The 54984-nt window shown below is 71.2% G+C and carries 57 protein-coding genes (2 of these 57 cut by a window edge); 31 read left to right on the top strand and 26 right to left on the bottom strand.

The window, feature by feature from the left end; genetic code table 11:
* On the top strand, nt 1-138 hold the end of the coding sequence (locus MED15_RS16820; RefSeq protein ID WP_112736138.1) for a glycoside hydrolase family 3 protein. Its footprint begins 2847 nt before the window's first position; the window shows 138 of its 2985 coding nt (coding positions 2848-2985); its start codon lies off the left edge, out of view; the stop codon is at nt 136-138.
* 52 nt (nt 139-190) lie between these two features.
* On the opposite strand, the gene MED15_RS16825 is transcribed toward MED15_RS16820, so the two are convergent.
* Genes MED15_RS16825 through MED15_RS16835 form a run of 3 tightly spaced genes read right to left on the bottom strand, consistent with a single transcriptional unit; the run spans nt 191 to nt 3722 of the window.
* Entirely contained in the window at nt 191-2305 is a 2115-nt protein-coding gene (locus MED15_RS16825) for a CotH kinase family protein (protein ID WP_112736298.1), read from the bottom strand.
* Complete coding sequence (locus MED15_RS16830; RefSeq protein WP_112736140.1) at nt 2302-3123, bottom strand: polyphosphate polymerase domain-containing protein; 822 nt, start codon at nt 3121-3123, stop codon at nt 2302-2304. Before MED15_RS16830 ends, MED15_RS16825 begins: the two co-directional genes overlap by 4 nt.
* Nucleotides 3120-3722 carry a DUF4956 domain-containing protein gene (locus MED15_RS16835; RefSeq protein ID WP_112698898.1) on the bottom strand — a complete coding sequence of 201 codons (603 nt, stop codon included), beginning with the start codon at nt 3720-3722 and terminating at the stop codon, nt 3120-3122. Before MED15_RS16835 ends, MED15_RS16830 begins: the two co-directional genes overlap by 4 nt.
* An 881-nt stretch (nt 3723-4603) precedes the next feature.
* Between MED15_RS16835 and MED15_RS16840 the strand changes: the two genes are divergently transcribed.
* Nucleotides 4604-7279: a ricin-type beta-trefoil lectin domain protein gene (locus tag MED15_RS16840; RefSeq protein ID WP_244220479.1), complete on the top strand. Its 2676-nt coding sequence runs from the start codon at nt 4604-4606 to the stop codon at nt 7277-7279.
* A gap of 147 nt (nt 7280-7426) precedes the next feature.
* Here the strand turns inward: MED15_RS16840 and MED15_RS16845 are convergent, their stop codons facing one another.
* Both MED15_RS16845 and MED15_RS16850 read right to left on the bottom strand, forming a co-directional pair.
* Nucleotides 7427-7648 carry a hypothetical protein gene (locus MED15_RS16845; RefSeq protein ID WP_112605788.1) on the bottom strand — a complete coding sequence of 74 codons (222 nt, stop codon included), beginning with the start codon at nt 7646-7648 and terminating at the stop codon, nt 7427-7429.
* A 102-nt stretch (nt 7649-7750) separates the two neighbouring features.
* A complete protein-coding gene (locus tag MED15_RS16850; protein WP_112736145.1) occupies nt 7751-8065 on the bottom strand; it encodes an amphi-Trp domain-containing protein in 315 nt (104 codons plus the stop codon).
* A 144-nt stretch (nt 8066-8209) separates the two neighbouring features.
* Here MED15_RS16850 and MED15_RS16855 point away from each other — a divergent pair, with 144 nt between their 5' ends.
* Together MED15_RS16855 and MED15_RS16860 are read left to right on the top strand one after the other, a co-directional pair.
* Nucleotides 8210-8506, top strand: a complete 297-nt coding sequence (locus MED15_RS16855; RefSeq protein WP_112582144.1) for a DUF6582 domain-containing protein — start codon at nt 8210-8212, stop codon at nt 8504-8506.
* A 65-nt stretch (nt 8507-8571) separates the two neighbouring features.
* On the top strand, nt 8572-9789 hold the full coding sequence (locus tag MED15_RS16860) for an FUSC family protein (RefSeq protein ID WP_112736146.1): 1218 nt from the start codon (nt 8572-8574) through the stop codon (nt 9787-9789).
* Between the two features lie 14 nt (nt 9790-9803).
* On the opposite strand, the gene MED15_RS16865 is transcribed toward MED15_RS16860, so the two are convergent.
* On the bottom strand, nt 9804-10229 hold the full coding sequence (locus MED15_RS16865; RefSeq protein WP_112736148.1) for a VOC family protein: 426 nt from the start codon (nt 10227-10229) through the stop codon (nt 9804-9806).
* A 166-nt stretch (nt 10230-10395) separates the two neighbouring features.
* Between MED15_RS16865 and MED15_RS16870 the strand changes: the two genes are divergently transcribed.
* Nucleotides 10396-12225, top strand: coding sequence for a glycoside hydrolase family 15 protein (locus MED15_RS16870; RefSeq protein ID WP_112736150.1), 1830 nt, complete (start codon nt 10396-10398; stop codon nt 12223-12225).
* Between the two features lie 9 nt (nt 12226-12234).
* Here the strand turns inward: MED15_RS16870 and MED15_RS16875 are convergent, their stop codons facing one another.
* Nucleotides 12235-13050, bottom strand: coding sequence for a DUF72 domain-containing protein (locus MED15_RS16875; RefSeq protein ID WP_208646677.1), 816 nt, complete (start codon nt 13048-13050; stop codon nt 12235-12237).
* A gap of 124 nt (nt 13051-13174) precedes the next feature.
* On the opposite strand from MED15_RS16875, the gene MED15_RS16880 reads away from it, so the two are divergent.
* A complete protein-coding gene (locus MED15_RS16880) occupies nt 13175-14185 on the top strand; it encodes a glycosyltransferase (protein WP_112736154.1) in 1011 nt (336 codons plus the stop codon).
* A gap of 61 nt (nt 14186-14246) precedes the next feature.
* The gene (locus tag MED15_RS16885) at nt 14247-14975 is read left to right on the top strand and encodes a Clp protease N-terminal domain-containing protein (protein WP_112582135.1); all 729 of its coding nucleotides are present in this window, start codon (nt 14247-14249) and stop codon (nt 14973-14975) included.
* A gap of 10 nt (nt 14976-14985) precedes the next feature.
* On the opposite strand, the gene MED15_RS16890 is transcribed toward MED15_RS16885, so the two are convergent.
* Complete coding sequence (locus tag MED15_RS16890) at nt 14986-15504, bottom strand: hypothetical protein (RefSeq protein ID WP_112582133.1); 519 nt, start codon at nt 15502-15504, stop codon at nt 14986-14988.
* Nucleotides 15505-15649: 145 nt separating this feature from the next.
* On the bottom strand, nt 15650-15844 hold the full coding sequence (locus tag MED15_RS16895; RefSeq protein WP_112582132.1) for a DNA repair protein: 195 nt from the start codon (nt 15842-15844) through the stop codon (nt 15650-15652).
* A 169-nt stretch (nt 15845-16013) separates the two neighbouring features.
* Here MED15_RS16895 and MED15_RS16900 point away from each other — a divergent pair, with 169 nt between their 5' ends.
* Nucleotides 16014-16676 carry a GNAT family N-acetyltransferase gene (locus MED15_RS16900; RefSeq protein ID WP_112736300.1) on the top strand — a complete coding sequence of 221 codons (663 nt, stop codon included), beginning with the start codon at nt 16014-16016 and terminating at the stop codon, nt 16674-16676.
* Nucleotides 16677-16897: 221 nt separating this feature from the next.
* On the opposite strand, the gene MED15_RS16905 is transcribed toward MED15_RS16900, so the two are convergent.
* The 4 genes from MED15_RS16905 to MED15_RS16920 form a co-directional block, all read right to left on the bottom strand.
* Complete coding sequence (locus tag MED15_RS16905) at nt 16898-17596, bottom strand: TetR/AcrR family transcriptional regulator (RefSeq protein ID WP_112582130.1); 699 nt, start codon at nt 17594-17596, stop codon at nt 16898-16900.
* Nucleotides 17559-18053 (bottom strand): thiol-disulfide oxidoreductase DCC family protein, encoded by a 495-nt coding sequence (locus MED15_RS16910; protein WP_112736156.1) that lies wholly within the window; start codon nt 18051-18053, stop codon nt 17559-17561. The genes MED15_RS16905 and MED15_RS16910 overlap by 38 nt, the downstream gene beginning before the upstream one ends.
* A complete protein-coding gene (locus tag MED15_RS16915) occupies nt 18050-18619 on the bottom strand; it encodes a hypothetical protein (RefSeq protein ID WP_244166013.1) in 570 nt (189 codons plus the stop codon). The genes MED15_RS16910 and MED15_RS16915 overlap by 4 nt, the downstream gene beginning before the upstream one ends.
* A gap of 134 nt (nt 18620-18753) precedes the next feature.
* Nucleotides 18754-20208 carry a glycoside hydrolase family 3 N-terminal domain-containing protein gene (locus tag MED15_RS16920; RefSeq protein WP_112736158.1) on the bottom strand — a complete coding sequence of 485 codons (1455 nt, stop codon included), beginning with the start codon at nt 20206-20208 and terminating at the stop codon, nt 18754-18756.
* A 170-nt stretch (nt 20209-20378) separates the two neighbouring features.
* On the opposite strand from MED15_RS16920, the gene MED15_RS16925 reads away from it, so the two are divergent.
* Nucleotides 20379-21554, top strand: coding sequence for an ROK family transcriptional regulator (locus MED15_RS16925; RefSeq protein WP_112736160.1), 1176 nt, complete (start codon nt 20379-20381; stop codon nt 21552-21554).
* A gap of 124 nt (nt 21555-21678) precedes the next feature.
* Here MED15_RS16925 and MED15_RS16930 read toward each other — a convergent pair whose 3' ends face one another.
* Both MED15_RS16930 and MED15_RS16935 read right to left on the bottom strand, forming a co-directional pair.
* Nucleotides 21679-22692, bottom strand: a complete 1014-nt coding sequence (locus MED15_RS16930) for an ABC transporter permease subunit (protein ID WP_112736162.1) — start codon at nt 22690-22692, stop codon at nt 21679-21681.
* On the bottom strand, nt 22689-23687 hold the full coding sequence (locus MED15_RS16935; RefSeq protein WP_112736164.1) for an ABC transporter ATP-binding protein: 999 nt from the start codon (nt 23685-23687) through the stop codon (nt 22689-22691). Before MED15_RS16935 ends, MED15_RS16930 begins: the two co-directional genes overlap by 4 nt.
* Nucleotides 23688-23818: 131 nt before the next feature.
* Here MED15_RS16935 and MED15_RS16940 point away from each other — a divergent pair, with 131 nt between their 5' ends.
* Both MED15_RS16940 and MED15_RS16945 read left to right on the top strand, forming a co-directional pair.
* Nucleotides 23819-24661 carry an ABC transporter ATP-binding protein gene (locus tag MED15_RS16940; RefSeq protein WP_112582490.1) on the top strand — a complete coding sequence of 281 codons (843 nt, stop codon included), beginning with the start codon at nt 23819-23821 and terminating at the stop codon, nt 24659-24661.
* A 23-nt stretch (nt 24662-24684) separates the two neighbouring features.
* A complete protein-coding gene (locus MED15_RS16945) occupies nt 24685-25581 on the top strand; it encodes a ribokinase (RefSeq protein WP_112604428.1) in 897 nt (298 codons plus the stop codon).
* Nucleotides 25582-25620: 39 nt separating this feature from the next.
* Here MED15_RS16945 and ftrA read toward each other — a convergent pair whose 3' ends face one another.
* Nucleotides 25621-26649 (bottom strand): transcriptional regulator FtrA, encoded by a 1029-nt coding sequence (ftrA, locus tag MED15_RS16950; RefSeq protein ID WP_112736166.1) that lies wholly within the window; start codon nt 26647-26649, stop codon nt 25621-25623.
* A gap of 70 nt (nt 26650-26719) precedes the next feature.
* Here ftrA and MED15_RS16955 point away from each other — a divergent pair, with 70 nt between their 5' ends.
* Nucleotides 26720-27178, top strand: coding sequence for a rhodanese-like domain-containing protein (locus tag MED15_RS16955; protein ID WP_112736168.1), 459 nt, complete (start codon nt 26720-26722; stop codon nt 27176-27178).
* Nucleotides 27179-27202: 24 nt separating this feature from the next.
* Here MED15_RS16955 and MED15_RS16960 read toward each other — a convergent pair whose 3' ends face one another.
* The 4 genes from MED15_RS16960 to MED15_RS16975 all read right to left on the bottom strand — a co-directional run bounded on the left by MED15_RS16960 (nt 27203) and on the right by MED15_RS16975 (nt 29714).
* Nucleotides 27203-27931 carry a hypothetical protein gene (locus MED15_RS16960; protein ID WP_112604424.1) on the bottom strand — a complete coding sequence of 243 codons (729 nt, stop codon included), beginning with the start codon at nt 27929-27931 and terminating at the stop codon, nt 27203-27205.
* Between the two features lie 47 nt (nt 27932-27978).
* Complete coding sequence (locus MED15_RS16965; RefSeq protein WP_112736170.1) at nt 27979-28368, bottom strand: DoxX family protein; 390 nt, start codon at nt 28366-28368, stop codon at nt 27979-27981.
* Complete coding sequence (locus MED15_RS16970; RefSeq protein WP_091393319.1) at nt 28365-28847, bottom strand: DUF6232 family protein; 483 nt, start codon at nt 28845-28847, stop codon at nt 28365-28367. The genes MED15_RS16965 and MED15_RS16970 overlap by 4 nt, the downstream gene beginning before the upstream one ends.
* Before the next feature lie 387 nt (nt 28848-29234).
* A complete protein-coding gene (locus MED15_RS16975) occupies nt 29235-29714 on the bottom strand; it encodes a DUF6232 family protein (RefSeq protein ID WP_112582116.1) in 480 nt (159 codons plus the stop codon).
* Between the two features lie 98 nt (nt 29715-29812).
* Between MED15_RS16975 and MED15_RS16980 the strand changes: the two genes are divergently transcribed.
* Together MED15_RS16980 and MED15_RS16985 are read left to right on the top strand one after the other, a co-directional pair.
* A complete protein-coding gene (locus tag MED15_RS16980) occupies nt 29813-30586 on the top strand; it encodes an enoyl-CoA hydratase/isomerase family protein (protein WP_112736172.1) in 774 nt (257 codons plus the stop codon).
* Nucleotides 30587-30706: 120 nt separating this feature from the next.
* Entirely contained in the window at nt 30707-32329 is a 1623-nt protein-coding gene (locus MED15_RS16985) for an acetolactate synthase (protein WP_112582113.1), read from the top strand.
* 48 nt (nt 32330-32377) lie between these two features.
* Here the strand turns inward: MED15_RS16985 and MED15_RS16990 are convergent, their stop codons facing one another.
* Genes MED15_RS16990 through MED15_RS17000 form a run of 3 tightly spaced genes read right to left on the bottom strand, consistent with a single transcriptional unit; the run spans nt 32378 to nt 33516 of the window.
* Complete coding sequence (locus MED15_RS16990; RefSeq protein ID WP_112604420.1) at nt 32378-32794, bottom strand: PLD nuclease N-terminal domain-containing protein; 417 nt, start codon at nt 32792-32794, stop codon at nt 32378-32380.
* A gap of 27 nt (nt 32795-32821) precedes the next feature.
* Complete coding sequence (locus tag MED15_RS16995) at nt 32822-33127, bottom strand: DUF202 domain-containing protein (RefSeq protein WP_112604418.1); 306 nt, start codon at nt 33125-33127, stop codon at nt 32822-32824.
* Nucleotides 33124-33516 (bottom strand): YidH family protein, encoded by a 393-nt coding sequence (locus MED15_RS17000; protein ID WP_112582108.1) that lies wholly within the window; start codon nt 33514-33516, stop codon nt 33124-33126. Before MED15_RS17000 ends, MED15_RS16995 begins: the two co-directional genes overlap by 4 nt.
* Nucleotides 33517-33558: 42 nt before the next feature.
* Between MED15_RS17000 and MED15_RS17005 the strand changes: the two genes are divergently transcribed.
* From MED15_RS17005 to MED15_RS17020, 4 genes are all read left to right on the top strand, one after another.
* The gene (locus MED15_RS17005; protein WP_112736174.1) at nt 33559-34356 is read left to right on the top strand and encodes a GNAT family N-acetyltransferase; all 798 of its coding nucleotides are present in this window, start codon (nt 33559-33561) and stop codon (nt 34354-34356) included.
* Nucleotides 34353-34766 (top strand): hypothetical protein, encoded by a 414-nt coding sequence (locus MED15_RS17010; protein WP_112582105.1) that lies wholly within the window; start codon nt 34353-34355, stop codon nt 34764-34766. Before MED15_RS17005 ends, MED15_RS17010 begins: the two co-directional genes overlap by 4 nt.
* A gap of 187 nt (nt 34767-34953) precedes the next feature.
* Nucleotides 34954-35733, top strand: coding sequence for an electron transfer flavoprotein subunit beta/FixA family protein (locus MED15_RS17015; RefSeq protein ID WP_112736176.1), 780 nt, complete (start codon nt 34954-34956; stop codon nt 35731-35733).
* Nucleotides 35734-35747: 14 nt separating this feature from the next.
* On the top strand, nt 35748-36707 hold the full coding sequence (locus tag MED15_RS17020; protein WP_112582101.1) for an electron transfer flavoprotein subunit alpha/FixB family protein: 960 nt from the start codon (nt 35748-35750) through the stop codon (nt 36705-36707).
* A gap of 94 nt (nt 36708-36801) precedes the next feature.
* Here the strand turns inward: MED15_RS17020 and MED15_RS17025 are convergent, their stop codons facing one another.
* Nucleotides 36802-37611, bottom strand: a complete 810-nt coding sequence (locus MED15_RS17025) for an anti-sigma factor (RefSeq protein WP_112736178.1) — start codon at nt 37609-37611, stop codon at nt 36802-36804.
* On the bottom strand, nt 37565-38167 hold the full coding sequence (locus tag MED15_RS17030) for an RNA polymerase sigma factor (RefSeq protein ID WP_112582098.1): 603 nt from the start codon (nt 38165-38167) through the stop codon (nt 37565-37567). Before MED15_RS17030 ends, MED15_RS17025 begins: the two co-directional genes overlap by 47 nt.
* 230 nt (nt 38168-38397) lie before the next feature.
* Here MED15_RS17030 and MED15_RS17035 point away from each other — a divergent pair, with 230 nt between their 5' ends.
* The 7 genes from MED15_RS17035 (at nt 38398) to MED15_RS17065 (ending at nt 44895) form a co-directional block, all read left to right on the top strand.
* On the top strand, nt 38398-39228 hold the full coding sequence (locus MED15_RS17035) for a DUF4397 domain-containing protein (protein WP_112604411.1): 831 nt from the start codon (nt 38398-38400) through the stop codon (nt 39226-39228).
* The gene (locus MED15_RS17040) at nt 39225-39878 is read left to right on the top strand and encodes a class F sortase (protein WP_112698906.1); all 654 of its coding nucleotides are present in this window, start codon (nt 39225-39227) and stop codon (nt 39876-39878) included. Before MED15_RS17035 ends, MED15_RS17040 begins: the two co-directional genes overlap by 4 nt.
* A gap of 104 nt (nt 39879-39982) precedes the next feature.
* Nucleotides 39983-41158: a cysteine desulfurase family protein gene (locus tag MED15_RS17045; protein WP_112582093.1), complete on the top strand. Its 1176-nt coding sequence runs from the start codon at nt 39983-39985 to the stop codon at nt 41156-41158.
* Between the two features lie 178 nt (nt 41159-41336).
* Entirely contained in the window at nt 41337-42410 is a 1074-nt protein-coding gene (mnmA, locus tag MED15_RS17050; RefSeq protein WP_208646671.1) for a tRNA 2-thiouridine(34) synthase MnmA, read from the top strand.
* A 37-nt stretch (nt 42411-42447) separates the two neighbouring features.
* On the top strand, nt 42448-43452 hold the full coding sequence (locus MED15_RS17055) for a methionine synthase (RefSeq protein WP_112725591.1): 1005 nt from the start codon (nt 42448-42450) through the stop codon (nt 43450-43452).
* Between the two features lie 36 nt (nt 43453-43488).
* Entirely contained in the window at nt 43489-43854 is a 366-nt protein-coding gene (locus MED15_RS17060; RefSeq protein ID WP_181518643.1) for a VOC family protein, read from the top strand.
* Nucleotides 43855-43884: 30 nt separating this feature from the next.
* Nucleotides 43885-44895 carry an ADP-ribosylglycohydrolase family protein gene (locus tag MED15_RS17065; RefSeq protein ID WP_167457665.1) on the top strand — a complete coding sequence of 337 codons (1011 nt, stop codon included), beginning with the start codon at nt 43885-43887 and terminating at the stop codon, nt 44893-44895.
* Nucleotides 44896-45185: 290 nt separating this feature from the next.
* Here the strand turns inward: MED15_RS17065 and MED15_RS17070 are convergent, their stop codons facing one another.
* Nucleotides 45186-45719, bottom strand: a complete 534-nt coding sequence (locus MED15_RS17070; RefSeq protein ID WP_112736304.1) for a type II toxin-antitoxin system PemK/MazF family toxin — start codon at nt 45717-45719, stop codon at nt 45186-45188.
* Between the two features lie 343 nt (nt 45720-46062).
* Between MED15_RS17070 and ligA the strand changes: the two genes are divergently transcribed.
* From ligA to MED15_RS17100, 6 genes are all read left to right on the top strand, one after another.
* Nucleotides 46063-48198 carry an NAD-dependent DNA ligase LigA gene (gene ligA, locus MED15_RS17075; RefSeq protein WP_112582086.1) on the top strand — a complete coding sequence of 712 codons (2136 nt, stop codon included), beginning with the start codon at nt 46063-46065 and terminating at the stop codon, nt 48196-48198.
* A gap of 157 nt (nt 48199-48355) precedes the next feature.
* A complete protein-coding gene (locus MED15_RS17080; RefSeq protein WP_112736306.1) occupies nt 48356-51022 on the top strand; it encodes a putative bifunctional diguanylate cyclase/phosphodiesterase in 2667 nt (888 codons plus the stop codon).
* A gap of 145 nt (nt 51023-51167) precedes the next feature.
* Nucleotides 51168-51473 carry an Asp-tRNA(Asn)/Glu-tRNA(Gln) amidotransferase subunit GatC gene (gene gatC / locus MED15_RS17085; protein ID WP_091393256.1) on the top strand — a complete coding sequence of 102 codons (306 nt, stop codon included), beginning with the start codon at nt 51168-51170 and terminating at the stop codon, nt 51471-51473.
* Nucleotides 51470-52945 (top strand): Asp-tRNA(Asn)/Glu-tRNA(Gln) amidotransferase subunit GatA, encoded by a 1476-nt coding sequence (gatA, locus tag MED15_RS17090; RefSeq protein ID WP_112736182.1) that lies wholly within the window; start codon nt 51470-51472, stop codon nt 52943-52945. Before gatC ends, gatA begins: the two co-directional genes overlap by 4 nt.
* 13 nt (nt 52946-52958) lie before the next feature.
* Nucleotides 52959-54458 (top strand): Asp-tRNA(Asn)/Glu-tRNA(Gln) amidotransferase subunit GatB, encoded by a 1500-nt coding sequence (gene gatB, locus MED15_RS17095; protein WP_112698910.1) that lies wholly within the window; start codon nt 52959-52961, stop codon nt 54456-54458.
* A gap of 122 nt (nt 54459-54580) precedes the next feature.
* A protein-coding gene (locus tag MED15_RS17100; protein WP_112725590.1) for a transketolase-like TK C-terminal-containing protein crosses the window boundary here: on the top strand, nt 54581-54984 show its 5' portion. It continues 1954 nt past the right edge of the window; only the first 404 of its 2358 coding nucleotides appear in the window; the start codon lies at nt 54581-54583; its stop codon lies beyond the right edge, outside the window.

Raw genomic sequence — 54984 nt, forward strand, 5'->3', positions numbered from 1 at the left:
ACGGCCACCGTGCCCAGCACCGGCGACAACTACCGGTACGTCAGCACCAGCACCGAGTTGGCCCGGGCCGTCGGCAACCACGACGTGTACCTGGTGTTCGACTCCCCGCTGCGGCTGGCGGAATTCTCCATCAGGTGACCGGCGCCCGGGGCCGGGTCGATCGTCGACCCGGCCCCGGGCCTTCGGCTGGTCAGCTCGCCGTGCAGGTCAGCGCCGGTGTACTGGGCGTGCCGCTCGACGAGCCGAGGAACCCGAACGCGGTGCTCGCGCCGGCGCCCAGTGCCCCGTTGTAGGCGACGTTGCGGGCGGTGACCGCCGACCCCTGGCTCGTGACTGTCGCGTTCCAGGCCTGGCTGATGCTCTGGCCACCAGCGAAGGTCCACGTCACGGTCCAGTTGCTGATCGCCGAGGTTCCCGCGGTGACCCGTACCTCGCCCTGGAAGCCGCCGGTCCACTGGCTGGTCAGCGCGTACGTCGCGGTGCAGCCGGCCGCCGGCGGTGGCGTGGTGGGCGGTGGGGTGGTGGGCGGTGGGGTGGTGGGCGGTGGCGTGGTGGGCGGTGGCGTGGTGGGCGGTGGCGTGGTGACGGAACCACCCCAGCCGGCGGTGGAGTCCAGCCAGGCGGCGCGTCGCAGCAACCAGTCCCGCATGACCTGGACCTGCCCCTGCCAGGTGGGCGAGGTCGGGGTGCGGAAGAAGCTGACCGTCGGTGCCGTCAGGTTGGGCCAGCGTTGGAAGTTGCGCTGGGCCGCGTTGGTCAGCGGGGCCGCGAGAGCATTGATCCGAGTCTGGAGCGCGGCGTCGGAGAGCAGGCCCCGTCGCAGCGTCTGCCAGCGCGATCGGGCCTGGTTGACGAACGCGGGGTCGCGCAGTAACTGGGCGAACCAGTCGTTGGCCGACGGCTGCCGGGTCTGCTGGTGCTGCCAGCCCGACACCTGGTCGTTGGCGAAGAATCCACCGACGCCGAAGCTGAGGTCGAAGTCCCACAGCGGACCCGCGAAGATCTTGCTGTCCCGGTCCTTGTAGAAGTGCGAGCTGCGGACGTAGGCGTCCATCTCCCGGCTCAGCTCGTTGACGATCATGAGGTCGATGAAGGAGTCGACGTCGATGTACTTGCGGTATCCGGTGATCGGGTCGGCGAAGTTCGACGAGTGCAGCACGTCGTTGAACTCCTGGAGGTGACCGCGCAGCCAGTCCCGTTGCTGCGGTTGCAGGGGCGACGGGTCGGCTACCTCAAGGTAGTTCCAGCAGGTGGCCGCCGGCCCGGTGCACGGCAACGTCGGCTCCTCGGCCGCCATCCACTCGAATTTCCAGATGTACCCGCCCTGGATCTTCGGCAGTGTCACGTCGTCGGAGTCCAACTGCTTGAGGTCGAGGCGGTCCTTGGAGTTCTTGATCGTCTCCATGAACATGTAGACGCCCATGTAGTCGCTGGCACCCACCGGTGCGGCGTCCGTGTTGAGGTAGAACTCGGCGAACGCGTAGCGCGGGGCGGGCAGCCCCATCTCGCGCCCGAGGTCGTAGACGAGAGCCTCACGGATCAGCGCCTTGTCGGGGAACGGGCCGCGCAACACCCAGTCGGAGTCGGCGGGCATGCCCAGCACCGGGTGGTCGGCGTCGTCGTCCTCGTTGTCCCAGAACTCGACGCGGAACGGCGTCTTCTCGAACGTCGCCGACGAGTTGCCGCGCAGCCGGAATCCGGCCCGGGTGCTGAGCGTCGGGGCGGCCGCCAACGACGTGGTGCCGCCGCCCGTCGGTTCGAAGATCATGGTGGTGGCGTCGAAGTACTCACGGTCTGGCCGGCCGGCACCGTACGAGTCGATCAGTACCACCGGCAGGTCGTGGGCGGTGGTGACGTTCTGGGCGGCGTACATGGCGGTGCCGGGCGCGCCCGTCGGCGTCTGGCCGACGAACGCCTGTGCCCGCAACTGGGTGGTGCGGGTGAAGCGCAGCGCCGAGCCCGAATAGAGCGACGACTGGGCGGTGGGTGGCTGCCCGTTGGTGGTGTAGCGGATCTGGGCACCGCTGACCGTGCTGCTCAGCGTCACCGGCACCTCCCCCCGGAAGGTGCCGCTGGGCACCGAGAAGGTGATGTCGCCGGCCAGGTCGTCTGCCGCGGCATCGGCGGCCGGGGTGCCGGCGGGGAGTTCGGTCACCGGTTGGGCGACCTGGGCAGCGGCGGCAACGGGTTCGGCGCCGGCCGGTGGTGAGGACACCACGAGGAGGCCTGCGACGAACACGGCGGTGGCGGCGATCCCGGCGGCACGAAGGGCCGCCACCGGAAGACCGGTGTTGCGGGTGGTCATGCGCACGATGCCTCCTGTTCTGATCGGGTGGGAACGGGCAACTCCAGGAGCGCCGAGGACGGGTCGGCGCGGAAATGGCGGCGTAGCGTCCGACGCCACGGCACATCGGGAAGGTCCAGGCGGAGTGCCGCGAGACCGGTGGCGTACTTCGAGATGCGTACGGGCCGGGTCCCGCGCTGCCACAGCGCACGGTCGACCAGCGAAGGGGCCGAGCTGGTCTTGGTCTCGACCACGGCGATGCCGGGCAGTCGCAGGGTTTGGTCACCGTCCTGCCAGGTGAGCCCGGTGTCGATGGTGACCCGGCTCGCGGTCGCGGGCAGCAGCAGAGTGGAGCGACGGTAGCTGGTGACAAGCACCGGCTCGAGCGGGCTGCCGCTGAGATTGGACAGGATCAACTCCCGGTCGAGCACCTCGTTGACGAACCCGCGCCCGGACCGGACGGTGCGGCGGTCCTCGGCGAGATACGGCAGTCGGTGTTTGGTGACCCGTCCGCGTGCGCCGCTGATCTTCACTTCAAGCCAGCACTGGGCGGAGTCGAGGTAGGTCCGGGTCCGTACCTTGAAGCGCCTGCGCCGCCGGTACGCGGCGCAGTGGTAGCTGGCCAGACAGGGCGTGTCGAAGTACACGGACTCGTACCGGAAGCTGCGGGCACCATCGATGTCCAGCACCCGGGCGTACGGGGTGAGCTGGTCCAGCAGATGCGGCAACTCGTCGACCGCGATGACGTACTTGCGGTCCACCCTGCACTGCAGCGCCGCCCGGTCGATCACCTCGGCGAGTGCGATCGGCGCCAGCGTCGCCAGCGGTGGCGCGTTCATCGGAGCGCTCCGGCCCGTACCGACTTGCTGGTGCCGGTCGCCGCGCTGCGCCGGGCGACCGAGTATCGGACGTCGACCACCGTGGTCTCGTTGACCATGTCGAGCCGCTGGACGATGGCGTTGTGCACCCGGGCGTTGAGCAGTTGCTCCAGCTGGGCGACGAGAGCGACGTGATCGGTGACGGCGGAGTCGAGCACCATGATCTGGTGCCGGTAGTGCCGGAGCAGCCTTCGGTGATCGCCGATGAACATCACCGCGACGATGAGTGCCATCAGACCTCCGCTGAGCCAGACCGAGGTGGTGCTGAGTGCGCCGAGAATGCCCAGTGCGAGAGCGGAGAAGTAGTACGCGACCTCGTGCTGGTCGAGCTCCGTCGACCGGAGTCGGATGATGGAGAGCACTCCGAACAGCGCCAGCCCCAGCCCGAGCCCGGCCCCGACGTCACTGGCGCTCAGCGCGCTCGCCACCGCGAGGACGCCGACGTTGACCCCCAGGTAGGCGACGACCAGGTCGCGCCGGCGGTGCCGGGGGAAGTAGAGCCCGAAGACGAGCAGCGCCACCGCGCAGATGTCGATCGCGAACAGGACGAGCTGCGACATCGCTGGGGTTCCTCCTGGTTCACGCCGGAGTGGACCGACGCCAGGCCGCCGTCGCTGCGTGGCGACCTGCGGAAGGTGGCCGGACCCCCGGGCTACTTTTCGGTAAACTTTCGGTATTTCGTTGGTGACTGTAAGCAGAACATCAACCTAAGTCAATGTGTGATCTGTGCGGACATGCAGGTCCCGAGGCCGGCTGGCGAGGGTGCGGTGCGCCTGACGTGGGCAGGCTCGGGGCGTCGCCTCGGCTCGTGAGGCCACCGAAACTTTCGGAGTCTTTCGGGTGCACGGGCGGACCTCTGGGTGGTCGCTCGGGTTCGCGTGACCGTCAGCGTGGGCGGGAGCTCAGTAGCTGTGGTGCCTATGGAGCTGATGCCGCAAACGAATCAGGCGAGGGGACCCGTGGCGGCGGTCGGGGTCGCGACGAACCGTCCGGGGTCGTCTGCCGGTGATGTCGTAAGCGATTCAGCTCCAAAGGAGACCGCGCCCACCCATGCCCCTGTCTCGACGGCACCGGCGGGTGCGCCGCGCTCCATCGCTCCGCGAGTGGTCGCGGGCCTCGACGGGCGAGCCTCGCCTCGTCGCTGCGGATTCGTCGGACGACGTGAGCAGGGGCGCGCGGCCGGCGTGGTTGGTCTGCCCGATCCGGGGGCATTTCTGCATAGACGCCCTCCAATTGCCAGTTGCATTGGTCAGACGTGTGACCTACGCTCCCAGTAAGAATTTCGGGGCGGTTAACAAAGAGTGCGGTCGGGGCGACGGAAGTCCCCGCCGGCCCTTAGTGGCGTCGCTGTTCCGTACTCGTCGCTCGATACGCACTTTGGGCACCACATCGACGACCAGTGAGAGGAACAGACGTGAAGTCAGCCATATCCACCGCTCGAATGTCAGTGTTGGCGGTGGCGGCGCTTGTCGCGGCCACACTGCCGGCAGTGCTGACAAACCAACTGCCGGCCTCGGCCGCGGTCCAGGCGACCTACTATGTCGCCCCGGACGGTAACGACGCCAATCCGGGCACCCTGCAGTCGCCATTCCGGACTCTGCAACGTGCCCGGGACGTCGTTCGTACGGTGAACACGAATATGACCGGCGACGTGAACGTCTACCTCCGTGGTGGCACCTATCCGGTGAGCAGCACTGTCGAATTCGGGCCGAGCGACTCCGGCACCAACGGCTTCCGGGTCAGCTACGCGGCCTACGCCAATGAGAAGCCAGTCCTTGACGGCGGCGTCCAGGTGACCGGGTGGAGCCAGCACAGCGGCAACATCTGGAAGGCGCCGCTCGACCGCGCCAACAAGCTGCGGGCGCTCTACGTCAACGACAAGCGCGCGTACATGGCGTCGAAGACGATCAGTTCGGCGGGCTGTTACGGGACGTACAACATCACGGCCAACCAGGCCTCGTGGGCCTGGGAGTCGGGCTCGCAGTGCGACGGCGCAAAATACAGCCTGAACGATTTCCCGGCCGTCGCCAACAATCAGGACGACATCGAGATCGAGACCGGAACGACCTGGACCACGGCCATCGTGGGCGTCCGACAGGTGACCACGAGTTCCGACGGCGTCAACCGGGTGGCCCTCTTCCAGCAACCGGGTGCGGCCATCGCGCAGGGCGCGTTCAACGGCAACGCCCAGGTTGGTGGAACCCACAAGGTGATGAACGCCTACGAGTTCCTGGACGCCCCCGGCGAGTTCTACTTCGACAAGACCAGCCGGACGCTCTACTACTACAAGGCCAGTGCCGAGAACATGTCGACCGCGACGGTCTACGCGCCGAACAACGTGACCACCGTGTTGCGGGTGGCCGGCACCTCGACGAGCAGCCACGCGCGCAACATCACCTTCTCCGGCCTCACGGTGCAGCACTCCGACTGGAACCTGGTCAACGTCGCCGGATCGTCCTTCAAGCAGGCGCAGCAGGGCAATCTCAGCGCGAACGTGTACGCCAAGGGCAACTTCCACGTCTACCACTACCGCAACGTCGATGTGGTTCCCGGCATCGTCCAGGTGCAGAACGCCGACGGGATCCTCCTGCAACGCAACCGGATCCAACACACCGGTGCCGACGGGATCAGCATGGTCAACGACGTGCAGGGCACACAGTTGATCGGCAACCACACCAACGACATCGCGGGGTCCGCGATCCTCGTGGGCCATCCACAGCACGTCTACATCGGGGACGGCACGTCGACCAACCGGGAGAAGTACTCGGCGTCGGTCGAGGGGCTGCCGAAGAACATCGACATCAAGAACAACTACCTCTACGACAGCGCGGTCCTGTTCAACGGGCACAGCCCCATCTCCGCGTACTTCGCCGACACACTCACCATCCAGCGCAACCGGATCGAGAAGACCCCGTGGTCGGGCATCACGCTCGGCTGGGGCTGGTGGAACTTCGACGGATCGTCGGGCTCGATCGTGCCGAACCGACCGACCACCACGGCGAGAAACAACACCATCAGCTACAACCACATCATCGACACGGTGCAACGCCTCAGCGACACGGCTCCCATTTACACGCTTGGGAGCCAGCCCGGCACCACCATTACGAACAACTACCTCCAGGGCGTTCCGTCGGGCCACAAGTACGGATTGCACCCGGATGAGGGCTCGGCGTTCATCACCTTCCGCGACAACGTCCTGAGTATCGACAAGAACGTCACCTGGATGATCAACTCGGACGACTTCGGGCGGAAGCACGATCTGAGCATCACGCAGATCTACGGCCCGATCAACAAGGTCTCGAACAAGAATCTGCCGAACAGCACGGTCGGCGACATCCTCGTCTCCTCCGACTATGTCTGGCCGGCGGTGGCGTATGGCATTGCCGCGAATTCCGGCTTGGAGGACGCGTACCGGGACATCATTCCGGCGAGCAATTTCTCGGCGCCGAACTACGTGCTGCCGGCCAGCACCTTCGTCACCAGTGCCACCGCGTCCATCCCGATCCGGAGCATCGGCGACGCCACTAAATCGGTCTGGTTGGCTCCGTACGGCACGACCACCTTCACCGCCGGGGCGACGATGACCAGGGCCACCGGCACCGCCACGTCCATCGCCGTGCCAGCCACTCAGGGCGAGTACCGGCTCTACGTCGTCGACGCACAGGGCAACCGGTCGGCCGAGTCGACAGCGATCGTCCGGCAGCAGCAGGGCGGTGGCAGCGGTACGGGGAGCGGACAACTCGTGGGTGGCCAGTCCGGCCGCTGTGTCGAGGTGCCCAACTCCTCGACCACCAACGGCACTCAGACCCAGCTCTGGGACTGCTCCACCGGCACCAACCAGCGGTGGACCCACACCGCCAGCAAGCAGCTGACCGTGTACGGCAACAAATGTCTGGACGCCTCCGGGGCGGGCACGGCCAACGGCACTGCGGTCATCATCTGGGACTGCCACGGCGGGCTCAACCAGCAGTGGAACGTCAACACCAACGGCACCGTGACGAACGCCCAGTCGGGGCTCTGTCTCGACGCCAACGGCGCCGCCACCGCCAACGGCACGAAGCTCATCCTCTGGTCCTGTAACGGCGGCACGAACCAGCGGTGGACGCTGCGTAGCTGACCGACCAGAAAACCCCGGGGCCAGGCCGACACGGGCCTGGCCCCGGCTACTTCTGGTACGCGGGCCGCTGGCGTGGGTGTGGGCATCGACCGTCGGACTCGACGGTCGATGCCGACACGTGCTGCCGGGTCGATCCGACAGGCGTCGTTACTTGGCGGCGTTCAGGGCCACCAGTGCCTGGGCGGTACGGAAGTATGGGCTGCGACCGAGGTCGCCGACAGTGGTGATGTTGAACGCCTCCTTGAGCAGCTTGGCGTCGCCGGCGCTGACGCCGGTGAGCGCATCCACCGGGGAGTCGACCAGCTCGGCGAGAGTCTTGTCCTGGTAGGCCTTGACGACCAGCTTGCTGAAATCGGTGGCGACAGTCATTCGTTCTCCTTCGATCTGTGGGGTGGCGAAACCAGATCATCATGTACGGACAGGGATCCACTGTGGACAGCGACGAGGGGCCGCCGGGCGCTCGTCAGGCGGTCACGCCTCCGGCGTGGCCTCGGCCGTCCCGGTCGGCTCGGCGGCCTCGTCGTCCTTCGAGGGTTCCTCCTCGTCCGCCGCCCTGACGCGCGCGGGCTCGGTCCAGGAGAACTCGATCTCGACGGACACCTCCGTCTCGTTCTCCCGCTCGATTTCCAGCTCGCACCGCACCGTGTCCGCGACCGTCACCGCACCCGCCGCGCCGTAGAAGAGCCGCCCGTCAGACTCCAGCTGGTTCGCCAGTTGGCGCAGCCAGGCGGCCAGGTCCGAGCGCGACACGGTACGGGCGTCCTCGTAGATATCCATGTCGGCCATGCTCGCACTCCACAAAGGACAGCGTGCGCAGGGCTTCGGCTTCGGACGTCCCGGCCGGCATGATATGGATCTTGCCCGTGGCGATCGTCCGGGAAATGTCGGCTTCGGAGGTGCCGTCGGACAGCGTGCGGGTAATGCTGGGCGATGAAGTCGACCTGGAAGCCCCACGAGAAGCACGGCGGCCTGTCGGACAAGGACAAGCGCGAGCTGCCGGAGAGCGTCTTCGCGTTCCCTGAGAAACGCAAGGAACCGATGACCGATGCCAGCCACGTCCGCAACGCCGTCGCCCGGTTCGACCAGGTGCAGGGCGTCACCGACAAGGACCGCGACCTGGCCTTCCAGAACATCCTCGCCGCCGCCAGGCACTACGGTGTCGACGTCGCCGAGACGAACTGGCGCCAACTCGGCAAACTCCCGCACACCCCGAATCCCGCCCACTGACGGGAGACCCGCACGGTTCGGCTCGCTCACCGGATAGGTTCGCCTCCGCTGGGTAAACGGCGCGGATGCCCGCCAACCAGGAGCCGGCAGCTGACAACGACCCGCCCCCGCACGGGGTGTCCCGGGCCGACCGAACCTGGGCCGGCCTGCCCGAGCGGGTGCGGCACGGGTTGCGTACCCGCGCCTGGCGGTTCCGCCTCTACGGGCTGCTCGCCGTGCAGGCCGGCGTCGCGGCGTCGATCGCCTGGTTCGTGGGGTACCAGTTCCTGGGCAATCCCGCCCCTGTGCTCGCGCCCACCACTGCGGTCGGCATCGTGGCCGCCTCGATGGGCACACGCCTGCGCCGCACCATCGAGCTGCTGGTCGGGGTCGTTCTCGGGCTCGCCGTCGGTGACGCGGTCATGCCGCTGTTCGGCATCGGGCCCTGGCAGACCGGCCTGGTCGTCGTACTGGCGATCATCGTCGCCATCCTGCTCAAGGGCGGTGGCTCCCTGCTCACCCAGGCCGGTGGCACCGCGGTGCTCATCGCCACCCTGGAACCGCCAGTGCGTGACCTGTCCGTTCCCCGCTTCGTCGATGCCGCGGTCGGCGGACTGGTCGGGTTGGCGGTCGGTATGTTGGTGGTGCCCATCCACCCGCAACGGACGGTGCAGCGGCTGGCCGAACCGGTCCTCGACCCGGCTATCGCCGCCCTGCACAGCCTGGGCGGGGCGTTGCGTCGTCGGGACCTTGACGCCACCGAGCAGAGTCTGACCGGCCTGCGGATTCTCGGGTCGCGGATGAACGCGCTGGACGAGGGGCTCGGGGCTGCCCAGGAGGTGGTGCGACTGGCGCCGCTACGGTGGCACCAACGCAGGTTCCTGGCCCGCTACACCCAGGCCGTCAAACATCTCGAGCGGAGCCTCTACGGCTGTCGGGCCGTTGCGCGGAGACTCACCAAGGCTCTCCGGGAGGATGAGCCGATACCGGAGGAGTTCGCGGCAGCCATCGAGCTGCTGGCCACCAGCATGCATACGCTGAGACGCACCACCACCCCCGAGCGGGCGGACCCGCAGGAGGCGCGCCAGCAGATCCTGACCGCTCTCAAGCTGGTCGGAGAGGCGCAGGGGCCCGCCGCCCCGGATCCCACCCGTCCGCACGCCCACCGGTTGGGCTACTCGGGAATGATCGCCGCGGGTGAATTCCGCATGGCCGCCCAGGACCTGCTCATCGCCAGTGGGTTGGACACCGACGAGGCGGTGGCGCTGGTGCGGCGGACGGCGGACCGGGACGAGTCGGACTGAGCCGCCCCGGAACCTCAGGTCGCCTTCAGCGAGGCGAGCACGTCGAGGTAGTGCGGGTTCTTCATGACCCCCAGCACGTTGCCGAAAGGGTCGACCACCGCCGCGGTGATGAACCCCTCGTCTCCGTGCGGGGTGATCGGCTGGTACTGCGTGGCACCCAACGCCAGCAGCCGCTCGACGGTCGCGTGGAGGTCGTCGACGCACCAGTGCATGATCGCGCCGCCGGGCCCGGCCGCCGCGCCGGCCGGTGCGTACCTGCGGTCGATGATGCCCAGCTCGGCCTGGTAGTCCCCGATGCGGAACTCGGTGTAGGCCGGGCGTCCGTCGGGGCCGGGGCGCATGAAGTACGCCTCGACGCCAAGAAAGTCCGCGTACCACGCGGTGGCTGCCGCCACGTCGTCCGCCCAGATGTTCAGGGTGGCGAATCCTCGCAGGCTCATCAGGTGTCCTCTCGTCGATGTCGTCGGTGTTGACGCTATCGACGATTGCGGAAGGTTTGCTTCCGCAATGACCGGCGGGTCACGACCGGGTCGAGTCGCGGGCCGCATTTTTCGCCGGTACCCGGGTAGTCGCCGCCATTGGCCAGTACGGATGGCGGGGGACAGCGTGGACAGCTACCCGGCAGTCGAGGACCACGGTCTGATCGGTGATCTACAGACCGCGGCACTGATCAGCACGGACGGTACGGTCGACTGGTTCTGCGCGCCCCGCTTCGACTCGCCGAGCGTCTTCGGCGCGCTGCTCGACCGCCGCAACGGCGGCCACTTCCAGCTCTCGCCCGACGGCGTCGACTACACGAGCAAACAGCTCTACCTGCCCGGTACGCCGATCCTGATCACGCGCTTCCACAGCGCCGACGGTGTCGGTGAGCTGTTGGACTTCATGCCGGTCACCGGTGCGGAGGCCACCGACCGGCACCGGTTGATCCGGCTGGTCCGGATGGTCCGGGGGAGCATGCAGTTCCGCTTCCACTGCCACCCCCGGTTCAACTACGGGCGCGATGCGTACGAGCTGGAGGTGCACCCCGAGGGCGACGTTTTCCGGAGCCCGACGATGACCCTCACCCTGGCCGCCTTCAAGAACTCGCTCCGCGAGTTCGACACGAGGGACATCAAACGGGACACCGACGGTGTGTCCGCGTCGTTCACGCTGCATGCCGGCGACATCGGCGGGGTGGTCCTGGAGACTGCCTGTCCGCACGCGCCGCGAGCACTCAGCACCGACGAGGCGTGCGATCTGCTCGCCGAGACCCGCGACTACTGGCGGCGGTGGGTGGGCGGTTCCCGGTACAAGGGCCGCTGGCGCGAGGTGGTCGAGCGGTCGGCGATGACCCTCAAGCTGATGACGTACGCACCGACCGGCGCCCTGGTCGCCGCGCCCACCGCGGGGCTGCCCGAGCAGATCGGCGGGCAGCGGAACTGGGACTACCGCTACACCTGGATCCGGGACGCGTCCTTCTCCGTGCACGCGCTGCTGCGCCTGGGCTTCACCGAAGAGGCCGAGAAGTATCTGCTCTGGCTCGACGCGCGCATCCGTGAGGCACGGGACGGCAACCTTCCTCTGCAGATCATGTACCGCATCGACGGCTCACCGGACCTCCCCGAGGAGGTGCTGGGTCACCTGGAGGGGTACCGCGGCTCCGCCCCGGTGCGGATCGGCAACGGCGCTGCGGGCCAACTCCAGCTCGACATCTACGGCGAGGCGCTCGTCTCGTTGGAGCTCGCAGACCGCAACGGGCTGATCGCGCCGTACGAGGGGTGGCGCAAGACGGCCGGCTTGATGGACTGGCTCTGTGCGCACTGGGACCAGCCCGAGGACGGCATCTGGGAGACCCGTTCCGGTCGGCAGGACTTCACCTACGGTCGGGTGTTGTCCTGGGTCGCGCTGGACCGGGCCATCCGCATCGCGCGACGCCGGGGCCGCCCCGGCGACATCGCCCGCTGGTCCGCCGAACGTGACGCCATCTACGAGCAGGTGATGACTCGTGGGTTCAACCAGGAGCGTCGCGCGTTCGTGCAGCACTACGGGTCCGACATCCTGGACGCGTCGCTGCTGGCGATGCCGGGGCTGAACTTCATCTCGCCGACCGACCCGATGTGGGAGTCGACACTGCGCGCGATGGACACCGGCCTGGTCTCCGACAGCCTGGTCTACCGCTACGACCCGAAGGCATCGCCGGACGGTCTCGCCGGCACCGAGGGCACCTTCAACATGTGCACCTTCTGGTACGTGCAGGCGCTCGCCCTGGCCGGCCGGATCGACGACGCCCGGTTGACCTTCGAGAAGATGCTCACCTACAGCAACCCGCTCGGCCTCTACTCCGAGGAGATCGCACCGACTGGTGAGCAGATCGGCAACTTCCCGCAGGCGTTCAGCCACCTCTCGCTGATCAGCACGGCGGCCCACCTCGACGACCTGCTCGACCGCCAGGGTTGACCGGACCGGTCAGAACAGCGTCAACGGCTCGACCGGGATCGGCTCGGGCAACGCGTCGAGCCCGGGTACGCGTGCTCGTACCTCGTCGTGGAACCGGCGGGCGAGCGCCGGAGCGTCGGCGTTGTCAGGGGTGTGGATGAACATCGTCGGCGAGCGTCCCTCGCGGAGCCAGGTGGCTGTCACGTCGACCCAGCGCTGCCACCCCTCGACAGTGCGCGTCGAGTCGTCACGACCGAGGTAGCGGACGATCGGCCGGTCGGTCAGCGCGACGGACCGGAGCGGCACGCGGGGCTTCCTGGTCCAGGCGTCCCGCTCCGCGTCGCTGGTCGGCGGGCTCGCGAAGAAGGCGGTCGTGTCGAAGGGGATCCATTCGGCGCGGGCGGCGGCGAGGGTCGCCCCGAGCAGTCGGGCCGCGCGGGCGTCGGTGAAGAACGCGGGATGGCGGACCTCCACCGCGTACCGGTGGGACTGCGGAAGCTGTTCCAGGAAACGGCCCAGGGCCGGGATGTCGGCGGGCGCGAACGAGCCGGGCAGCTGGATCCAGAGGGCGTGGGCGCGCGGGCCGAGCGGTTCGATGGCGTCCAGAAAGACGCGCAGCGGTTCGTCGACGTTGGTGAGCCGGCGTTCGTGCGTGATGACCTTGGGAAGTTTGAGGACGAACCGGAACTCGGGCTCCGTCTGGGCGGCCCACGAAGCCACTGTGTCCCGGGCCGGTGTCGCGTAGAACGTGGTGTTGCCCTCCACGGCGTCACACCAACTGGCGTAGTGCCGCAGGCGCTCGGTGGGCGGCAGCCGGTGGCCCGGCCACGACCGGTGACTCCACATCGCGCATCCCACGTGCAGACGCATGACCGCCCTTCCCGCCGGTGACCGCGCTCGACCGGAGCCCACCGTATACGGGCCGCCGGACGCGCCGGGCCCACGGTGGCGGCAGGTAGGGTCCGACGCCATGCGCGTGCTGTTCGCCAGTCTTGCGTCCGTCGGTCACACCTATCCGCTGATCCCGCTGGCGATCGCCGCCCGGGAGGCCGGGCACGAGGTCCACTTCGCCGCCGGTCCGGAGGTGCACCCGCCGCTCGTCGCGCACGGCCTGCGGCCGTTCCGGCCCGGCGACGCCTTCTACGAGGTGTACGCCGAGGACCTCGCACCGGAGCTGGCGCGGCTGCGGCCCGACCTGGTGGTGCACGAGTGGGGGCTGCCGGGGGCGGCCGTGGCGGCTCACCGGGCCGGGATCCCGGGCCTGTGGCACGGGTTCGGCCGGATGTTTCCCGAGGGCATCGGTCTGGAACTGCCCACCAGGAACGCCGAGGTTGTCGGCCGGCCGCACCTGGACATCTGGCCGCCCTCGCTGCAGGACAAGGACTTCCTCGCCACCGAACGTCGGATCGAGCTGCGACCGGTGGCCTTCTCCTCACCGGCCCCGCTGCCCGAACGGGTGAGCCGTCGAACGTCCCGACCGTTGATCTATCTGACCCTCGGCACCGCGTTCGGCACGCCGGAGCTGCTGCGCAACGCCATCGCCGGCCTGGCGGCGCTGAACGCCGAGGTGGTGGTCGCGGCGGGCCGGGTGCCCCGGGAACAACTGGGCGAGATCCCTGACCACGTCAGCGTGCACCAGTGGGTGTCGCAGGCGGAGCTGCTGCCGCTCGTCGACCTGGTGGTGCACCACGGAGGTAGCGGCACCACGCTCGGCGCGCTCGCGGCCGGCGTACCGCAGTTGCTGCTGCCGCAGGGCGCCGATCAGTTCGCCAACGCCGACACGCTCGCCGCCGCCGGTGTCGCCCTGCGGCTTCTTCCCGGCGAGGTGGACGCGAGCGCCGTCGCCGAGCAGGCCCACCGCCTGCTGCCGCAGCGCGGCAACGTCGAGCAGCGCGACGCGGCCCGCGCTGTCGCCGAGGAGATCGCCGCCATGCCCTCGCCAGCGGCCGTCGCTCGACTCCTGCCGGAGTACGCCGCCTGACTGGACGCAATATCGTCAACCCAGGGTTGACGAGACGGATCCGTCAACTTATGGTTGACGCATGACAGATCCTCTCCAGATCGGTAACACCGTCAAGCTCGACGACCTGATCCAGGCGATCAAGACGGCGCACACCGACGCGCTCGACCAACTCACCGACGCGGTCATCGCCGCCGACCACCTCGGCGAGGTTGCCGATCACCTGATCGGGCACTTCGTCGACCAGGCCCGGCGCTCGGGCGCCTCCTGGACCGACATCGGCCGCAGCATGGGAGTCACCAAGCAGGCCGCCCAGAAGCGCTTCGTGCCGAAGGCGACCGACGCGGCCGCGCTCGACCCCAACGCCGGCTTCGGCCGGTTCACCCCTCGCGCCCGCAACGTGGTGATGGCTTCACAGGAGGAGGCCCGGGCCAGCGGCAACGCCGAGATCGGCCCCGAGCACCTGGTGCTGGGCCTGCTGGCCGAGCCGGAAGGGCTGGCCGCCAGGGTGATGGCTGGTCGCGGCGCCACCCCCGAGGCGGTACGGGAGGCGGTCGGTGCCGTCCTCCCACCACGGGCCGAGCAGGTTCCGGACCTCATCCCGTACGACGCGCGCGGCAAGAAGGCGCTGGAGCTGACCTTCCGGGAGGCGCTGCGCCTCGGGCACAACTACATCGGCACCGAGCACATGCTGCTCGCCCTGCTGGAGCAGGAGGACGGCGCCGGCGTGCTCACCAACCTCGGCCTGGACAAGGCGACGGTCGAGGCCGACCTGGCCGCCGCCCTCGCCGCCGCCGTCGGAAAGAAGTGAGAACCCGGGGTCAGGGCGCCTCAGGAAAGCCGTAACGCAGGGCGTGCTCCGGATCGGCCGGGTCGATCTGGCGTACGCCCGCGTCGGCGAGGCGCTTGTTGACCTCGTCGAGTTGCTCGCGCACCAGTCGGGCCTCCTCCTCGGTGACCCGGCCCCGGTGTGGCTTGCCGGCGTGCTCCAGCGTGCCGTAGTCGATCTTCTCGGTGGTCTTGCGGGCCTTGGGCGGGCGAACCCGCTCGGCCGTCTTCAACAGCTGCGCCATCGGCACGTCGGTGGCCATCGCGTCGAACTCGCTGGCGGTCAACACCACCCGGCGGGGCTCGCCACCACCGTGCCGGTCGTGGATCTCCACCACCGCCACGTCCAGCGCGGCGTCGTCGATGTTCTCCACCTCGCCCGGGGTGGCGTCCAACTGCACGGGCCCGGCGACCAGGTCCGGGTGCTCCAGCACGACGACGCGGACCACCTCGTCGTCCTGCTGCAGAACCGTGCCGGTGAAGTCGGAGACGTGGATCGTCTTCTTGCCCATGCGCGGAGCTTCTCCTGTCGTAGGCCGGGATGGCGGACCACAAGAAATTACCCGACAGGTGTGCGAAAGCCGCCGCTGGACCTCCTCCGGTGTGTCGCCCCGAACGTCAGAGCCTGCCCTTCGGCGCCACCCAACCGGTGGTGGGTCAGTGGGTGTTCAGGCGGTGCCGACTGGAGTTGCCGACGGACAGCTTGTTCAGGCCGGCCCACGACAGGGAGTCGCCGCCGATTGTCCGCGGGTTCCGGTAGCGCGGCTGGGGCGGATTGCCTCCGACGGCCTCCGCCGCCTGCCAGAGTCGCTCGGGGTCCTGCTGGTAGTGGTCGCTCGGCTGAATCGGCATGCGTTCACCGTCCCAAACAAAGGTGTCCAGATATGGAAATACATATGACGGTCGATCCGCGCCCCCGGTTCCCGCACCCCTTTCCCACTCGGCCCTGACGTATCCTGCGCCCGGCCCTGCCGTCCGGCGTACGGTGATCGACGACGGGTCGGGTGACGGGGAGGTGCGCATGCTCGACCGGCGGCTTCACCTGCACCTGGCCAGCTGGCTCGGCCAGTGGCCGGCAGGGCCGGGGTTGCACGTGGTCGCCTCGCAGCGGCGGGCCGAACCGGCCTGGGATGGCCGGCTACGCCCCGCGCTCGCCGTGGACACCGGGCAGAGCGCCGTGCTCTCCGTGGCGCCGGACCGTGTGGCGGCGATTCGCGCGCTGGTTCGCCATACGCCGGCTCGCTTGCTCGCCGCGCTGCCGGAGGCCGTCGGCCGGCCCGAATTCTGCGTACACGACGGTCCCTTCCGGTGGAGCGTGGCGCCCGCCCCGCTGCCCGACGTGGGGGAGTGGACCGAGCCGACCGCCGCCGGGCTGCCGCCGTGGCTGCGACTCTTCGACCGGCCGGTGCTGGTGGTCCGTGACCCGGGCGGCGCTTATCTGGCCGGTGCCGGGATCAAGCGGCACGACGCGTACGGGCACGAGTTGGCCGTCGGCACCGTGCCGGCCGCCCAGGGGCGTGGCCTCGCCCGCCGGCTGGTGGCCCAGGCGGCGCGGCGGGTGCTCGACGAAGGGGCGGTCCCCACCTACCTGCACGAGCGGGACAATCACGCCTCGGCCCGGGTCGCCGAAGCGGCCGGGTTCCCGGACCGGGGCTGGCGCGCGTACGGGGTCTATCCGCGCTGAGCGGGCATTGGGCGCGGACCGTGGATCCCGGGCCGGATCCACGGTCCGCAACCTCCCCCCAGGCCCCGGTTCCGGGTGTAGCGGCCCCGCCGACGGCGTGCCGCTACGTGTCGATCACGCTACGTATCGAACAGGCTCGGGGCAAGGTTGAAGCTGTCGGTTCGGAGTGTCGAAAAGTGGACTTGACCTGCTGCTTCGCCGGCCGAAGGAGGTCAGCCGGATCAGTGACGGAGCGTGCGAATCAGGTCGAGCACCTGTCGGGTCACCGGCCGCAGGACCCGGAGCCGGGACAGCGCCACGAGCCGGTCGATCAGTGGTACTGCCCCGTCGATGAGCTGGCGGGTCTTGGTCTGGCCCGGCGATCGGTCGTGCACCCAGTAGAGGATCACGCCCATGTACGCGAGCCAGAGCAGCTCGGGCAACTGTGGGCGCAGCTCGGCGTCGACCTTGGCCGTCGAGCCGGTCAACACCTCGCCGAAGAGGTCGATGGCCGCCTGTCGGGGGCCGGAGGACTCCGCGGAGAAGGGGCTCAGCGGGGAGGTTGGCTCGGCCGCCGTCTTGAAGAAGGTCGCCGCGAATCCGTGTGAGGGCGTCAACACGTCGATCCCCGCGTGCAGCACCCCGGCGAGCCGGGGACCGAACGCCTCCTCCCGATCGAGCACGGGCTGCGCGGCGGCCCGGTGCTCGACCTGGGACTGGGCGTAGAACTCCTGAATCAGGTGGTCCTTGGAACCGAAGTAGTAGTAGGCGTTGCCGACCGCGACGCCGGCCTCCTGCGCGATCGCCCGCATGGTGGTCTGGGCGTATCCGCGTTCGCGGAACAGCCGCATCGCGGTGTCCCGGATCAGCTGCCGGGTCTGCTCGCCTCGGGCGGTGGCTGGATCACCCGCAGTGGTCGTCTGCGCAGGCTGCTCGGTCATCGGGGTCACCGTATCCCGCCGGTTCGTCGGTCGGCTCGGCCCACGGGTCGCGGATCCGCTCCCGGATCGCCGAGGCGGCGGCCACCGTCTGCCGGGCGAGGGGCAGCAGGTGCGGTCGGGCCAGCCGCTCGGCCGTGGACCGATGGTCGGTCAACGCCCAGAGGCAGGCGAACCAGGCGCCGTCGCCCGCGTACACCTCGCCGGTGTCGGCGATCACGGTGAGGTCGCGCAGCGTCGCGTCGTGGTCCAGGCCGGGGAAGCGCTGGCGGGCCTCGGCGGACCCGGCCGGCACGAACTCCAGGGGTACGAGCTGGGCGCGGGACGACAACCAGCGGCGGGCGGCGCGGCAGAGTGGGCAGGCCGCGTCGAACAGGACGGTGAACCCCCGGATCCCACCGCCGGAGTGAGCGGTGGGATCCGGGAGCCGACCGACGCCATCGGCCGGGGGCACGGTCATCGCGTTGGTGGGTTGTTCGTCGGGCCGACGCCCGGTTGCGGTCCGGCCGGTCGCGGACCAGCGGGCTGGGGTCCGGCCGGGTGCGCGCCGGTCGGCTGCGGTCCACCCGGGTACGCGCCGACCAACTGCGATCCGGGTGGGGTGGATTGCATGGGGAGTCGGCCGATCGGGGCGAGCGGAGGGTGGGTGGCGAGCTGGCGGAGTCGGTTCCGGCGGTAGCGGCCGAGCGCGAAGACGTTGAAGAAGTGCAGCGCGCCGAGCACCAGCAGCACCAAGCCGATCTTGAGTGACAGCTCCTCCATGGCCTGGCTGGTTGAGCCGACCGGGTCGGAGTGCTTCATCGCCACAGTGACGTAGCCGAGGTTGAGCAGATAGAAGCCGACCACCAGAAGGCTGTTGACCGCTTGGGCGAGTCGTTTCTCGGCGAACACCTCCTCCAGGAAGACCAGCCCGTTGCGGGACAGCGCTCGAGCCACCCAGATGGTCAGGCCGACGCTGACTGCGAGGTAGATCACGTACATCCAGACCTTGATGTCCATGTGGACGCCCTTCTTGAACGTGTTCAACTACCGATGTCATCAGACTAGGACCGATGTTGAACATGTTCAAGAAGGGGCGACCAGTGACTGTGGACACTCTGGGGCGGCGCTGGAGCGCGCCATCCGGCCGCGCCTGAGGTACGGCCGGATGGCGCCGTGGCTCAGCCGGCCAGGCCGAGCACCTCGGCCGCCGCGCGACCGTTGGCGTGGCTCGCGCCGTAGGTGGTGACGAAGGCGCGGGCGCCCGCGGGCCGCCACTGTGCCGGCCAGCCCATCTCCACCACTGTCACCGGGTGCTGGGCCGCCAGGTCGGCGATCAGCTCCGGGCCACCGGGCAGCCGGTGCAGGTGTCGTCCGACCAGGACGATGGGACGGTCGCCCGCCAATCCGCGCAGCGTGGCCGGGTCGGTCTCGGTGGCGATCACCCGGATCTCCGGCACCCCGTCCAGGTGTGGACCGAGGCCCCACGGCACCCGACCCTCGGCGATCGTCGACTCGGTGTGCAGTTGCACCACCAGTGGCTGGTCCAGGCCGATGAGCAGGCCTTCCACCCGGACCGCTCGACGCGCCGCCGCGTACCCCAGCTCGGGGTCGCCGGTGGCCGGCGACCCGCTGGCGGCCCGGGTCCAGGCGGCGAGATCGGCGGCGCGGCCGGCCGCCTCCTCGACCCGCGCCCTCGCCAGCCGGCCGCCGGCGAGCGCGTCGACGATCTCGGCGGCCACCCGCTCGACCAGTTCGGCGTCGACCTTCGCGCCTATGCAGAGCAGGTCGGCACCCGCGCTCAGGGCCCGGACCGCAGCCGGCCCGACCCCGCCGGCGGCCACCGCGGCACCCTTCATCTCCAGCGCGTCGGTGATGACGGCGCCGGTGAAGCCGTACTCGGTGCGCAGCAGATCGACCAGGACGGCTCGGCTGAAGGTGGCCGGGTCGGCGCCGGTGAGCGCCGGCACCCGGATGTGCGCTGTCATCACGGCACGCGCCCCGGCGGCGACGACGGCCGCGAAAGGCGGTAGGTCCCGCTGGCGGAGCAGGCTCAGCGGAGCGTCCACTGTGGGCAGCTCGTGGTGGGAGTCGGTGACTGTGGCGCCGTGCCCGGGGAAGTGCTTGGCGCAGGCGGCCACGCCGGCGGCCTGCAACCCGGCCACGGCGGCGGCCGAGTGGGCGGCCACCCGCACCGGATCCGCGCCGAAGGACCGGGTGCCGATCACCGGGTTGTCGTCGGCGGTGTTGACGTCGACAGTGGGGGCGAGGTTGACGGTGATGCCCAGCGCGGCCAGTTCGGCGCCGATCGACTGGTAGACCCTTCGGGTGAGGGCCACGTCGCCGATCGCACCCAGGGCGGCGTTGCCGGGGTACGGGCTGCCGGTGGCGTGCGCCAGCCGGGTCACGTCGCCACCCTCCTCGTCGATGGCGATCAGCGCGTCCGGCCGACCGGTGCGCAGCGCGGCGGTGCTCGCCGCCACCTGGGCGGGGTCGTGCACGTTGGTGCCGAACAGGGTGTGCCCGGCCAGCCCGTCAGCCAGCAGGTCGACCGCCCAGTCCGGCGGGACCGGTCCCGGGTACGCGGCCAGCAGCGTGCCCAGCGCCAGCCGGCGCAGTCCTGGATCCAACCCCACGTGATCTTCCCCCTTCGGTGCCCCCGCGAGTACGAAACGTCGTACCGGTGGTGGTCCTGGCCCTGCCGACTCGGCGGAGCGTCCCACCGTCGAGTGGCCGTTACGCTACGGCTACCCGTTCGCAGGTCGGTTTACAGTTAGCAAAGTTTACTAAAACTAGAGGACGTGTCATGAGTGCGACCCGGCTGCCCGGCACCCCCCGTCTGTTGCGGGCGCTCAACGACCGTGCCGCGCTGGAACTGCTCCTCGAACGCGGCCCGCTGACCCGGGCTCGACTCGGCGAGCTGACCGGCCTGTCGAAGGTCACCGCCTCGCAACTGGTCGAGCGGCTGGAGGAGCGCGGCCTCGTCGCGCGGGTCGGCGAGCAGGCCGGCGGGCGAGGGCCGAACGCCCAGCTCTACGCCGTCCGCCCGGGCAGCGCGCACGTGGTCGGCGTGGACGTCGGACCGGACCGGGTGGTGGCCGCCTGCGCCGACATCACCGGTGCTGTCATCGGCCGGGTGGAGCAGTCGACCCGGGACACCGACGACCCGGTGGGCGTGGTGCACAACGCCGTCGTGCAGGCGGCGAGCAGCGCACAGGCGCAGCTGAGCACCGTACGTCGGATCGTGCTCGGCACGCCGGGCCTGGTCGACCCCGGCACCGGCGACATCACCTTCGCCTTCAACCTGCCGCGTTGGCACAGCGGTCTGCTCGCCGCGTTGCGGGACGACCTGGATACGCCGGTGGTCTTCGAGAACGACGTCAACCTGGCCGCGGTGGCCGAGGCGCAGTCCGGCGCAGCACAGGGGCTGTCGGACTTCGTGCTGGTCTGGGTGGGTGCCGGCGTCGGTCTCGCGATCATGCTGGGCGGGCGGTTGCACCACGGCAGCAGCGGCGCCGCCGGCGAGATCGGCTACCTGCCGGTGCCCGGCGCGCCCATCCCGCGCGACGTCTCCCGTCGCGCCAAGCCGGCCTTCCAGCAGCTGATCGGTGCGGACTCGGTACGCGCGGTGGCCCGCGAGCACGGCTACCCGGACGCCGACGCCGCCGAGGCGGTCCGCGCGGCCGTCGCGGCCGGCGCCGACGGAGGCCCGATGCTCGACGAACTGGCCCGTCGGCTCGCGCTCGGCGTGGCCAGCACCTGCGTGGTGCTGGACCCACCGCTGGTCGTGCTCGCCGGCGAGGTCGGCCAGGCCGGTGGCGCTGCGCTCGCGGACCGGGTGCAGCAGGAGGTTGCGGCGATCACCCTGGTCCAGCCGCGAGTGGTGCCGACCGGGCTGACCGAGGAGCCGATCCTGCAGGGCGCGCTGCGCACCGCCCTGGACGCCGTACGCGACGAGGTGTTCGGCTCCACCGTCGGCTGAGCCCGCTGCGGCGGTCATGTGAAGGAATATTTCACCGTGCGTCCGCAGGGTGCAAGCTCTTGCCGGACGCCGGCTTGGCCGTTCCGTCGGGCCGCCCGGACCGGGGCGGCCCGACGGCCTCGATTCAGATCAGGTCGCGGCGACGGAACACGGCGAACGCCGCCGCGGTCAGCCCGCCCGTGATCGCCAGCAGCACCAACAGTGCCGGCAGCCAGGTCACCGTGTAGAACCCCTCGCAGTACGGGAATTCGGTGCTGCCCCGGCAGAGCTGTTCGTCATAGAACCGCGCCCCGCCGTTGAGCCACGCCCCGATGTGGCTGGACAGCATGAACAGGTCCGACTTCCGCGCGTCGACGATCTCCAGGACCAGTCGGGCGCCCAACTCCCAAACCACCGCGTACGCGGCGAGCGCGCCGAGCGCCGCCGAGGTGTGCCGACCCAGCGTGGCGATCGCGAAGCCCAGCGCGGAAGCGAGCAGCACCAACACCAGGCCACGGCCGTGCACCGCACCGAGTGAACGCCAGAAGTCACCGTCCAGCCGGCCCGGCAACCCGGCGGCCTGCCCGATCACCCAGAACGTGGCGAGGTAGACCACCGACGCCAGCAGGGCCAGCACCAGCACCGCGCCGAGCAGGGTGCCCAACTTGGCCGCGAGCACCGTCAACCGACGGGGTCGCCAGAGCAACAGGTTCACCACGCCGCCCGAGGTCAGGTCCGCGCCGATGTAGGAGGCGCCGACCAGGAACCCGAAGAGCACCAGGAACGCGATGAGGAAGTACAGCAGCGGCTGGGCCTGCTCGGCGAAGTTGAACACACCCGGCAGATAGTCGGCGGGGATCGGCAGCCGGTCCTGCCGGATCGGGTCGATCTCCGAGCAGTCGCTGGGGAAGTACCTGTCCGTGTCGGCCGGCAAGGTGCCGCTCTGACGGGCCAGGCACTCCTGGTGGGTGGCCTCCAGATCGCGCCGTGCCTCGGCGGCCTGCGCCCGCGCCGAGCTCATCTCGTCCGCGTTCGGCTTGTGGGAACCGGCCAGTGTCGTCGCCGCCGTGACGGCGAACGCCAACACCAACAGGACGACCATGAGCTGCACGAAGCGACGCGCGGACAGTCGCTCCAACTCGGCACGCACCAGGTTCACGCGTCCACTCCCCGATCAAGGTCGATCACAGCTTCGCCCTGCGGCAGCGACGAGTCGCCGACCTGCCGGGGCACCGACGAATGCTCGTACGCGCCGGTCAGCTCCAGGAAGACGCTCTCCAGATCCGGCCGCAGCGGCGTCAGCTCGCTCACCCACAGACCCTGCTCACCAAGCACCCGGCTGACCACCGTCGGGTCGCTCACTCCGCTCACCACCAACGCTCCGCCGTCCACGACCGCCGTCAGCTCGGCCGCGTGCAGCAGCTCGACGGCCCGCTCCGGCTCGGCCACCCGGACCAGCAACTCGTGCCGGTCGTGGCCCGCCAGCACCTCGTCCACCCGACCGGTCGCGACCCGCCGCCCCCCAGAGATGATCGTGACGTGGTCGCAGATCAGCTGGATCTCACCCAGGATGTGACTGGACACCAGCACCGTCACCCCGTTGGCCGCCAGCGACCGCATCAGGTCCCGCATCTCCCGGATGCCCGCCGGGTCCAGCCCGTTCGCCGGTTCGTCCAGGATGAGCAGCCGCGGGTCCTTCAACAGCGCGGACGCCACCGCCAGACGCTGCTTCATGCCCAGCGAGTAGCCCTTCACCCGCTCATCGCCCCGGTCGTGCAGGCCCACCAGATCCAGCACCTCGTCCACCCGCGAGACCGGCACCCCACCCGCGCGGGCCAGCAACCGCAGCGTGCGGTAGCCGGTGAAGTTGCCGAAGAACTGTGGGCTCTCCACGATGGCGCCGACCTGCCCCGCCACCCGGGGCAGCAGCTCCGGCGACGGTTCACCGAGCACTGTCATCCGGCCGCTGTCGGCGCGGACCAGCCCGAGCAGGGCCCGCAGCGTGGTGGTCTTGCCCGAGCCGTTGGGGCCCAGGAAACCGTGGACCTGGCCCGCCTCGACCAACAGGTCGAAGCCGTCCACCGCCACCCGTCGGCCGCTGCGCAGGCTGTGGAAGGTCTTGCGCAGACCCTCGATCTCGATGACCGCGCTCATCGGCGCGGCTCCGTACGTCGACGGGGCATGGGCCGTCCTTCGGGCTTGGTGATCAATGACACGGCGCTTCACCCTATGGCTGAGGTGCCGCCCATGGGGGGCACCCCGGCGCTGCGTGGTTGGATGGTGTGGTGACTGGTGACCTGATCCCCGGCGCTGCCGACGCCGCGCCTGCCGCCGCTCTCGTGGACCCGGATCTGGTGGTCAGCCTCGACGGCGTCGGCGTACGCCGCTCTGGCACCGCCCTCCTACAGGACCTGACCTGGCGCGTCGAGCTGGACGAGCGGTGGGTCGTGCTCGGCTCCAACGGTGCCGGCAAAACCACACTGCTCAACCTCGCCGCCGGTCGGCTGCACCCCACCACGGGTGTCGCGCACGTGCTCGGCGAGCGGATCGGCCGCACCGACGTCAACGAGCTACGTACCCGGATCGGGCTCACCACCGCGGCGATCGCCGAGCGGCTGCCCGCCGACGAACGGGTCAGCGACGTGGTGGTGACCGCCGCCTGGTCGGTGGTCGGCCGCTGGCGGGAGAACTACGACCGCGGCGACGAGGCGCGGGCGCGGGCACTGCTCAGTCAACTCGGCGTCGGTGGCCTCGCCGAGCGCCGCTACGGCACCCTCTCCGAGGGTGAGCGCAAGCGGGTGCAGATCGCCCGTGCCCTGATGACCGACCCGGAGCTGCTGCTGCTCGACGAGCCCGCCGCCGGGCTCGACCTGGGTGCTCGGGAAGACCTGGTCGCCCGACTGGCCGAGCTGGCGTACGACCCCGACGCCCCGGCGATGGTGCTGGTCACCCACCACGTCGAGGAGATCCCGCCCGGGTTCACCCACGCGATGCTCCTGCGCGAGGGCGGGGTGGTCGCCCAGGGTCTGCTCGCCGAGACGCTGACCGGTGACAACCTCTCCAAGACCTTCGGGCTGCCACTTGTGGTCGAGCGGTCGGGCGACCGCTTCACGGCTCGCGCCGCCTGAGCGCCGGACAGGCGGAGACGGCCGTGCCACAGACCCGGGTTGCCGTGGTGGGCAGCGCCAACATGGACCTGGTCGCGATGGCACCCGCGCTGCCTCGACAGGGCGAGACCATGCTCGGCACCGACTTCGTGATGGTGCCCGGCGGCAAGGGCGCCAACCAGGCCGTGGCCGCGGTCCGGGCCGGCGCCTCCTGCGCCTTCCTCGGCGCGATCGGCTCGGACGCCTTCGGCGTCACCCTCAAGGCCCGCATCACCGCGGCCGGCGTGGACACCAGTCAGCTTCGCGTGGTCTACGGCGCCTCCGGGGTGGCGCTGGTGATGGTCAACGCCCAGGGGGAGAACGCCATCGTGGTCACCCCCGGCGCGAACGACGCGCTGGTCGGCCTCACCGAGGAGGAGCTGGCCACGGTGCGCGGGGCGGACGTCCTGGTCGCCCAACTGGAGATCCCGGTGCAGACCGTGACGGCTGCCGCGGTGGCCGCCCGCGAGGCCGGCACGAGGGTCATCCTGAACGCCGCCCCGGCGCGGGACCTCCCACCCGAGTTGCTCGCCGCCGTGGACCTGCTGGTCGTCAACGAGGGCGAGGCGCAGGCGCTCGCCGGCAGGGGTCGGGAGGAGCCGCGCGCGCTGCTCGACCTGACCCCCCGGGCCGTGCTCACTCTCGGCGGTGAGGGCGCCTGGTACGTCGACCGGGACGGCACCGAGGTGCACGTGCCGGCGGTACGGGTCGACGTGGTCGACTCGACCGCCGCCGGTGACGCGTTCACCGCCGCGCTGGCCGTCGGCTGGGGCGAGGGGCGCGACCTGGTCGACGCGGTGCGTTGGGCGTCGGCGGCCGGCGCTGCCTGCGTCCGCAAGCTCGGCGCCTCGGTGGCCCTACCGCAACGCGCCGAGATCGACGAGCTGTACGTACCGGCCTGAGCGCGTTCCGCGCTGGGTCGGCGTGAGCGCGTAGGCGGGTTACGCCCGCTGGCCCGCACCGGTGCGGAAGGCCCGGCGGTACGCCGACGGTGAGGTCAGCATGACCCGGCCGAAGTGGTGCCGATAGGTCACCGGCGTGTCGAAGCCCACCGCGCGCGCGACCTGCTCGACCGAGGCGTCGGTCTCCTCCAGCAGGGCCAGGCTGGCGCGGACCCGCTGGTCGATCAGCCAACGGATCGGGCTGGTCCCGGTGGCTCGGGCGAAGTGCCGCAGGTAGGTGCGGGACGACATGTGCGCCCGCCCGGCGAGCTGGGCCACGCTCAGCGGCTCGGCGAGATGGGCGAGCGCCCAGTCGATGCTGCCAGCGATCCGGTCGTCGTCCGGGTCGGCGGGTACCGGCGCCTCGACGAACTGGGCCTGCCCGCCGTCGCGGTGCGGCGGTATCACCAGCCGTCGAGCGACCGCGTTGGCGATCGCCGCGCCATGGTCGCGCCGGATCACGTGCACGCAGAGGTCCAGCCCGGCCGCGCTGCCAGCACTGGTGAGCAGGTCACCGTCATCGAGGTAGAGCACGTCCGCGTCCACCTCGACCCGCGGGTACCGCCGCGCCAGCAGTTCCGCGTACCGCCAGTGGGTAGTGGCCCGCCGACCGTCCAGCAACCCCGCCCCCGCCAGCGCGAACGCGCCCGAGCAGATCGACATGATCCGGGCACCGCGCCGGTGTGCCCGGCGTAGCGCGGTGATCAGCTCGGGCGACGGGTCAGCGGTCACGTCCGGCACGCCGGGCACGATCACCGTCCGCGCCGTGGCCAGTTCGGCCAGACCGTACGGGGTGTGCAGGCTGGCCCCGCCGACCACCGGCACCGGCCCCGGCTGCTCGGCGCAGAGCACCAGGTCGTACCAGTCGACGTCGAACTCCGGCCGGGCGAGCCCGAACACCTCGGTGACGATGCCGGTCTCGAACACCGACATCCCCGGGTACGCGAGCACGGCGACCCGGTGCGCGGCCGCCGGTCGTCGGGGCGCTGGCAGCAGGCGCGGGCCGGCTGTCGTGGCCGGAGTCGGCATGGCGGGATGTTAGCGCAGGACGTCGTTCCCGCCACTCGTCCCGAGGTGGCATCGTGCCGAGGATCGGTGCATGACCTTCACCTTCGCCGTTCCGCCGGCCGATCCGGCCACCGCCGCCGCCTACTTCCGCAATCGGCTCAGCGTCGAGACCGACGTCAGTGACGTGCACGCCGACCTGTCGGCCCGTACCCCGGGTCTGGTGGTCGTCGATTCTCGGGGCGCGGCTGCCTGGGCGCAGGGGCACCTACCCGGCGCGGTGCACCTTCCCACCGCCGAGATCGCGACCCGGGCAGCGGACCTGATCCCGCCGGGCTCGGCGGTGGTGACCTACTGCTGGGGTCCGGGCTGCAACGGCGCGACCCGGGCGGCGCTGGAGTTCGCCCGTCTCGGTCATCCGGTGAAGGAGATGGCCGGCGGGTTCGAGTACTGGGCGCGGGAGGGGCTGCCGGTGGTGACGGAGGCCGGGGTGACCCGGCGACCGGTCGACGACCTCACCGCACCCAGCACGACGATCACCTGCGACTGCTGAGCCACGGCGCAGCCGGGCGAGAGCTCAGCCGACGGGCTCGTCGGTGAGCTTCTCGCCGCGTCGGCGCAGCATGCCCAGCCCGGGGATGCCGGCCACGGCGAGTTTGAGGTCGCGGGTCACGTCCAGCAGGTCGTGCAGGTCCGGCCCGACCCGGTCCAGTGTGGCCAGGATCGGCAGGATGTCCGCCGTCAGGTGTTCCTTGAGCTTCGGCAGCTCGTCGATCAGGTGAATCGCCGCGCTGATCTCCTCGTGGCTCAGTTCCTCGACGAACCGGCCGGCCATCGGCGCGGCCCGGCGCAGCGCCGGCTCGTACGCCGCCAGCAGCTCTGCCGCCGTCGCGGCGGCCTCCGTCGCGGTGCCCACGGTGGTGGCGGCGCGGTTCGCGACACGGTCGGCCTCGGCGACCACAGTGCCCGCCGCCCGGGAGACCCGTTCGGCCTCGTCGACCACCACGGCGGCGGCGGTGGCCACCTCGGTTGCCGTGTCGATGGCGGTGGTCGCGGCGGCGCTGATGACTGCCACCTCGCGAACCGCTGCCTCGGCGTCAGTGAGCACCTGGTCGGTCCGGTCCAGGGTCGTCTCGATCCGGTCGACCACGCCGTTGATCCGGGCCAGCAGCGCCTCCACCCCGTCCAGCACCGCGAACGCGCGGGCGGGCACGGCCGCCATCGAGGCCGCAGAGCCGAGCGCCTGGTCGAGAGCGGAGCGGGTCAGGCCGACCACGGCGGCCGGGGTGGGGAGGGGAATCGCCATGGGATCAAGTGTGCGTCGGCCGTGCCACAACCGCCCGACGGAGCCGGTCAGCGGGGCCGTTGAGCGGCGGTGTCGGCGCGGGCCACCCGCAGCGCCCACCAGATCAGCGGCACCTGCAACGGCACCCGGCCGTACGCGATGGCCCGCTTCGTCGGGCGTCGGTGCCGCCAGTCCATGGCCATCTTCACGTTCGCCGGCAGGACGGCGACGAAGAGTGCGGCGGCTGCCCGACCGCCGGCCCGCCGGGTGGTCGGGTGCGCCACGGCCGCCGCCACCGCCAGCTCGGCCACCCCGCTGGCGTACGTCCAGAAGCGGGCCGGCCCGGGCAGCGCGCCTGGCACGATCGGGTCGTACACGCCGGGTCGTAGCAGGTGGGTGACGCCGGCCGCGGCGAGCAGGCCGGCCAGCGCGACGGCCTCGCGGCGGCGGGTGGTCATCGATGGTCCCCCTGCTGTTCGACGGCGCGCTGCACGGCCCGGTAGATCTGCCCGAACCGTAGCGCGTCCGGGGTGCGCACCAGCAGGTCCTCCCGACCGTGGTGCTGCACCCACAACTCGTGCACATGGTTGCCGCGCTCGTAGGAGCGGTCCAGCCAACCCAACGGGATTTCCAGGAACGGCATCAACGCCAGCGCCCCCACCGCGCACGCGGCGAGGATGATCAGCGCCAATTGCCAGTTGCCCCGGTCCTGCGCGGACCAGGCCAGTGACAGCACGCAGACCACCGCGACCAGCGGCGGCAGCGAGAGCAGCAGGACCAGGACACCGCGCCCCAGCACACGGCCCCGGACTGCGAGGGTCTTCTGCCCCCGGTCGTGCCAGACGAACGTCACGTCGGACAGGGCGATCACGTGACCGCCCGCCCGGATCGACTCGGAGGTCACCTGCACCGCGTCGTCCCGGTAATAGAGGGTCATCACTAAGCCTAACCACCGCCAGGCAACCTTCGCCTCGCTCGGACCTTGGCACTTGGCCTTCTTCGCAGAGGATCGGCCCTTGCTCACAGAGGATTCGACGGAGGCCGTCCGGCGGGTAGAGGTGACGTCGCGGCGGTCCTTTGGAGCTGAACCGTCTGCGATATCACGCGTCGCGTCGCGTCGCGGCCTTGCGGCCTTGCGGCCTTGCGGCACCGCAGGCTCCCCGGTCTGATTCGTTTGCGATATCAGCTCCATAGGCACTGCAGGAACGCTGCGCCCGCTGTGTCCGCGTCCGCTGTGTCCGCGCCCGCTGTGCCCGGCTGGCGAGCGCGGTCCCTGCGTGACGGCCGGCCCCGGTCAGGTCGGGACGTGAAGCGGAACCAGGGGCTAGCGGCGCGTGACGGGGTGGGCCGGCTGGCTGTGCTCTACCGCGCGCTGCACCGCCCGGTAGATCTGCCCGAAGCGCAGCGCGTCACCCGTGCGCAGCAGACGCACCGGCTGACCCCGCCAACGGGCCCAGATCTCCAGTTGGCGGCTGCCCCGGGCGTACGAGCGGTCCAGGTGTTCGAAGAGGAAGTCGGCGACCGGCCCGACGGCCAACCCGACCAGCACCGACGCGCCGACGATCGCGATCGTCACGGTGGGTGAGCGGTGCAGCCAGACGGCTACGGCGATGCCGAGCACCGCCGCGACCAGCGGGCCGGCGAGCGCGGCGCCGATCGCACCCCGTCCCACCAGCACTCGCCAGGAACGGGTGCCCCGGCGGTGCCAGATCATGGTGATGTCGGCCAGCTTGTAGCTGCGACCGTCGACACTGACGGTGGTGGAGGTGACCTGCACCGACCTGTCGTCGTAATACGTGATCATGGCTGGACTCCCGCCCACGGGGCTGACACCACACTACTTACCCAAACGAGCCGGGTCGTAAGGTTGGCACGCGACTTCGACGAGGAAGTGAGGGCAGCGTGGGCGAGTTCGTTCGGCTGGAGACCACTGACGGCATCGGCACGATCCGGCTGGAGAGGCCGCCGATGAACGCGCTCAACACCCAGGTGCAGGAGGCGTTGCGCGCCGCCGCCACGGCGGCCACCGCCGATCCCGAGGTCCGCGCCGTCATCGTGTACGGCGGGGAGAAGGTCTTCGCCGCCGGCGCCGACATCAAGCAGATGGCCGAGATGTCCTACGTGGACATGGCCGACCGGGCGGCGAACCTGTCCAGCGCGCTCGGCGCGATCGCCCGGATCCCCAAGCCGGTGGTCGCCGCGATCACCGGTTACGCCCTCGGTGGCGGCTGTGAGCTGGCGTTGGCCTGTGACTGGCGGGTGGTCGCCGAGGACGCCAAGCTCGGCCAGCCGGAGATCAAGCTGGGCATCATCCCAGGTGCAGGCGGCACCCAGCGGCTGGCCCGCCTGGTCGGCCCGGCCCGCGCCAAGGACCTGATCATGTCGGGGCGGATGGTGGACGCCCAGGAGGCGCTGCGCATCGGCCTGGCCGACCGGGTCGCCCCGGCCGCCGAGGTGTACGACACGGCCGTCGCGTTGATCACTCCGTACCTGACCGGGCCGGTGCAGGCGCTGCGCGCGGCGAAGCTGGCGGTCGACGGCGGCCTGGACATGGACCTGAACTCGGGCCTGGCCTGGGAGAGTCAGCTCTTCGCGGCGTTGTTCGCCACCGACGACCGGCGCGAGGGCATGGCGGCCTTCGTCGAGAAGCGCAAGCCGGGCTTCACCGGCCGCTGATCCGTCGCTTCCCGGCCCGGTGGCCCTGACCTCGGCAACGTCCACTGGTCGGGGCCACGGTCGCACTGCCAAGTGACTGGCCGGTAACCTGTGATCCCGGCCACGGACGATGGGAGCGACATGACGGAGCGGATCGAGGGTCACGGCGGCGAGTTGGCGCTCGCGGCACTACGCGCGCACGGCGTACGGGAGATGTTCACGCTGTCCGGTGGGCATGTCTTCCCGCTCTACGACGCCGCGTACAAGACCGACTTCCCGATCTACGACGTCCGGCACGAGCAGTCCGCGGTCTTCGCCGCCGAGGCGGTGGCCAAGCTCCAGCGCCGCCCCGGCCTCGCCGTGCTCACCGCCGGGCCCGGTGTCACAAACGGCATCTCCGGCATGACCAGCGCGTTCTTCAACGCCTCGCCGGTGCTGGTGCTCGGCGGCCGCGCGCCGGCGTTCCGCTGGGGCTCGGGCAGCCTCCAGGAGATGGACCACCTGCCGCTGGTCAGTCCGGTCACCAAGCACGCCGAGACGGTGTTCAGCACCGACGACATCCCGCGTGCGGTGGGTGCGGCGCTGAACGCTGCGCTCACCCCGCACCGCGGCCCGGCCTTCCTCGACTTTCCGCTGGAGACGGTCTTCTCGGTCGCGGAGGCCGATCTGCCGACCGTGACGGGTGTCGACCCGATCGCGCCGGACCCGGAGGAGGTCGGCCGCGCGGCGATGCTCATCGCCGGGGCGCAGCGGCCGGTCATCATCGCCGGCTCCGACGTGTACGCGGGCGACGCGGTCGCCGCGTTGCGCGAGGCGGCCGAGGCGTTGCAGGTGCCGGTCTTCACCAACGGTATGGGTCGCGGCTCGCTCCCGCCGGAGCACCCGCTGGCGTTCGCCAAGGCCCGCCGGGCCGCGCTCTCCGGCGCCGACGTGGTCGTGGTCGTGGGCACCCCGCTGGACTTCCGGCTCAGCTTCGGTGACTTCGGCGACGCCAAGGTGGTGCACATCGTCGACGCCCCCAGCCAGCGGGCGACGCACGTGCAGCCCGCCGTCGCCCCCGCCGGTGACCTGCGCCTGATCCTGTCCGCGCTGGCCGATCACTCCGGCGACCGGGCCGACCACTCCGACTGGATCGCCGACCTGCGCGTCGCCGAGGACGCGGCGAAGGCTCGGGACGCCGCGGAGATGGCCGCCGAGACCGACCCGATCCGCCCGGCCCGGATCTACGGTGAGCTGCGTCGGGCGCTCGCCCCGGACGCGATCACCATCGGTGACGGCGGCGACTTCGTGTCGTACGCCGGGCGGTACCTGGAGCCGGCCCAGCCCGGCACGTGGTTGGACCCGGGCCCGTACGGCTGCCTGGGCACCGGCATGGGTTACGCGATGGGCGCCCGGGTCAGTCACCCGGACCGGCAGATCTGCGTGCTGATGGGCGACGGCGCGGCCGGCTTCTCGCTGATGGACGTCGAGTCGCTGGTCCGCCAGAAGCTGCCGGTGGTGATCGTCGTCGGCAACAACGGCATCTGGGGGCTGGAGAAGCACCCGATGCGGGCCATGTACGGCTACGACGTGGCCGCCGACCTCCAGCCGGAGCTGCGGTACGACACAGTTGTCAGCGCGCTCGGCGGAGCGGGGGAGACGGTCGCCAAGGCGGCCGACCTGGGCCCGGCGCTCCAGCGGGCGTTCGACTCCGGAGTGCCGTACCTGGTGAACGTGCTCACCGACCCGACCGACGCGTACCCCCGCTCGTCGAACCTGGCCTGAGTCGCACCCGCCGCCGCCGTCGCTCCTGCGCCGGCGGCGGCGGCGCGTTCACACCTCCGGTCGGTCACCCTCGCGCGGCGGCTCACCGTCGCGGCGGCGAAGGTCGTCCTCGCGTCGCCGCAGGTCTTCCTCCCAGCGTTGGAACAGCTCCTGGTCCTGCTGCTTGGCGCGTTCCTCGACGGAGCGCAGGAACTCCGGGTCGTCGTCGGGGGCCACCGGCCGAGGGCGCTGCCGCTCGCCACCGCCGGTGCCGCCCGGCCAGCCCTTGCGGACGCCGGGGGTGGGCTCCCGGCCGACGATGAACCAGGCGATCGAGCCGACCAGCGGGAAGAACAGGATGATCAGCACCCAGGCGATCCGGGGAAGGGCACGGATCTTGCCCTCCTCGGCGGAGAGACAGCTGATCAGCGCGCAGACGGCGAGGACAATCTGCACCAGGAAGAGGAGTACGCCAAGCCGGGCCATGCACCCATGATGACGCACCGGATCGCGTCACCCTAGTCCGCGCAGGACCAGCAGCACTCCCAGTAACGCCAGCACCACCGTGCCCACCGTGACCAGGGGCAGTGTCCGGCCGCCGGTGCGGGCCGGACCGGTGCCGGTGCCCCGGGGCCAGCAGAGCACCAGCAGGGCGCCCCACACCAGAATGGTGCCGCCGGCGATCAGCGCACCGGTCGGGTCGCCCGTCGACGCCAGCCGGACGGCGAGCGCTGTCACCACGGTCACCGTGAGCAGGGTGCGCCGCCAGGCCAGCCGGGTCCGCTCCGGTTGCAGCCCCGGGTCGCGTCCGGTGCTCACCGCCCGCCGACCGCCCGCATCAGGACGGCGACCACCAGCAGCAAAGCGCCGACGCCGAGGGTGAGCGCCAGGATGGCGGGGAACCGGGACGCGGGCAGCTCCTGACCGAGCCGGATGGCCCGCTCGGTACGCGCCCAGTGGTCCACAGCGCGGATCGCGACCGCCGCGCCGAGCAGCAGCAACGCCACAGCGATCACCTCCCGCAGGTGGCTCATCGGAAGGGGCGGCAGGAACTGCGCGGCGGCCAACCCGCCTCCGACCAGCGCCAACCCGGTGCGCAGCCAGGCGAGGAAGGTCCGTTCGTTGGCCAGGGAGAAGCGGTAGTCCGGTGTTTCACCGACCGAGCCCAGCTCCGCCGGGTCGAACCACCGCCTGATCGCCTCCCACACAGTGGGAGATTATCCGCTTCCCATCCCGCTTAGCCTGGGCCGGTGACTGATCTCGACGTACAGACGCTGCGGACCGCCTACGACAACCAGCTCCGCCCGGAGATTCCCGACCCGGTTCCGGCCGGGGTGACTGTGGAGCGGGACGGGCCGCTGGTCCGGATCTCCGGGCTCGATGCCGGTGGTTTCATCACCTACCGTGACCTTGGCGGGTTGACCGGCGACGCGCTGGACGAGCTGATCGCCCGGCAGGTGCGGTTGTGCCGTGAGCGGGGCGAGTCGGCGGAGTGGAAACTCAACGAGCACGACGAACCGGCGGACCTGGCGGACCGCCTGCGCGCGGCCGGCTTCGTGCCGGAGGACCGGGAGACCGTCGTGGTCGGCCCGGTCGCGCCGCTCGCCGCCGCGCTGCCCGTCGCCCCCGAGGGGGTACGCCTGCGTGAGGTGACCTCCCGGGAGGACCTGGAGCGGATCGCCGCCATGGAGGAGGAGGTCTGGCAGGAGGACCGCTCGCACCTGGTGTGGGGCCTGGCCAAGGAGATCGGCGCCGACCCGAACTCGATCACCGTCGTGGTGGCCGAGGCAGACGGAACTGTGGTGAGTGCCGGCTGGGTGCGGTTCCCGGCGAGCACCGGCTTCGCCACCCTGTGGGGCGGCTCCACCCTGCCGCAGTGGCGGCGCAGGGGCATCTACCGGGCGCTGGTCAACTACCGGGCGCGACTGGCCGAGCAGCGAGGTCGGACGCTCATGCAGGTCGACTGTTCCGAGGACAGCCGGCCCATCCTGCAGCGGCTCGGCCTCGTCGCGGTCACCACCACCACCCCGTACGTCTACACTCCGTGATCATGGAGCAGCGGTTGACGGACGAGGAGCGGCTGACCCTCAAGACCGGTGCCTTCGGCGCCGTCTTCCTGGTCTCCAACGCCGACCCCGGTGTCCTGGGGGTGATCCGGGAGAGCATCGCCGCGTCCGGCGCGCTGGCCGACGCCAGTGGCACGGTCAAGGAGGCGCTGACCACCGGCCCGCTGCCGCGACTTCCCCGGGACTCGCAGCTGGAGATCGAGTCGGTGGTGCTGCCGGCGCTGGGGCAGGCGGTGCGGATCCTGCGCGAGAAGTCCCCACGGGACGTGGACGCGTACCGCGAACTCGTGTTGGCCGCGGCGGACCAGGTGGCCCGCGCGCACGACGGGGTGGCGCCCGCCGAGGCGGCGGCCATCGACCAGATCCGGGTCGCCTTGACCGAGCCGACCTGACCGGCTGCGCGTCGGTGAGCTGTGTCACTCTGAGTGCTGCGGGAGCGCAACCTACTGGCAGGTAACATTGCGCCGTGGGCAACTGCACAACCGCCCGCGGTTGACCTGGCGTCGACCGACGCGCGACGCTGCGCCCCAGACCGGGCGAGCGAATCGCAACACCACACAGGAGGGTCGTCGAAGCGCGATGAACATCGTCGTACTCGTCAAGCAGGTGCCTGATTCGGGCGCGGACCGCAACCTGCGCAATGACGACAACACCGTCGACCGCGGTTCGGCGAACAACGTGATCAACGAGATGGACGAGTACGCCATCGAGGAGGCGCTGAAGATCAAGGAGGCGCACGGCGGCGAGGTCACCATCCTGACCATGGGTCCGGACCGGGCGACCGAGTCGATCCGCAAGGCGCTCTCCATGGGTCCGGACAAGGCCGTGCACGTGCTGGACGACGCCCTGCACGGCTCGTGCGCCGTCGCCACCTCGAAGGTGCTCGCCGCCGCTCTCGGTCAGCTCAATGCCGACCTGGTCATCTGCGGTGCCGAGTCCACCGACGGCCGGGTCCAGGTCATGCCGCACATGATCGCCGAGCGACTGGGCGTCGCGGCGCTCACCGGTGCCCGCAAGCTCACCGTCGACGGCGCGACGCTGACCGTCGAGCGGCAGACCGAGGAGGGCTACGAGGTGGTCACCGCCGCCACCCCGGCCGTGGTCTCCGTCTGGGACACCATCAACGAGCCGCGCTACCCCTCCTTCAAGGGCATCATGGCCGCCAAGAAGAAGCCGGTGCAGACGCTCTCGCTGGCCGCCCTCGGGGTCGCGGCCGACGAGGTGGGCTTCGACGGCGCCACCAGTGCCGTCGTCGAGCACACCAAGCGCCCCCCGCGCTCCGGCGGCGCCAAGATCACTGATGAGGGCGAGGGCGGCGTCAAGCTGGTCGAGTTCCTCGCCACCGAGAAGTTCGTGTGAGAGGGGGGTCTGACATGTCCGAGGTTCTCGTCGTCGTCGAAGCCACCAAGGAATTCGGCGTCAAGAAGGTCACCCTGGAAATGCTCACCCTCGCGCGTGAGCTGGGCTCCCCGAGCGCGGTGGTGCTGGGCGGCGCCGGCGCCGCCGAGGCGCTGAGCGGCAAGCTGGGCGAGTACGGCGCGGAGAAGATCTACGCCGCCGAGGGTGACGAGATCGACGGCTACCTGGTGGCCCCCAAGGCGACAGTGCTGGCCGAGTTGGTCAAGCGGGTGCAGCCGGCCGCCGTGCTGCTGGCGTCGGCCCAGGAGGGCAAGGAGATCGCCGCCCGGCTCGCCGTCAAGCTCGACAACGGCATCCTGACCGACGTGGTCGGCCTGGACGCCGACGGCACCGCGACCCAGGTCGCCTTCGCCGGCTCCACCATCGTCAAGTCCAAGGTCACCAAGGGCCTGCCGTTGGTCACCGTCCGGCCCAACTCGGTCACCCCCGCCCCGGCGGCGGCCACCCCGGCGATCGAGCAGCTCAGCGTGTCGGTCACCGACACCGACAAGCTGGCCACTGTCGTCGAGCGGGTCGCCGAGCAGAAGGGCTCCCGCCCCGAGCTGACCGAGGCCGGCGTGGTCGTCTCCGGCGGTCGGGGCGTCGGCAACGCCGACAACTTCAAGCTGGTCGAGGAGCTGGCCGACCTGCTCGGCGGCGCCGTCGGCGCGTCCCGCGCGGCCGTCGACTCCGGCTTCTACCCACACCAGTTCCAGGTGGGCCAGACCGGTAAGACGGTCTCCCCGCAGCTCTACGTCGCCCTCGGCATCTCCGGTGCCATCCAGCACCGGGCCGGCATGCAGACCTCGAAGACCATCGTCGCGGTCAACAAGGACGGCGAGGCGCCGATCTTCGAGCTGGCCGACTTCGGGGTGGTGGGCGACCTGTTCAAGATCGTCCCGCAGGCCGCCGAGGAGATCCGCAAGCGCAAGTAAGCCAGCGATACGTCAGTGGCCGCCCGTGTGAACGGGCGGCCACTGCCGTATGGGGAGCTGATCGGCGAGCCGGGGAGCTGAGCCGGCCCGCCGATCAGCCCGTCAGGGAGCCCCTCAGCAGGCTGTCGCCGGAGTGGCGGGTGTTGTTGTCGTACTGCTCGGCGGAGACGTCGACCACCGAGTAGCTCTTGAGGTCGACATTCGGGGGCAGGGGTAGCAGCGCGTCCGAGCCGCCACCCAGGGTGCCGACCGAGAACATCTCCATCGTCGTCGGATTGATGAGCCAGACCTCGTAGTACCCCGCGACGCTCGGGAGATTCGCCACATGCAGATGTAGTTGGCCGTCCTTCAAAACCCGGGCGTCACCCTTGGCCGTCGGCGGGGTCGCCCCGTACGCCGCCAGCGGCGCGCTCGCCACCACCACCGGCGTCGGGGTGGGCGTCGGATCGTCCGGTCGGAGCACCGAGACGGTGCCCACCACGCCGACCGCCGCGGCGGCGGCCGCGGTCACCGCGGTGGCCACCCAACCGGACCAGCCGTGACCCCGACGGGATCGCCGTGCCGGGTCCAGTCGGGTCACCGTCGACTCGGCCGCCGCGCCGAAGGTCTGCTCGGCCGTCGTGGTGTCGGCCTGCTCGGGCACCCGGCGTCGACGGGTATCGGTCAGCAACGGCCCGGCCTCCGCGGCCCTGACCTGGGCTTCGATGCCCTGCCAGACGTGCTCCGGCGGGTCGGGCAGGTCGGCCAGGCCCTGCGTCTCGGTGCCGAGCCCCGCCACCTGCTGAAGGCTCGCGACCTCCGCGCGGCAGAGCGCGCAGGTGCCGAGGTGGGTGCTCTCCCCGTTGTCCGCCTCGCTCTCACCGAGTGCCAGAAATACCAGCCGGTCGTGGTCCAGGTGCTGCACCGTCCACCTCCCATCTGCGCTTCAAGCTCGCCATACCGCGTCGGATGTGACTCTTCACGGTGCCCAACGGCACGCCCGTCACAGTGGCTATCTGCTGGTGTGTCAGGTCGTCGTAGAAGGCCAGCTCCAGCATCCGTCGCTGGTCGTCCGGGAGACGAGCCAGCTCGTCGGCGATCACCAACCGGTCCACCACGCGGTCCGGATCCGGCTGGGTCTGCGCCGGCTCGGGCAGTTGTCGGACCGTCTCCACCACCCGGGTCTCCCGGGCCGAGGCGCGCATCCGGTCGATCACCTTCCGCCGGCCGATGCCGAGCAACCAACCGATCAGCGACCCCTTGGCCGGGTCGAACGTGTCGCGACCCAGCCAGGCGGCGACGAACGTCGCCTGGGTGACGTCCTCGGCGTCGCTGCGGTTCGCCAGCATGGACGTGGCCAGATGGAGCACTGCACGACCGTAGCGGTCGTACGCCTCGCGGAGCGCCACGTCGTCACCGGCGCGGAACCTGCGGTCGAGGTCGTCCACCGGAGGGTCGGGTTCCTGTCGTAGCGCCGTCATCGGGCGGCTCGCCTTCGATGGGGCATGCCCGACTGTAGCTGCCACAGTCCCCGCCCCACTTCCCCGGTCGATGTCATCTCACCAGCTCTTCGTCTCCCGACCCCGTTCCGGATGCGGTCTGGGCCGGAAAAGAAAAGTGCCTCCGGGGCGCATCCACCCGTCCGACAGCCGGCGTAACCCGTTCTGCAAGCCAGGCCTGACGAATCAGCACCAAATATCAGGAGGCAGACATGCAGTTCTCGTACTTCCGTCGGGTCGCCGCGGGCGGCGCGGTCGCCGCGCTGGCCTTCGCCGGTGTCGGCGCCCTCACCGCCGGCCCCGCGTACGCCGCCACGTCGAAGGTCTCCGTCGTGCACGGCATCCCGGACACCCCGGTCGACGTCTACGTCAACGGCAAGAAGACGCTGGACAACTTCAAGCCCGGCGACGTCGCCGGCCCGCTGAACCTGGAGGAGGGCGACTACGACATCGCGCTCACCAAGCCGGGCGAGCCGATCGGCAGCGCGATCCTGAAGGTCGACAACGCCGCGGTGCCGGGCGGTGCGAACGTCAGCATCGCGGCCCACCTCGACGCCGCCGGCCAGCCGAAGATCACTCCGTTCGTCAACGACGTCTCGAAGGTCGACGCCGGCAAGGCCCGGCTGATCGTCCGGCACACCGCCGCCGCCCCGGCGGTCGACGTCCGCGCCGGTGGCACCCCGGTCTTCGAGGACCTGACCAACCCGAACGAGGCCAAGGGCGACGTCGACGCGGGCGAGGTGAAGGCGGACGTGGTGCTGGCCGGCACCGACACCGTGGCCATCGGCCCGGCGGACCTCAACCTCAAGGAGGGCACCGCCACGATCGTCTACGCGATCGGCTCCGCCGAGGGCAAGACCCTCGACGTGGTGGCCCAGACCATCACCGGTCTGCACTCCGCCCCGGGCGGCGTGCCCAGCGGTGACGGCGGCCAGGCCGGCACGGGCGTGGACACCTGGTGGTACGTGCTCACCGGTGCCGGCGTACTCCTGCTGCTTGGTGGTGGGGTGCGGATGGCGACCGCGCGGACCGGCCGCAAGTGACGGTGCGCAATCGCGGCGCGCTGGCGGCCCTGGCCGCCGGCGTTGCCGCGCTCACCGCCGCCGCTCTGGTGGCGTGCGCCAACCAGCCGGCCGGGACGGTGGGGGCCGAGGAGGCGAGCACGCTGGCCAGCCCCGCACCGACGGCCGCCGGTGCCCCCTCGGTGCCGGTGACCGCGGGTGAACTGCCCGCCGGCCCGAAGATCATCCCGCCGGTACGGCTGCTGATCCCGGAGATCGGCGTCACCGCCACAGTCAACGCGGTCGGCATCAACGAGCGGACCAACGAGTTCGAGGTGCCGCCGAGCGTCGACCAGATCGGCTGGTACCGCTACGGCCCCGGCCTGGAGACAGACGCCGGCTCGGTGGTCATCGCCGGTCACGTGGACAGCGCCAAGCAGGGCAAGGGGGCGTTCTTCCGGCTGCGTGAGCTGGACCAGGGCGACACGTTGACCGCTACCGGCAGCGACGGCGAGGCGCGGCGCTACCGGGTCGTCGCCCGGGAGGAGTACGCCAAGACCAAGATCCCGCTGGACCGGTACTTCGCCCGCGACGGCAAGCCGCGGCTGACCCTGATCACCTGTGGTGGGCCGTTCGACGCCAAGGCGCGCAAGTACCGCGACAACATCGTCGTCACCGCGGTGCCCGCCTGAGCGGGTCCCCGCGCATCGGGCCGGGGTGGAGTTCCACCCCGGCCTTTGCGCGCAGTCCCCTCCGGCATCCGGTCCCCAAGGTGTCGGCCGTACGCTGAACGGCGATGGCTTACCTGGATCACGCGGCGACGACTCCCATGCTCGATGAGGCACTGGAGGCGTACGTCGCCACCGCCCGCGAGGTCGGCAACGCGTCCTCCCTGCACGCGGCGGGCCGCCGTGCCCGCCGCCGGGTCGAAGAGTCACGCGAACGGGTGGCCGCGGTGCTGGGCGCCCGGCCCTCCGAGGTGATCTTCACCGGTGGTGGCACGGAGAGCGACAACCTCGCGGTCAAGGGCATCTTCTGGGCCCGCCGAGCAGCCCGGCCCGACCGCCGCCGGGTGGTCTCCAGCGCCGTCGAGCACCACGCGGTGCTGGACGCTGTCGACTGGCTGGCCCAGCACGAGGGCGCCGAGGTGGGCTGGCTGCCGGTGGACGCCGTCGGTCGGCTCGACCCGCAGGCCCTGCGCGCCGAGTTGGACGCGCACGCCGACCAGGTGGCCGTGGTCACCGCGATGTGGGCGAACAACGAGGTGGGCACCGTCCAGCCGGTGGCCGAGCTGGCCGCCGTCGCCGCCGAACACGGTGTGCCCTTCCACACCGACGCCATCCAGGCGGTCGGTCAGGTGCCCGTCGACTTCGGCGCCAGCGGGGTCGCCGCGCTGACCGTCACCGGGCACAAGTTGGGCGGCCCGACCGGGGTGGGCGCGCTGCTGCTCGCCCGGGACGTGCCGGCCACGCCGCTGCTGCACGGCGGCGGCCAGGAACGCGACATCCGCTCCGGCACCCTCGACACCGCCGGTATCGTCGCCTTCGCGGTCGCCGTGGAGACGGCCGTGAAGGGTCAGCAGGAGTACGCGGCCCGGGTGGCCGCGCTCCGCGACGACCTGATCGAGCGGGTCCGCCAGGCGGTGCCCGAGGTGATCTACAACGGTGACCCGACCGACCGGCTGCCCGGCAACGCGCACTTCTCCTTCCCCGGCTGCGAAGGCGACGCGCTGCTGCTCCTGCTCGACGCGCAGGGGATCGCCTGCTCGACCGGCTCCGCCTGTTCGGCCGGGGTGGCCCAGCCCTCGCACGTGCTGCTGGCGATGGGCGCCGACGACGATCGCGCCCGCTCATCGCTGCGCTTCACGCTGGGCCACACCAGCACCCAGGCCGACATCGACGCCCTCATCGCGGCTCTCCCGGCAGCGGTCGACCGAGCCCGCCGAGCCGCCGCCCTCCGCACCCCCCGCTGACCCGGGCCCAGCCCCGCGATCTTGCACTTTCGGTTGGCTGTTCGCGCCTTGTGCGGCATATGTCGCCGCAGAAACTGCAAGATCGCGCCGGTGGGTGCGCGGGGCGGGGCCAGGGTTCGGGGGGTTTGCGGGGCTGGTGGATAGGGTTGTCGTGGGGACGGGGAAGGGGAGTGGGTCGGTGAGGGTTCTGGCGGCGATGTCGGGTGGGGTTGACTCGGCCGTGGCGGCGGCGCGGGCGGTGGCTGCCGGGCACGATGTGACGGGCGTTCACCTGGCGCTGGCCCGCAACCCACAGACCTATCGGACCGGGGCGCGCGGCTGCTGCACCCTGGAGGATTCCCGGGACGCCCGACGGGCGGCCGACGTGATCGGCATCCCGTTCTACGTGTGGGACATGGCCGACCGCTTCCACGAGGACGTGGTCGACGACTTCGTCGCCGAGTACGCCGCCGGTCGTACGCCGAATCCCTGCCTGCGCTGCAACGAGAAGATCAAGTTTGCGGCGGTGCTGGACCGGGCGGTGGCTCTGGGCTTCGACGCGGTGGTGACCGGGCACCACGCCCGCCTCGGCGCGGACGGGCTGCTGCGGCGCAGTGTCGACCTGGCCAAGGACCAGTCGTACGTGCTCGCCGTGCTCACCCGCGAGCAGCTCGACCGGTCGATCTTCCCGCTCGGTGACTCGACCAAGGCGCAGGTCCGCACCGAGGCCGCCGAGCGTGGCCTGGCCGTGGCCGACAAGCCGGACTCGCACGACATCTGCTTCATCGCCGACGGGGACACCCGCGGCTTCCTGGCCGGTCGGCTCGGTGAGGCGCCCGGCGACGTGGTGGACGCCTCCACCGGCGCTGTCGTCGGCAGTCACAGCGGTGCGTACGCGTACACGGTGGGGCAGCGTCGCGGGCTGCACCTTGACCGGCCCGCCCCGGACGGCCGGCCACGCTACGTGCTCTCCATCACGCCGAAGACCAACACGGTGACGGTCGGCCCAGCCGAGGCCCTGGACGTGTCCGACGTGCACGCCGTACGTCCGGTCTGGACCGGCGGCGTCCGTCCGGACGCCCCGGTCGAGTGCGAGGTGCAGTTGCGCGCGCACGGCGACGTGGTCCCGGCGACCGTCGCCCTCGACGGTGACCGGCTGCACGCCGAGCTGCGCCGACCGGTTCGCGGCGTCGCCGCCGGTCAGGCAGTGGTGGCGTACCGACCGGACGCGGCCGGCGACGTGGTCCTCGGCTCCGCGACCATCACCGGCTGACCACACGGTCCGGGTGTCCGCGGGATAGCCTTCGCCCGTGACAGATCAGGCGTGGCCCTGGCCGGCCGGCGCGGCAACCGGAATTGGTTCGCTGCCCGGCACCGACATCGGCGAGGCTCAGCGGGTGGTCCTCGGTGAGCTTCCCGAGCTGCCCCACCTGCCCGAGTTGCCGGCCCGTGGCCCCGGAGCGGACATGATCGGCCGGTCCGCCGGGCTGCTCGTCGAGCTGCCGGTCGAGGTGTACGCGGGACGGTGGCGGGTCGCCCCACGCCCGGGCCGCGACCTGCGCCGGGCCCGTGACCTGATGGAACGCGACCTGGACCAGCTCGCCGAGCAGGCCGAGGGGTACGCCGGGCCGATCAAGGTGCAGGCCGCCGGCCCGCTCACGCTGGCCGCCTCCCTGGAGTTGCCGATCGGTGGCCGACTGCTGCGCGATCCCGGCGCGGTCCGCGACCTGACCGGCTCCCTCGCCGAAGGGCTGCGCGCGCACGTCGCGGCGGTCGCCCGCCGGCTGCCCCAGGCATCGGTGCTGTTGCAACTGGACGAGCCGTCACTGCCGACAGTGCTGGCCGGGCGGGTGCCGACCGAGAGCGGTCTGGGCGCGTACCGGGCGGTCGAGTCGGTGGACGCCGCCGCCCTGCTGCGCACCGTCGTCGAGGCGGTCGGCGTGCCGACGCTGGTGCACTGCTGCGCCCCGGACGTGCCACTGGAGCTGATCCGCTCCACCGGCGCCGTCGCTGTCGCCCTCGACCTGGACCTGGTCACCAAACTCGACCCGCTGGGCGAGGCGATCGACGCCGGCCTCGGGTTGCTGGCCGGGGCCGCGCCGACCCGGCCGCCGTCGGCCGGCGGCGCGCCGACCTCCGCGCAGATCGCCGACCGGGTACGCCAGGTCTGGGACCGCCTCGGCTTCCCTCGTCGCCAACTCGCCGAGCAGGTGGTGATCACCCCGGCCTGCGGCCTCGCCGGCGCCACCCCGGAGTACGCGCGGGTGGTGCTCGCCGCGTGCCGGGACGCCGGGCGGCGCCTCGCCGAGGACTGAGGTTTCCTGTCGTACCCGGTGGGCAGGATGACGGTCATGATTGGACAGCTGCGTTCAGTGGTGATCGACTGCCCGGATCCGCGGGCGTTGGCGGCGTTCTACGCCGAGCTGCTCGGCGTACCGCTCGCCGAGGGCAACTCCGATGACGACTGGGTGGTGCTGGGCGGCCCACCCGGTCACCAGCCACGCCTTGCCTTCCAACAGGCGCTCAACCTGCGCCCACCGGCCTGGCCGGATCCCGAGCGCCCACAGCAGTTCCACCTCGACGTGACGGTGGACGACATCGAGGCCGCCGAGAAGGCGGCGCTGGCGCTGGGTGCTCGGCGGCTGCCAGGTGAGGGCGAGGGCTTCCGGGTCTACGCCGATCCGGCCGGCCACCCGTTCTGCCTCTGCTGGGACTGAGCGCGTCGTGGGTTGCGGCGGCCGGGCATCATGGCCGCCGTGATCCCCACCTCTGCGCTTCGCGCCTCCGGTTCGCTCTTCGGCCTCGCCTACGGTGACGCGCTGGGCAAGCCGACCGAGTTCCTGACCGTCGCCGAGATCGAGCGCCGGTACGGCCCAGCCGGTCCGCGTGAGCTGTCCGGCGAGCCGGCACTGGTCACCGACGACACCCAGATGGCGCTGGCGGTGGGTTGGGCGCTGCACGAGGCGCCGTCGTTCACGCCGGAGGCGGTGGAGCCACTGCTGCGGCGACGCTTCCTGGCCTGGGCGGTCAGCCCGGACAACAACCGTGCCCCGGGCATGACCTGCCTGCGCGCCTGCGGCGAGCTGAGCCGTGGGGTGCGCTGGCAGGAGGCGACGGTGGTCGGCTCGAAGGGCTGCGGGGCCAACATGCGGGTCACACCGGTCGGGTTGCTCGACGTGGACCTCGACACGCTCGCCGGGTTGGCCCAGTTGCAGGCCGGGCTGACCCACGGCCACCCGACCGGGCTGGCCGCCAGCGAACTCACCGCGTACGCGGTCCTCGCGCTGCGCACGGGCGCCTCGCTGCCCGACCTTCCCGCGGTGCTCACCGAGCGGGCACTGTCCCAGCGCCTGGTCTACTCCGAGCAGTGGCTGGGAGACCTCTGGCAGCGCGCCGGTTCCGCCTCTCCGCAGGAGTTCATCGCCCAGGGCTGGGACGAGTGTCTGGCGGTGCTGGGCCGACTGACCAACACCCTGGCGCAACCGGACGACGGTGGTGACCCGTGTCAGGCCACCGGGGAGGGCTGGGTGGCGGAGGAGGCGCTGGCCACCGCGCTGCTCTGCGCCGTACGGCACGCCGACGACCCGGTCGCGGCGCTGGCCCGCGGCGCGACCACCGCCGGCGACTCCGACTCGATCGCGGCCCTGGCTGGCGCGTTCGTGGGCGCGGCCGTCGGCATGACCGCCTGGCCGCGCGACTGGGCCAACCGCATCGAGTACGCGGACCAACTGGCCACGCTCGGCGCGACCTGGGACTGACCCGGCTCGGCTCGGCCCCGGCTCGGCTCGGCTCGGCCCTGGCCCGCCCCTGGCTCGGCCCCGCCTGGTCGGCCTGGCTCGGCCTGGCCCGCCTGGTCGGCTGGCCGGCCTGCCGGGGCCCGTCGAGATGATCAACTCGGGTTTCTGTAAATCGGGGTATCCCGGAACTCAGGACACCGCGACTTTCAGGAACCCGAGTTGATCATGAACGCCGCCCGTCGCGAGGATGGGGGAGGGCGCCCGGCCGCGAGGACGGGGAGGGATGGTCGGCGGGCGGACGCGAGGGGTGGTCAGGAGGTGGGGAGGTGGCGCAGGCTGCGCACTTTTCGCCACAGGTCGGCGTCGCAGCGGCCGGCGTGGTCGGCGAAGGCGGCCGAGCTGAGTCGGATCGGCTCGGTGAGGCTGAGGTAGCTGTCGTGCTCCGCGCCCGGGTCCCACTCCCGGGTGGGAATCCGCACGTGGTCGTCCCGGTCGCTCTTGTCCTGGCTGGTGATCTTCAGGACGTCGGCGCCCCGGGAGTCGGCGCGCAGCACCAGGCACGGGCGCACCTTCGACCCGCTGCCATCGGCGTACGGCACGTCGGCCCACCAGATCTCACCGGGCGCCGGGGCGTCGCCGTGCCGATCGGTGTCACGCGAGCGGGGTTTGGTGGACGGCCGTTCGGCGCCACGGGGCCGCGGGGTGGAACGGCGGCCACCGGTGCCGCCCCGAGCCGGCCGGGTGCCCGGACGCCGGGTGGCCACCCGGTGCCGCCAACTGTTCCACGCCCAGCCGGCGGCGACGGCCAGCAGGATCGCCACCGCCCAGAGCAGTGCCTCGGGCATCCGTACCTCCGCGTCCCGGCGACCCGCCGGTCGCACCGTCCGGCGATCCTTGCACGCCGCCGCCCGTGCCGCCCGCCAACCACACCGCGGCCGCCCCACCGCCGCGCTGCACGCAACCTCGACGCCGCCGTGCCCCCGGTGGCACTCGGCCGTCACCCTTGATCACTTGATGGTCAACAGCTGGATCGTCCCGTCGACGGCTACCGAGCATCACGTGATCACCGGATGCGGCTGAGGGCGAGGTCGCTTCGGGCGCGGGTGGGCGGCGGATTGTCCCACCGGCCCGATACGGTGCCGGAGTAGCGTGATCAGGGAGGTCGCAGGCGTGTCCGAAGGTGGCGGTGTGTCCGAGGAACAGATCGGTCAGCAGGTCAGCCCGGCGCAGGAGGCGGCGGCCGGGGCTGAGCCGACGCCGCAGGCCCGGGAACGGCACGCCGCGCTCAGTCAGGAGTTGACCGAGCACCAGTACCGCTACTACGTGCTGGACGCGCCGACCATCCCCGATGCCGACTTCGACAGGCAGTTGCGCGAGCTGGAGGCACTGGAGGAGGAGTTTCCGGCGCTGCGGACGCCCGACTCGCCGACCCAGCGGGTGGGTGGCACGTTCTCCACCGACTTCACCCCGGTCACCCATGCCGAACGGATGCTCTCGCTCGACAACGCCTTCGCCGACGAGGAGCTGGCGGCCTGGGCCGAGCGGGTCGAACGGGACGCGGGCGGCCCGGTGCCCTACCTGTGCGAGCTGAAGGTCGACGGGCTGGCGATCAACCTGACCTACGAGAACGGCCGGCTGGTCCGGGCCGCCACCCGAGGCGACGGGCGTACCGGTGAGGACGTCACGGCAAACGTGCGCAGCATTCGGGACGTGCCCAGCCAGCTCGTCGCGTCCGCCGAATTCCCGGACGTTCCCGAGCTGGTGGAGGTCCGGGGCGAGATCTACTTCCCGATCGCCGCGTTCGCCGATCTCAACGCGGGTCTGGTGGAGCAGGGCAAAGCGCCCTTCGCCAACCCTCGCAACGCCGCCGCCGGCAGCCTGCGACAGAAGGATCCACGGGTCACCGCCACCCGGCCGCTGCGCCTGGTGGTGCACGGCATCGGCGCCCGCCGCGGGTTCCAGCCCACGGCGCAGTCCGAGTCTTACGCGGCACTCAGGTCGTGGGGGTTGCCGACCAGCGACCGGTGGCGGGTCGTCCCGGACCTGGCCGGGGTGGCGGAGTTCATCGCCTACTACGCCGAGCACCGGCACGACGTCGAGCACGAGATCGACGGTGTGGTGGTCAAGGTCGACCCGGTCTCCATCCAGGGCCGGCTCGGGTCGACCAGTCGTGCCCCGCGCTGGGCGATCGCCTTCAAGTACCCGCCGGAGGAGGTCACCACCAAGCTGCTCGACATCGACGTGAACGTGGGGCGCACCGGCCGGGTGACCCCGTTCGCCGTGCTCGAACCGGTGCGCGTGGCCGGTTCCACTGTCGCACTCGCCACCCTGCACAACGCCCGCGAAGTGGAGCGCAAGGGGGTGCTGATCGGCGACACGGTGGTGCTGCGCAAGGCCGGCGACGTGATTCCCGAGGTGCTCGGCCCGGTGGTCGACCTGCGACCCGCCGATGCCCGGCCGTTCGTCATGCCGACCAGTTGCCCGGCCTGCGGCACCCCGCTCGCGCCGTCAAAGGAGGGCGACGTGGACATCCGTTGCCCCAACACCCGCAGCTGCCCGGCGCAGTTGCGGGAGCGGGTGTTCCACCTCGCCGGCCGGGGTGGGTTCGACATCGAGGTGCTCGGCTACAAGGGCGCGGCCGCCCTGCTCGACGCGGAGATCATCAGCGACGAGGGGGACCTCTTCCAGCTCGACGCCGAGCAGCTGTCCCGGTCGCCCTTCTTCGTCAACAAGGACGGCAGCCTGGGAAGCAACGCCACCAAGTTGCTGGACAATCTCGCGGTCGCCCGGGAACGGGACCTGTGGCGGGTGCTGGTGGCGCTCTCCATCCGGCACGTGGGCCCGACCGCGGCCCAGGCGCTCGCCCGGCACTTCCGCTCGATGGACGCCATCGACGCGGCCACCGAGGAGGAGCTGTCCTCCGTCGACGGGGTCGGGCCGACCATCGCCGCCAGCATCCGGGAGTGGTTCGCTGTGGACTGGCACCGCGAGGTGGTCCGCAAGTGGGCCGAGGCCGGCGTACGGATGGCCGAGGAGGCGGTCGACGAGGGGCCGCGCCCGTTGGAGGGGTTGACAGTGGTGGTGACCGGCACCCTCGCCGGTTTCTCCCGCGACCAGGCCGCCGAGGCCGTGCAGAGCCGGGGCGGCAAGGTCAGCGGGTCGGTCTCCAAGAAGACGAGCTTCGTGGTGGTGGGGGACAACCCCGGGTCGAAGGCCGACAAGGCCGCCAGTCTCAAGGTGCCGGTGCTCGACGAGGACGGGTTCCGACTCCTGCTGGACGCCGGCCCGGACGCCGCCCGGGAGGTCGCTCAGCTGGGCGGCTGACCCCGCCGGCGGCCGGGCACGGCGACTGGCCGCGTATACCAACTTAATTACGACTACGACCGATTCGTGACTGTCATACCGGGAAACTGGGGGCCGAGGGCGTTTCATTGGGTCACGGCGCGCGCACCGGCACGCCGATGGTCGGTCGGGAGGTGTGGTGGAGGTCGCCGACCCACGCAACTCGCTTCCTGCGGGACGGGTCGCACCGTTCGCCGCCTTCATCGCCGGCATCCTGGCGGTCGCCGCGCTGACCGCCGCCGTTCCACTCGCGACGCTCCCCGGCGAGTTGTCCGAGTTGCCGGTGGCGTTCTGGACGATGGCCGCGCTCGCCGTGGTCTGCGACGCGCGCCCGTTCGTGCCGCCGGGGCGCCGGCAGACGTCGGCGGTGTTCCCGTCCACCTGCTTCACCTTCGCGATCCTGCTCGGCTGGGGTCTCGGCCCGGCGGTGGTGGTGCAGGCGGTGGGCGTCGTCGTCTCGGGTTGGCGGATGGGGCACGCGGCGTGGCGCACGGCGTTCAACGTCGGCCAGTACGCGTGTGCCCTCGCTGCCGCCTATGGCGTGATCCAGCTCGGCTCGGGCACGATCTTCTCCGGTGGGCGGTTGCACTGGACCGACGTGGCCGCCGTCGGCGGTGCCGCGCTGGCCTGGTTCGTCGTCAACTACGGGTTGGTCAGCTGGGCGGTGCGGCTGCGGTTCGGGGACCGCTGGTGGCCCACCGTCCGCCAGGGCCTCGGCTTCGAGTTGCTCTCCACCGGCTCGCTGCTGCTGCTCGCGCCGGTGCTGGTCGCGGCGGCGCGGGTCAGCGCCGCGCTGATCCCGCTGGTGCTGGTGCCGCTCTTCGCCGTCTACCGGATGGCGCGGTTGACAAACGAACAGCAGCACCTCGCCGCCGCCGACCCGCTGACCGGGCTGCCCAACCGCAAGGCTCTGCTGGCCGAGGTGGCCGAGCAGGTGCACCTGCATGCCGAGCGGACCGCCCGTGGTGAACCCGACGGGCAGCTCGCGCTCCTGCTGATCGACCTGGACCGTTTCAAGAACGTCAACGACGCCCTCGGGCATGCCGTGGGCGACCGGCTGCTGGTCGAGGTCAGCGCCCGGCTCACCGACATGCAGCCCCGACCACAGATGATCGCCCGGCTGGGCGGTGACGAGTTCGCCATCGTGATGACCGGGCTGACCGACGTCGGGCAGGCGCGGGAGTTGGCCGACCGGGTGGTTCAGGCGTTGGCCGAGCCGGTGCCGCTCGACGGGCTGCCGCTGGACGTGGGCGGGTCGATCGGGATCGCCCTCTTCCCGGAGCACGGCGAGGACTTCGCCACCCTGATGCGCCACGCCGACGTCGCGATGTACGACGCCAAGCACCGCAACGACACGGTGGCCGTGTACGCCCCGGAGTCCGACCACAACTCCGCCGAGCGACTCGGCCTCCTCGCCGACCTGCGCCGCGTACTGGAGGCCAGCCCCTCGGTCGAGGGGCCGTTCGACGCCGACGCGGAGTCGGCAGTTCAGGGCGAGGGTGCGGAGCCGGACGGGAACGGCCGGCACGGCGTGCCGAGCGACGCCGAGCGGACTGCCGACGTACCCCTTGTCGCGTCGGCGGAGGTGCGCGGCGGTGACGGTGCGGCGCTGCCCACCGGCGCCCCGGCCGGGGGTGCGCTGCCCACCGCGGCGTCGGACCGGTCCGCGCCAGCGGCGGACCCGGCGTCGGCGGTCGCCACAGCACGGCCGGGTGCTGCCCGGTGGTGGGCACGCCGTCGGCGCACCGACGCCGAGCTGGTGCACTCCGATGAGCTAATCAACCGGATCGCCACCGGCGCCGACCCGATCCGGGGCCGCAACGCCCGTGCCACTGTCGCCGGTACCCGTTCCGGCCCGGCCCGGGAGCGGCGCGCCGGGGGCGGGATCGGTCGGCGGTCCCCGAACGGGAGCGCGGTGGGCAAGGGGCGCAACGGTGGTCGGCGGGACGTCGGGCCGGGTACGCCAGGGCAGCCACTCGAATCGACCGGGTGGGCGCACGCGGACGACGAGCCGGCCGACGACGCCGGGGAAATCACCATGTACTACCAGCCGCAGATCGCCATCGCGACCGGCGAGGTGGTCGGCGTCGAGGCCCTGCTGCGGTGGCGGCACCCCCGCCGAGGCATGGTCGACCCAGAGGAACTCATCCGGGTCGCCGAGCAGAGCGCCGTGATGCGACTGCTCACCCGTCGTGTCGTCGACGATGTGGTGGAGCAGCTCGCCAAGTGGTCGGCGGCCGGCATCAGCCTGCGCGCCGCGCTGAACGTGAGCGTGCGCGACCTGCACACCGGCGAGATCGCCGACCAGATCGCCGACCGGCTGGCCCGCCACGGGGTGCCGGCCGAGCGGCTTCAGGTCGAGATCACCGAGGGCGCGTTGATGGCCGACCCGCGTCGGGTGCTGGCCACCATCTCCCGGCTGCACCGGATCGGGGTGGCCATCGCGCTGGACGACTTCGGCACCGGCTACTCCTCGCTCCAGCACCTGCGCCGCCTGCCGCTGTCCGAGGTGAAGGTGGACCGGTCGTTCGTCCTCGGCATGGCCGACGACGCCGACGACGCGGCGATCGTCCGGTCGATGATCGAGCTGGCCGGCGCGCTGGGGCTGCGGGTGGTGGCCGAGGGTGTCGAGGACGAGCGGACCTGGCGGATGTTGCACGGCGCCGGCTGCGACGCCGCCCAGGGCTGGTTCTACGCCCGGCCGATGCCGGCCGAGGAGTTGGTCACCTGGCTGGCCCGGTACCGGCCGGTGCGCCCGACCGGCGGGCTCCCACAGCCGGATGCCGCTCGCCGCCCCACCCGCTGACCCGGCACGAGGGTCGCCGGAGGGGGAGTCGGGGACGCGGCACCGGAGCGGAACAATAGACTCGCTCCGGTCACCGCGTGTCACGCTCCACCTGTCGCGCGGCCGGCACACCGCCCGACCAGCAGGAATTCAGAAGGGGGCACGGATGGCCGCCATCTCCCGCGAGGAGGTCGCGCACCTGGCGCGCCTGTCGCGGCTCGCCGTCACCGAGGAGGAGCTGGACACGTTCGCCGGCCAGCTCGACGTGATCCTCCAGGCGGTCGCCCAGGTCGGCGAGGTCGCCGCCGCGGACATCCCGCCGACCTCGCACTCGGTGCCGCTGACCAACATCTTCCGCGAGGACGTCGTCACGCCGTGCCTGACCCCGGAGGAAGCGCTGTCGGGCGCGCCCGACGCCGAGGACCAGCGGTTCCGCGTACCGCGGATCCTGACCGAGGATGTGGCCTCATGAGCGATCTGATCAAGATGACCGCGACGGAGATCGCGGCCCTGGTCGCCGGGGGCGAGACCTCCGCCGTCGAGGTGACCCAGGCGCACCTGGATCGGATCGCCGCTGTCGACGACCGGGTGCACGCCTTCCTGCACGTCGACACCGAGGGCGCGCTCGCCGCGGCCCGCGCGGTGGACGAGCGCCGGGCCGCCGGCGAGGAGCTGGGCCCGCTCGCCGGTGTGCCGGTCGCGGTCAAGGACGTGCTCGCCACCCGGGGCGTACCGACCACCGTGGGGTCGAAGATCCTGGAGGGCTGGCGCCCGCCGTACGACGCGACGATCGTGCAGCGGCTGCGGGAGGCCGGCACGGTGATGCTCGGCAAGACCAACATGGACGAGTTCGCGATGGGCTCCTCCACCGAATACTCGGCGTACGGCCCGACGCACAACCCGTGGGACCTGAGCCGGATCCCGGGTGGTTCGGGTGGTGGCAGCGCCGCCGCGCTGGCCGCGTACGAGGCGCCGCTGGCGATCGGCTCGGACACCGGTGGCTCGATCCGCCAGCCCGGCGCGGTCACCGGCACCGTGGGCGCCAAGCCCACCTACGGCGGCACCTCCCGTTACGGGCTGGTGGCCTTCTCCTCGTCGCTCGACACCCCCGGCCCGTGTGCCCGTACGGTGCTCGACGCGGCAGTGCTGCACCAGGTGATCGGCGGGCACGACCCGCGCGACTCCACCTCGATCCCGCAGCCGGTGCCGGACGTGGTGGCGGCGGCGAAGCTCGGCGCTACCGGCGACCTGACCGGTGTGCGGCTCGGCATCGTGACCGAGTTCGTGGGCGAGGGCGCCGAGCCGGGCGTGATGGCCGCGTTCCGTGAGTCGGTGGACGCGCTGACCAAGATGGGTGCCGAGGTCGTCGAGGTGTCCTGCCCGACGTTCGCGTACGCCCTGCCGGCGTACTACCTGATCGCCCCGAGCGAGTGCTCCTCCAACCTGGCCCGGTTCGACGGCGTCCGGTTCGGCCTGCGGGTCGGCGACGACGGCAACCGGTCGCTGGAGGAGGTCATGTCGCTGACCCGGGAGGCCGGCTTCGGCCCGGAGGTCAAGCGCCGCATCATGATCGGCACGTACGCGCTGTCGTCGGGTTACTACGACGCGTACTACGGGCAGGCGCAGAAGGTCCGGACGTTGATCACCCGGGACTTCACCGCCGCGTTCGAGCGGGTCGACGCGCTGATCTCGCCGACCACCCCGTCGGTGGCGTTCCCGATGGGTGCGCGGACCGCCGACCCGTACCAGATGTACCTGGCCGACCTCTACACGATCCCGACGAACCTGTACGGCGGGCCGGGCATCTCGGTGCCCTGTGGGCTCTCCGAGGGGCTGCCGGTCGGTCTGCAGGTGATGGCCCCGACGATGGCCGACGACCGGATGTACCGGGTCGCCGCCGCGTTGGAGTCCGCCGTCGGCACGTTCACCCCACCGGCGCTGTGAGGCAGGAGCCACGATGACGACGACACTGCCCGCGTACGACGAGGTCGTTGCGCGCTACGAACCGGTGATCGGCCTGGAGACCCACGTCGAGCTGGGCACGAACACCAAGATGTTCTGCGGTTGCCCGACCGACTTCGGCGGCGAGCCGAACACCCGGGTCTGCCCGGTGTGCCTGGGTCTGCCCGGTTCGCTGCCGGTGGCCAACAAGGCGGCCATCGAGGCGATCATCCGGATCGGCCTGGCGTTGAACTGCTCGATCGCCGAGTGGTGCCGGTTCGCCCGGAAGAACTACTTCTACCCGGACATGCCGAAGAACTTCCAGATCAGCCAGTACGACGAGCCGATCTGCGTCGACGGCTTCCTGGACGTCGAGGTGGGCGGCGAGACGGTACGGATCGAGATCGAGCGGGTGCACCTCGAGGAGGACACCGGCAAGACGCTGCACGTCGGTGGCGCCACCGGCCGCATCCACGGCGCGACGGAGTCGCTGGTCGACTACAACCGGGCCGGCATCCCGCTGGTCGAGATCGTCACCAAGCCGATCACGGGCACCGGTGCGCTCGCCCCCGACGTGGCCAAGGCGTACGTCGCCGAGCTGCGTGACGTGATCCGCACCCTCGGCGTCTCCGACGTGCGGATGGAGGAGGGTTCGCTGCGCTGTGACGTGAACACCTCGCTCAACCTGCCGGGCGCGGAGTGGGGCACCCGTACCGAGACCAAGAACGTCAACTCGCTACGGTCGGTGGAGCGGGCGGTCCGCTCGGAGATGCTGCGGCAGGCGTCGGTGCTCGACGCGGGCGGCCGGATCACCCAGGAGACGCGCCACTTCCACGAGGACACCGGTGACACCACCCCGGGACGTTCGAAGGAGACGGCCACCGACTACCGGTACTTCCCCGAGCCGGATCTGGTGCCGATCGCCCCGGACCCGGCCTGGGTCGCCGAGCTGAAGGCCGCCCTGCCGGAGCTGCCCCGGGTGCACCGGCGTCGGCTCCAGGAGCAGTGGGGCCTGTCCGACCTGGACATGCAGTCGGTGCTGAACGCCGGCGCGGTCGAGCTGATCGAGGCCACCGTGGCCGCCGGCACCACTCCGGCCGCGGCTCGCAAGTGGTGGCTGGGTGAGCTGTCCCGCCGGGCCAACGAGAGTGGCGTGGAGCTGGCCGAGATCGGTGCCACCCCCGCCCAGGTCGCCGAGCTTCAGGGGCTTGTCGACGCCGGCAAGCTCAACGACAAGATGGCCCGCACGGTGCTGGAGGGCGTGGTCGACGGTGAGGGCTCGCCCACCGAGATCATGACCAACCGGGGCCTGGAGGTCGTGTCGGACACCGGCGCGCTCACCGCCGCCGTGGACGAGGCGATCGCCGCGAACCCCGGCATCGCCGACAAGATCCGCAGCGGCAAGGTCGCGGCGGTCGGCGCGCTGGTCGGCGCGGTCATGAAGACCACCCGTGGTCAGGCCGACGCGAAGACCCTGCGTGAGCTGATCCTGGAGCGCCTCGGCGTCCAGGGCTGAGACCCACCCGGAGCAGGCCGCCGCCGCGACCCGGCGGCGGCCTTCCGCCACCCCCTGTCGACTACGCGGCCACCCCGCACCCCTCGCGAGGGCGTCAACGGCGACGCCTGGATGGAGCCACAGTGACCGAGCACGACCTCGATGTCCTCGACGAGATCCAGCGGCGGGTGCTGTGGCTCGCCACCCGGATCGTGGACGCCGCCAACCATGACCGGGCCACCGGCGACGGTGTGAAGGTCGGCGGTCACCAGGCGTCCAGCGCCTCCCTGGTCACGGCGATGACCGCGCTCTGGTTCGCGCACCTGGACGCCGAGGACCGGGTCGCCGTGAAGCCGCACGCGTCGCCGGTGTTCCACGCCATCCAGTACCTGCTCGGCAACCTGGACCGTTCCTACCTGCCCCGGCTGCGGGCCCGTGGCGGCCTCCAGTCGTACCCGTCGCGCACCAAGGACCCGGACGATGTGGACTTCTCCACCGGCTCGGTTGGCCTGGGCGCGGCGGCGCCGCTCTTCGCCGCCGCCACCCG

It is taken from the genome of Micromonospora noduli (assembly GCF_003264475.1).
Lineage (GTDB): Bacteria > Actinomycetota > Actinomycetes > Mycobacteriales > Micromonosporaceae > Micromonospora > Micromonospora noduli.

What these genes read in the sequence shown, in the direction of transcription:
- MED15_RS16845 (WP_112605788.1), bottom strand. Translation starts at nt 7,648, where the DNA reads ATGACTGTCGCCACCGATTTCAGCAAGCTGGTCGTCAAGGCCTACCAG.
- gatA (WP_112736182.1), top strand. Translation starts at nt 51,470, where the DNA reads ATGAGCGATCTGATCAAGATGACCGCGACGGAGATCGCGGCCCTGGTC.
- MED15_RS16880 (WP_112736154.1), top strand. Translation starts at nt 13,175, where the DNA reads ATGCGCGTGCTGTTCGCCAGTCTTGCGTCCGTCGGTCACACCTATCCG.
- MED15_RS17045 (WP_112582093.1), top strand. Translation starts at nt 39,983, where the DNA reads ATGGCTTACCTGGATCACGCGGCGACGACTCCCATGCTCGATGAGGCA.
- MED15_RS16905 (WP_112582130.1), bottom strand. Translation starts at nt 17,596, where the DNA reads ATGACCGAGCAGCCTGCGCAGACGACCACTGCGGGTGATCCAGCCACC.
- MED15_RS16970 (WP_091393319.1), bottom strand. Translation starts at nt 28,847, where the DNA reads ATGACCCTCTATTACCGGGACGACGCGGTGCAGGTGACCTCCGAGTCG.
- gatB (WP_112698910.1), top strand. Translation starts at nt 52,959, where the DNA reads ATGACGACGACACTGCCCGCGTACGACGAGGTCGTTGCGCGCTACGAA.
- MED15_RS16910 (WP_112736156.1), bottom strand. Translation starts at nt 18,053, where the DNA reads ATGACCGTGCCCCCGGCCGATGGCGTCGGTCGGCTCCCGGATCCCACC.
- MED15_RS16835 (WP_112698898.1), bottom strand. Translation starts at nt 3,722, where the DNA reads ATGTCGCAGCTCGTCCTGTTCGCGATCGACATCTGCGCGGTGGCGCTG.
- MED15_RS16830 (WP_112736140.1), bottom strand. Translation starts at nt 3,123, where the DNA reads ATGAACGCGCCACCGCTGGCGACGCTGGCGCCGATCGCACTCGCCGAG.
- MED15_RS16975 (WP_112582116.1), bottom strand. Translation starts at nt 29,714, where the DNA reads ATGATCACGTATTACGACGACAGGTCGGTGCAGGTCACCTCCACCACC.
- MED15_RS17030 (WP_112582098.1), bottom strand. Translation starts at nt 38,167, where the DNA reads ATGACGGCGCTACGACAGGAACCCGACCCTCCGGTGGACGACCTCGAC.
- MED15_RS17070 (WP_112736304.1), bottom strand. Translation starts at nt 45,719, where the DNA reads ATGCCCGAGGCACTGCTCTGGGCGGTGGCGATCCTGCTGGCCGTCGCC.
- MED15_RS16865 (WP_112736148.1), bottom strand. Translation starts at nt 10,229, where the DNA reads ATGAGCCTGCGAGGATTCGCCACCCTGAACATCTGGGCGGACGACGTG.
- MED15_RS16885 (WP_112582135.1), top strand. Translation starts at nt 14,247, where the DNA reads ATGACAGATCCTCTCCAGATCGGTAACACCGTCAAGCTCGACGACCTG.
- MED15_RS16955 (WP_112736168.1), top strand. Translation starts at nt 26,720, where the DNA reads ATGACCTTCACCTTCGCCGTTCCGCCGGCCGATCCGGCCACCGCCGCC.
- MED15_RS16875 (WP_208646677.1), bottom strand. Translation starts at nt 13,050, where the DNA reads ATGTGGAGTCACCGGTCGTGGCCGGGCCACCGGCTGCCGCCCACCGAG.
- MED15_RS16900 (WP_112736300.1), top strand. Translation starts at nt 16,014, where the DNA reads ATGCTCGACCGGCGGCTTCACCTGCACCTGGCCAGCTGGCTCGGCCAG.
- MED15_RS16850 (WP_112736145.1), bottom strand. Translation starts at nt 8,065, where the DNA reads ATGGCCGACATGGATATCTACGAGGACGCCCGTACCGTGTCGCGCTCG.
- MED15_RS16855 (WP_112582144.1), top strand. Translation starts at nt 8,210, where the DNA reads ATGAAGTCGACCTGGAAGCCCCACGAGAAGCACGGCGGCCTGTCGGAC.
- MED15_RS16925 (WP_112736160.1), top strand. Translation starts at nt 20,379, where the DNA reads ATGAGTGCGACCCGGCTGCCCGGCACCCCCCGTCTGTTGCGGGCGCTC.
- MED15_RS16935 (WP_112736164.1), bottom strand. Translation starts at nt 23,687, where the DNA reads ATGAGCGCGGTCATCGAGATCGAGGGTCTGCGCAAGACCTTCCACAGC.
- gatC (WP_091393256.1), top strand. Translation starts at nt 51,168, where the DNA reads ATGGCCGCCATCTCCCGCGAGGAGGTCGCGCACCTGGCGCGCCTGTCG.
- MED15_RS16895 (WP_112582132.1), bottom strand. Translation starts at nt 15,844, where the DNA reads ATGCCGATTCAGCCGAGCGACCACTACCAGCAGGACCCCGAGCGACTC.
- MED15_RS17035 (WP_112604411.1), top strand. Translation starts at nt 38,398, where the DNA reads ATGCAGTTCTCGTACTTCCGTCGGGTCGCCGCGGGCGGCGCGGTCGCC.
- MED15_RS16985 (WP_112582113.1), top strand. Translation starts at nt 30,707, where the DNA reads ATGACGGAGCGGATCGAGGGTCACGGCGGCGAGTTGGCGCTCGCGGCA.
- MED15_RS17015 (WP_112736176.1), top strand. Translation starts at nt 34,954, where the DNA reads ATGAACATCGTCGTACTCGTCAAGCAGGTGCCTGATTCGGGCGCGGAC.
- MED15_RS17065 (WP_167457665.1), top strand. Translation starts at nt 43,885, where the DNA reads ATGGCCGCCGTGATCCCCACCTCTGCGCTTCGCGCCTCCGGTTCGCTC.
- MED15_RS16890 (WP_112582133.1), bottom strand. Translation starts at nt 15,504, where the DNA reads ATGGGCAAGAAGACGATCCACGTCTCCGACTTCACCGGCACGGTTCTG.
- MED15_RS16960 (WP_112604424.1), bottom strand. Translation starts at nt 27,931, where the DNA reads ATGGCGATTCCCCTCCCCACCCCGGCCGCCGTGGTCGGCCTGACCCGC.
- MED15_RS17060 (WP_181518643.1), top strand. Translation starts at nt 43,489, where the DNA reads ATGATTGGACAGCTGCGTTCAGTGGTGATCGACTGCCCGGATCCGCGG.
- MED15_RS16825 (WP_112736298.1), bottom strand. Translation starts at nt 2,305, where the DNA reads ATGACCACCCGCAACACCGGTCTTCCGGTGGCGGCCCTTCGTGCCGCC.
- MED15_RS16860 (WP_112736146.1), top strand. Translation starts at nt 8,572, where the DNA reads ATGCCCGCCAACCAGGAGCCGGCAGCTGACAACGACCCGCCCCCGCAC.
- MED15_RS17020 (WP_112582101.1), top strand. Translation starts at nt 35,748, where the DNA reads ATGTCCGAGGTTCTCGTCGTCGTCGAAGCCACCAAGGAATTCGGCGTC.
- ftrA (WP_112736166.1), bottom strand. Translation starts at nt 26,649, where the DNA reads ATGCCGACTCCGGCCACGACAGCCGGCCCGCGCCTGCTGCCAGCGCCC.
- MED15_RS16840 (WP_244220479.1), top strand. Translation starts at nt 4,604, where the DNA reads ATGTCAGTGTTGGCGGTGGCGGCGCTTGTCGCGGCCACACTGCCGGCA.
- MED15_RS16965 (WP_112736170.1), bottom strand. Translation starts at nt 28,368, where the DNA reads ATGACCACCCGCCGCCGCGAGGCCGTCGCGCTGGCCGGCCTGCTCGCC.
- MED15_RS16990 (WP_112604420.1), bottom strand. Translation starts at nt 32,794, where the DNA reads ATGGCCCGGCTTGGCGTACTCCTCTTCCTGGTGCAGATTGTCCTCGCC.